The following is a 51,355-nucleotide window of genomic DNA, read 5'->3' on the forward strand; positions in this document are numbered from 1 at the left end:
CGGAGCGCACTGGGAGACGGCGTTCCTCGTCATTCGCACACTGGCGCGGGTCGACGCGTCGGTAGCGCAAGTCCTGGCCTACCACTTCATCAACAAGAGCAACATCAGCTTCCTCCTCCCCCGCGCCGAGCAGGCGGAGTGGTATCGCGCCACCATCGATGGGAAGTGGTTCTGGGGCGACAGCGTCAACCCGGTCGACCCCAACCTCGAGTTGACGGTCAACGCGGATGGCTGGCGACTCAACGGGGTGAAACACTTCTCGACAGGAGCGTCCGTCGGAGACCGAATCCTCATCTCGGCAGCTGTCACCGGTGGGACCCGCGATGGCCAGCTGGTGCTCTTCGTCGTGAACGCGGACGCGGCCGGCGTCGAGCCGCTTGGCGACTGGGACGCCCTCGGCCAGCGACTCTCGGCCAGCGGCTCGGTTCGGTACACCGACGTGCGCGTCACTGAATCAGATCTGCTCGGTGAACTCACCGACCAGCCCTTTGCGAATCTCATCACTCCGGGCATTCAGCTGGCGTTCGCGAATCTCTATCTCGGGATCGCGCAGGGCGCACTCGAGCAGGCGCGCGACCTCACTCGCGCCAGGAGGAACGCCTGGTTCCTCTCATCGGCTGACCTGTATCGGAATGATCCGTTTGTGCTCCGCGTGTTCGGGGAGTTCGTCGCTCGCGTCGATGCCGTCGAAGCACTGGCCGACCGGGCAGCGCGCCGGTTCGACTCGGTGGTGGCGCTCGGTGACAAGTTGACTTTCGAGTCTCGTGGCGCGATCGAGGTCGAGATCGCGAAGGTCAAGATCGTGTCGAGTGAGGTCGGAGTCGAAGTGACCAACCGGGTATTCGAAGCCACCGGGTCAAGCTCGGCGAAGTCGAGCGTCGGACTTGACCTGTTCTGGCGCAACATCCGCACCCACTCGCTACACGACCCCGTCGACTACAAAAAGCTCGAGGTCGGCGCTCATTTTCTCAACGGCGAATTCCAGCCGATCTCGCTTTACACCTAGGAGCCCGGTATGCCAATGACGACAGAGGTGCGAAGCACCTCCAGACTCGACTCGGTCCTCAAGCGACTGCGGCCGATCTTTGAGAACATCGCCGCCGGCGCCGTGCGGCGGGAACAGGACCACACGCTCCCACACGCGGAGGTCCGTCAACTGGTGGACGCGGGCTTCGCGGCCCTGCGCGTGCCGACGGAATACGGTGGAGCCGGACTCAGCATTCCTGAGCTCGCCGAGGTGCTGGTCGAACTTGCGGCAGCCGACTCCAACCTCCCCCAGATCTTTCGAGGCCACATCGCGTTCGTCGAGGACCGGCTCACCGCACCAGTCGGCCACGACCGTGACCGCTGGCTGCGGCGCTTTGCGGCGGGAGAAATCGTTGGCAACGCCTGGAGCGAAGTTGGTCAGGGTGCCCTCGGTGTCTCACAAACCACGCTCGACCACAACGCGAGCGGCTGGACAGTCAACGGACGCAAGTTCTACACGACCGGGAGCATCTACGCCGACTGGATTGACGTGACCGCCCGCCGATCGGACGGGATCGACGGAACCGCCCTGGTGCGAGCTTCCCAGCCGGGAGTCGTCGTCTCCGACGACTGGGATGGGTTCGGCCAGCAGCTCACCGGCACCGGAACCACAACGTTCACGCAGGCGACGGTCGACGGCGAGAACGTGTTCGCCTTCGCCGATCGATTCCGGTACCAGACGGCTCTCTACCAGCTCGTTCTTCTTGCCGTTCACGCCGGTATCGCACGGGCGGCCGAACGAGACACGGCACGCGACGTGCACAATCGGCAGCGTGTGTACAGCCATGGATCAGCATCCCTCGTTCGAGAGGACCCGCAGATTCAAGCCATAGTTGGTGAGATCTCATCAGTGGCCTTCGTCGCCCACGCGACAGTGCAGCGGGTCGCAGACGCGATCCAGCGCGCCTATGAAACCTCAGCCCAGCGGGGCTCAGCTGACGATGACGCCGCAAACATCGCGGCGGAAATCGCCTCAGCTCAGGGGCAGGTGGTGTTGTCGACCCTTGTGCCCGAGGCCACAACGCGGGTTTTTGACACCCTCGGAGCGTCCGCAGTCAGCCGCGCGAAGGGACTCGACAGGCATTGGCGAAACGCCAGGACCGTCGCCTCCCACAACCCGTGGATCTACAAGGCCAAGATCGTTGGGGACTGGACTATCAACCAAACGCCGCCACCCTTTATCTGGGAGATCGGCGTGCGCGCACCCCTCACCGACGCCTCAGTATCCACTCAAGGAGCACCACAGTGACCGACGACATCCGTTTCGACACCTCAGTTCCCGACATCCACGCCCCCTACCGCGCGGCGAACGACAGATATACCCACCTCGGCTACCGCCGTGTCGGTGACAGCGGATTGCTTCTGCCACCAATTTCGCTCGGGCTCTGGTACAACTTCGGCGACAACCGCCCCTTCGACGGGCAGCGCGAAATCCTGCGCCACGCCTTCGACCGCGGCGTCACCCATTTCGACCTGGCGAACAACTACGGACCGCCGAACGGCAGCGCCGAAGAAAACTTCGGCCGCATGCTCTCGCGAGACTTTGCGCCATACCGCAGTGAGCTCATCGTGTCGACTAAGGCCGGCTGGCCGCACTGGCCAGGCCCGTACGGCAACTTCGGGTCACGCAAGTACCTCCTGAACAGCCTCGACGAGTCGCTCGAACGCCTCCGCACCGATTACGTCGACATCTTCTACTCGCACCGGGTCGACCCGAACACACCACTCGAGGAAACGATCGGGGCCCTCGACACGGCTGTGCGCTCGGGCAAGGCACTGTACGCGGGCATCTCCTCCTACTCGGCAGAGCGCACCGAACGAGCGATCGCCATCGCGCGCGAGCTGGGCACCCCTCTCGTGATTCACCAGCCGTCGTACTCGCTCGTGAACCGCTGGGTCGAGGATGGCCTGCTCGACACTCTTCACGCCGGAGGCCTGGGCTCGATCGCCTTCACTCCCCTGGCCCAGGGCCTTTTGACCGGCAAGTTTCTCGACGATCCGAGCGCGTCGCACGCGACTCCCCGTGGTTCGTTCAACGAGAGCTTCCTGTCGGACGACAACCTCGCCCGCCTGCGCGGCCTGAACGACATCGCGGCATCGCGCGATCAGACCCTCGCCCAGTTGGCAATCGCCTGGGTGCTTCGACCCGGCGGCGCGACGAGCGCACTGATCGGCGTCTCGCGCATCGAGCAGCTCGACGAGAACCTGGCGGCCCTCGACAACACCTCGTTTACCGACGACGAGCTCACTCGCATCGACGAGTTCGCTGGGGACGCCGGTGTGAATATCTGGGCCCAGTCGAGCGACCTGTAGTTCCGTCGGTGGATTTCGAAAACGGATGCTGTCCCGCTCGCTGGCGGGACAGCATCCGTTTTTTGAATGGAAACTATCGAAGGCCGCGCAGCTCGAGCGCGGCAATCTGACGCTTGAGGGCGACCTGCCTGTATGACTCGTCAATGAGTTCGGCCACGAAGACCCAGTCGGTTTCGGGGTGTTCGAGGTCGAGTCCGAGCCAGCCGCCCGGACCGAAGTACGGTGGCACGAAGAAAAGGTTGTTTTCGAGCAGCGCTGGACGCTCGTCCGGGTCTGGCTTGAACACCATCGTGTGCGGGCGGTCCATCGACGAGCCCATCACCACGAACAGCTTCGCGCCCGCACGGAAAGTTGGCCGGCCCCACGCCATCTTCTCGGCGAACTCGGGATACTCGGCGCAAATGCCGCGCACCCGGTCGACGATCGGGTCGTCTGCCTCGAACAGCAGCGGGTGCTCCATGGCGAGATACTACTCGCCGACACGCTTCGTGTCAGGAGTCGGGCAGTAGAGCTGGGTGCGTTCACCGCTGCGGTCGACGATGTGATCGCTCATCAGCGAACCGCAGATCGGGCACGCCGATGAGGTCGCGGGAGGCAAGGGGTCCTCGTTGTACGGGCCGAGCGGCGGCGGACCGATATACGGCCGCAACGAGTTGTTGAGCCAGTTGGTGAAGCCGCCGGACTCGGCGATGGTCGGCCTCTTCTTTTTACTTCGTGCCATAACTATTAGTGTACGTTGTTGATCAGCCACCCCTCCGGAAGGAGCCCGATGACCCCGTCACCCGAGGCACGCGACCCCGATGTGCTCGCACTCGAGAACCAGGTCTGTTTTGCCCTCGCCGTCGCGAGCCGCAGTGTGCTGTCGCTCTACCGCCCGGTACTCGAGCCGCTTGGACTCACTCACCCGCAATACCTGGTGATGCTGGCGCTTTGGGAGCAGAGCCCTCGCTCGGTCAAGGACCTCGGACGCGCCCTTCAACTCGAACCGGCCACGCTGTCACCCCTGCTCAAGCGACTCGAGGCCGCCGGCCTGGTGCGGCGCGAACGGTCGACGGTTGACGAACGAGTTCTGGACATCACGTTGACGCCTGCCGGGCGGCAGCTCCGTGACCGGGCCGAGGCCATCCCGGCCACGATTATTTCTGAGCTGGGGATGTCGATCGAGGAGCTCGACACCCTGCGCGGCACGCTGCACCGGGTGATCGGCGCGGCGACCCGCGCCTGAGCCTCGATCGCGAGCCCGGCCCCGAGTACCCTTTCGGGGTATGGACGCAGAAACCCAGAAAAGGATCGACGGCCTCCCGGCCAGCACGGGCAAGTCACTGACCGAGTGGTTCACTGTTCTCGACGCCGCCCAGCTTCAGAAGCACGGTGAGATGATGGCGCTGCTCAAAGGTGAGCACGGCGTTTCGCACGGCTTCGCCAACTTCATCGCGTTGATGTATCGAAACCAGGGCGCACCGGAGGGCGATGACCTGATCGAAAAACAGTACGCGACGAAGCCATCGCTTCGACCGATCTACGACGCGATCGTTCACGCGGTTGGTGAGTTCGGCACCGACGTGCAGCTCGCTCCGAAATCGGCGACGGTCTCGCTTCGCCGGTCGAAACAGTTCGCGCTGATCAGCCCAACCACGAAGACGCGGGTTGACGTCGGCATCAACCTTCGGGGCACGCCAGGCGGCGAGCGCCTCAAAGCAACGGGGGGAATGTGCACACACTCCGTGGGAGTCGCGAGCGTCGATGAGGTCGACGACGAACTGCTGAGCTGGTTGAGGGAAGCGTACGACCTGGCCTGAGCGGTCGCGGGAGGGCTGAGGTAGACTGGCCGGTAGCGAAGGGGAGTAGTTCCCACCGCCGCTTTCACTCCAGAAACGGCGACGCGGTCTGTCGACACACTGGTCCCCGGACCCGGCAGCCCACCCGCATTGAGCGGGCGAGCGAGACCTTCGGCCACATCTCACGATGGCCGGAGTTTCTGCACCCCCGATTCGCCGGTCACCCGATACAGGAGCAGCTCAGTGACCGAACTCCGCGACGAACCAACCGCATCCGAAATCAAACGCTGGCGACAGTACCTCGCCGACGAACGGGCGGAAGCGTCTGTCTATGGCGAACTCGCCAGCAGACGTTCCGGTGAAGAGAGAGCCATCCTCCTCGGCCTGGTCGAGGCAGAGCGTCGCCACGAGGCGCACTGGATCGAACTGCTCGGCGACCATGCCAACGACCCCACCCGCACAGCGCTGCGCACGCGGCTACTCGGCTTCTTCGCGAAGCGCTTCGGCTCCGTCTTTGTCCTCGCGCTGATGCAGCGCACCGAATCCCGCTCACCCTATGAGGCCGACGTCGACGCTACTGACGCGATGGCTGCCGATGAGCGGCTGCACACCGAGATCGTGCGCGGGCTGGCGGCCCGCGGCCGCAACAACATGTCAGGCACCTTCCGCGCAGCGGTGTTCGGCGCGAACGACGGCCTCGTCTCGAACCTCGCGCTCGTGCTCGGTATGAGCGCGACAGGAGTGGGCACTGGCGTCGTCCTGGCCGCCGGTGTTGCTGGCCTGCTCGCCGGTGCACTCTCGATGGCTGCCGGTGAATTCGTTTCAGTGCGGTCACAGCGAGAGTTGCTCGACTCGACAACACCTGACCCGACGGCGCGGCAGGTTCTCCCCAACCTCGATGTGAACGCGAACGAGCTTCAGTACGTTTACCGCGTGCGCGGAATGGCGCCGCAGCAGGCCGCCGAGCACGCGCACGAGGTGCTCAACAACCTCGACTGCGTGCACGTTGGGCTCGACACGGGCAGCATGTCCGCGCAACGCGACGAGGGCGACTCGATCGGCTCCGCTCGGGGCGCCGCTCTCTCGAGTTTCCTCTTCTTCGCATCAGGCGCCATCGTTCCTGTGATTCCTTACCTGTTCGGCATGAGTGGGATCGCCGCGGTCGCCGTGGCATCCGTTCTCGTCGGAATCGCCCTGCTGCTGACGGGCACCGTCGTCGGCGTGCTGTCGGGGGCGTCACCACTCAAACGAGCGCTGCGACAACTCGCCATCGGTTACGGTGCCGCGGCGATCACCTACCTGCTCGGCCTGCTGTTCGGAACAACGGTGAGCTGAATCGGGGGCTAGGAGCGCCCGCGGCCCCGGTTGCGGCCCTTGCCGAGTTTCTTGGGCGCACGGCCCTGCCGCGGCGTGAACGGCTTCGCCTTGGGCTTCTGCTGCGGTTTGCGCTCCTTGGGTGGCGCCTTCTCGGGCTCTTCCTGCGGGGCGCGCGAACTGCGGGCGGTCCTCCCCCGCACGACGCCGACGAAGTCATCGATGTCTGGCGTGGTCTCGTCGGCGAGCCAGGCCAAGCCAATGCGGGTCTCGGCAACGTCGATGACCGGCCGCGCGATGACATCCTTACGGCCGTACAGGCGCGCGACCGATTGAGGCACGATGACGATTCCCACTCCGGCGGCAACGAGCTCGATGGCATCTTCCACAGAGCGCATCTCAGGCAACGGGCGCCGGGTTCCGTTCTGCACCTCTACCGCGACATCACGCCACTCCGGCAGCTCGTCAGGGTCCTGAAGCAGGTGCTCCCCAGCGAGATCGGCCACCGTAACGGACTCGGCGAGTGAGAGATCGTGGTCCTTCGGCAGCACAACGACCGGCACCTCGCTGTACAGCGGGATCAGGCTCAGGTCGGTGTCATCAACCGGCAGGCGAACAAAACTGACATCGGCCTTGCGGTCGTGCAGCACACCAACCGCGTCGGCCTCAGCCGTCGGCGCGAACGCCAGCGGCAGATCCTTGCGACGCTCCTGCCAGGCTTTGGACCACTTCGCCAGCGTCACCCCTGGAACAAACGCGATGGTGAACGACGGTCCTGGCGTCGGGTCGGCATCCATCGTTCCTCTTCGTTCTCCGCAGTTATTGGCATGCGGCGGTCTGTTCAGGGTATTACGGATGCTGCCTCCCGCGCGTCACAGCGCCACTTGCCGGTTAAGCTTGGGGACATGGCAACGAACAAGACCCCTCAAACGATGAAGCCGGAGACGGCAGCCAAGAAGCTGGGCGTCTACCTGCCGGCAACTCCCGAAGAATTCCGTACCAACCCGGTCACCCGTGAGCAGCTCAACGAACTGCTTGCATCGCCACCCGAGTGGCTCGTCGACCTGCGCAAGAACGGACCGCACCCGCGCACCGAGGTTGCCCGCAAGCTCGGTGTTTCCGTTTCGGGCCTCGCCCGCGCAGAGATGAACGACGCAGCCCTCACGACGGCCGAGATCACCGCCCTGCTCGAAGCGCCGCCGGCGTGGCTCGTCACCGAACGCGCCACCCAGGCAGAGGTGCGAGCAGAGAACACGCGCATCAACGAGCGCAACGCTGGCCAGCGTGTCCTCGACGAAGAGAAGGCTCGCAAGCAGAAGTAGCGGCAGCTCGACGAACGGCCCGGGATTTCATCCCGGGCCGTTCGTCGTTCCCGTGGCCGGCAACGCGTCTGTGTCGATAGCGGTCACGCCCCCCTCGCTCGCAACTTTCATTTGCTGCGCCGAATCCCGGTATTGCGTCGGTGACATGCCGGTCTGCCGAAGAAAGGCGCGCCTCATCCTGGCGATGTTTCCGAAACCGGTGGATGCCGCTAGTTCCGTCAGTTCCCTCGCTCCCACGCCTTCGTCCAAACGCATCGCCGCCCATCGAATGCGAATGCGGCGCAGTTCGTCGGCGACAGAGTTGTTCGCCGATGCGAAGATGCGTTGAAGATGGCGTGATGAGATTCCGGTCGCCGTGGCAACGTCAGCAGTCGTGAGGTCCGGGTTGCTGTAGTTGGCCGCGATGAATGTCAGGGCTCTCGCGATTGAGAGCTCGGGTTGCGCCGTCCGCTGCTGGCCTTCGGAGCTCGTTATCAGTCCAGCCAACAGGGACAGAGTCGCCTGCTGTGACGTGATTCCTTCCGGTGATGAGGGAACAGGAAAGTCGGATGCCAGCGCTCGAAGGAAGGAGGAGACCGCTTCAGTGAACGATGTGGCCGGAAATCGCCGCGGACCCAACTCTGATTCAGGCAGGCCTCGCGCTCGAAACATCCCCCTCCGCACGACGACGAGGATCATGGCGGCACTCTCTGGAATGTGGAGCTGGTGCGGTGTGACCCCGGAAGCAAACGCCGATGCGCCAGCGCCGAGCGGAATGGTACGGCCGTTCTGGGTCAGGGTGGCTGCTCCGTCGCGGACAAGGTAGAACGCGCCACCCACACGCACAGCCGCCACGTGGGCTGGCGTCCGGTCGATTTCCGCGCGGGAATGCTCCAGCCGAAAGACGGTCAGGTTTTCGAAGATGACGAAGCTGGCGCGGAGCCGAAAGTCAGGCGGGTTGGCCGTCGTGCGGGCGTACCAGGACAGCATGTCCATCCCCGCCAGACCGGACAGGTCCGCGCTTGCCGGTCGCCGCGGTGTGAAGATGCGGTCGGCCGCCCTGTCGCCTTCGGTGCTCGCGTCCATGCGGCCAGTATGTTGCGCAACCGGAAGAGGCACAAGACCCGCCATCGACGAGTGCATTTCGCGCCAACCGGGCGTACGCGGGTGTTCACCGCAATATGTTGAGCACGACTCCTTCATCTGGGAAGGGCGACGCTGGGGGGCTCCTCACATGGCACAACAGACGCAGAGTTCACGCGATATCGCACCGGTGAGGACGACTTCCTGGTTGCCGCTGATCGTCGTGGTGCTCACCCAGATTCAAGCATCATTCGCCGTCAACGCCCTGACCGTCTCAATGGCCGGCATCACGAGCGATCTCGATATGCCCGCGACAAGTATTGGAACCGCCATCACCACCGGCACATTTGCCATGGCTGCATTCATTCTTCTCGGAGCGAAGATCGGCGCACGCTACGGATCGAAGCGTGTGTTCCAGGTCGCGGTCGTCATTCACGCGTTGTCCATGACGGCAATCGCATTTAGCGTGAGCCCCGTCATGCTTTTCGTCGCCCAGGCCGCGTCCGGGGCGGTGATCGCTCTCATCGCCCCTGCCCTGGTTGTCTTTATCTCGACGAACTATGCCGGTGACCAGCAGGCGAAGGCAATCGGCTATCTGGCAGCCGCGATTCCGGCTGCCGGTGTTTTGGCACTGCTCATCGCCGGGAGTTTCGCCTCGACCATTGGCTGGCGATACTCGTTTGCCCTCATCGCGGCGCTTGGGCTGGTGAACCTCCTGCTGAGCTTCAAGTTCAAAGCGGTGCCACCGCACAGGGACCTTGTTATCGACGTCACCGGCGCGCTCATCGCCGCTGCCGCGATTATCTTGCTGAGCTTTGGCTTCTCAGGGCTGACGTCCTGGGGCGTATTTCTTGCTACGGAGAATGCCCCTTTCAACATTCTCGGCATCTCTCCGGCGCCGGTGCTGATTCTCTTGGGAATCATCATTGGGCAGGTCTTCTTCGTCTGGCTTCGAGCTCGCAAGACCGCCGGGAAGCCACAGATATTTGACCTCGACGTCCTCAAGTCGAGTTCCGAAAAGGCCACGACGTTTTGTATGGCGGCGATGCTTTTTATCGGCACCGCTGCCAACTTCTTGATTCCGCTCTACATTCAGGTTGTGCAGGGTCGCTCCAGCTTCGAAACATCGCTGTCGATAATTCCATACACGATTTCGATCTTCGTAGCCAACACCGTCGTAGCGTCCTTCTACAAGAAGTTCCCGCCACGGGTCATCGCACGTGCCGGGTTCATCGTTGTTGCACTTGCTCTTGTCATTGTTGCTTTCACCGTTCGCAATGACTGGGGTCAGTTCTTCGTCGTCCTCGGCCTCATCCTTCTCGGTCTCGGCCAGGGAGCAATTGTTGCTCTCGTGTTCAACACGCTGCTCTCGTCGGCGCCGAAACGGCTCGCGGGAGATGTCGGCGCATGGCGGGGGCTCGTGCACAACATCTCAGGCAGTGTCGGAATTGCGGTTATGACCGTGTTCGCCGTCGGCATGCTGAGTGCCTTTATCTCGGCCGGTCTCGCCGACCACCCGTCGCTCCCCCCGGAGTTGCAGTCGCAGTTCCCCCTCGACAGCGTGAACTTTGTCACCAATGAGAACTTGCATGACGTTCTGGCCAGCACTACTGACGCAACCGAGGCCCAGCTGGACGAAGCAGTAGCCGTCAACGCACTCGCTCGACTTCAGGCGCTCAAGGTGTCGCTTCTCGTACTTGCCGGTATCGCGCTGCTGGCCGTTGTGCCAGCGGGTCGAATGCCGCGACAGATGGGGATCGGGGACGGCGACGTCAGGACGGCCGACCCCCGGGTCGCGGCCGATTAGCCGGGTGGCGTATCGATGACCCCGATTGCGCTCACGCTTGTCGTCCTCCTGCTGGCGATCGTCATCTTCGTCTGGAATCGCGTCCCGGTCGGAGTGGTGGCGATCGGAGTTGCTCTCGCCCTCTACGTGACAGGGGTGAATTCTTTCGAGCAGACCATCGCGGGATTCGGGGATCCCGTCATCATCTTCATCGCTGCCCTCTTCGTGGTCGGCGAGGGTCTCGATGCGAGCGGATTGACCACCTGGGCCGGCCAGCAACTCACCCGACGTGCCGGTACCAACCGACGCACCATCGTCATGCTCGTTTCACTCCTCGTTGCTGTGCTCACCGCGCTCATCAGCGTCAACGGTGCCGTCGCGGCTTTGATCCCAATGGTCGTGGTGCTCGCGTTGCGCATCAAACAGCCGCCATCGCAGTTGCTGATTCCGCTCGCCTTCGCTGCCCACGCCGGCTCGTTGCTCCTCCTGTCCGGCACCCCGGTGAATTTACTGATCTCGGAGGTCGCTCAAGACGCCACCGGTCGGCCAATTGGCTACGCGGAATTCGCCCTCGCGGGCCTTCCGGCGTTACTCGGAACGCTCCTCGTTCTGGTATTCCTCGGGCCCAAGCTCCTGCCGAATCACGCCACACAGGCTGCAGGTCGCGACCTCAGTGCCCACGCGGAGACACTCGCCGCCCACTACGCCTTGAAACCAGGGGAACCGGCGCTCAATCGCGAAACGGGCCTCACAGAGGTCGTGATTCCCCCGCGGTCGGGCTTCATCGGTGAAACCGTATTTCCCGGCATGATCACCGAGAGCGGAACACTCATCGTCGTCGCTGTGCAGCGTTCTGGAGAGGACCTGGGCCGTACAGTGCTCGCACCGGGGGACATCCTGCTGTTGCGCGGCACGTGGGAGGCACTGAGCGCAAACACGGCGGACGCCAATGTCGTTGTTGTTGATGACCCCGACGCCATTCGCCGTCAGTCCGTCGCCTTGAGCGGGCGGTCATGGGCAGCCTTGAGCGTTCTCGCCGGGATGGTCCTCTTGCTGGCCACAGGATGGGTTCCCCCGTCGATCGCCGCGCTGGTCGCGGCGTGCGCGATGGTCCTACTCCGCGTCGTCACGGTTGCCCAGGCGCACCGATCCATCTCCTGGACCACACTGATTCTCGTCGCCGGGATGATTCCGCTTTCGACAGCCATTCAAAGCAGCGGCACGGCAGACCTCATCGCGAACGGTCTCGTCGACCTGCTCGGTGAGGCGAGCCCGTACCTGCTCCTCGCCGGAATCAGCGTCGTCACCGTAATCCTCGGACAACTCATCAGCAACATGGCCACCGCTCTGATCGTCGCACCCATTGCTGTGGCCATCGCCGTCGAAACCGGCATCTCCCCTGTGCCCCTCCTCATGGCCGTCACCGTATCGGCCGCTGCATCGTTCCTCACCCCGGTGGCCACGCCAGCGAACACGATGGTGATGGGCCCAGGCGGCTACCGCTTCGGCGACTACTGGAAGCTCGGCCTCCCCCTCATCGGAGTCTTCCTGCTCGTCGCCATCCTTGTCGTCCCTGTGATCTGGCCCTTCTGAACACCGCAGAAATGGAGAACCATATGCCCCACAACACACACCGTCTTATTCCAGCCGATTTCACACCTCTCCCTTCGCTCAACGCGGCAGCGCATATCAGCGTGGTCGCCGAGCCATCGGCACATGCCGAGGTCGTCGGCTATCTCGTTGCCCCAGACGCGAAAATACCTGAAGAGGTCAACCTCGATTGGGCGACATTTCGCACGAACGGATTCGAGGGCCGCGTAGGCCAGACGCTGGTGCTGCCGCGGGCTGGAGGGCCAGACCTCGTCGCGGTTGGCGTCGGCACGGACGACGAACGCACCCTTGACGTCCTTCGTGACACCGTCGCCGCTTTCGTTCGCGCAGCGAGCCGTTCCGCCCACCTTGCTTTGCGGCTCAACGTGAACTATCCGCTCGATCCGATCGCCATCGGACGCGCGGTGGCCGAGGCAGCTCTGCTTGCGCGTTACCGCTACACCGCGCTCAAAAGAGACCCCAGACACACGCCACTCGCGACCGTCGAAATCATCACTCCACACAACACCGACGCCATCTCATCGGGCATCTTGACCGGCGTGCATTTCGCTCGAGCCGCCTCCATCGCTCGCGATCTTGCCAACACGCCAGCTGGTCATCTCACCGCTACCGTGTTCGCACAGCTCGCCGAAGCGAAAAGCCGGGACTTCGGACTCGACGTTACGGTCGCCGATAAGCAAAAGCTCATTGAACTCGGTTGCGGCGGCATCCTGGGAGTCAACGCCGGCAGCGTCGAAGAGCCACGCATGATCATCCTCCACTACACACCGGCAGGGCGCCAGTCACCCGAAGCGCACGTCGCCCTGGTTGGTAAAGGCATCATGTTCGACTCTGGCGGCATATCGCTGAAGCCGTCAGACCCGATGCACCTCCTGATGAAGATGGACATGGGTGGCGCCGCGGCGATATTCGGCGCCATGGCCGTGCTGCGGGACCTCGATTGCGCTGTAGAAGTGACGGCATACCTGATGTGCACAGACAACATGCCCTCCGGCTCGGCGATGACGCTCGGTGACGTTCTGACAGCGAGGAACGGCACAACGATCGAAGTGAAGAATACGGATGCCGAGGGCCGGCTGGTCATGTGTGATGCGCTGGTACTCGCGACAGAGTTGCACCCGGATGCGATCGTCGACATCGCGACGCTCACTGGCGCTTCGTTGATGGCTCTCGGGCAGCTCACCGCTCCAGCGTTCGGAAACAGTCAGCCACTGGTGGATCGTGTTCTGGCTTCGGCCGCAGCGACCGGCGAACAGGCCTGGCAACTCCCTCTAGAGAGGAAGTACCGAAAACAACTCGACTCGGAGATCGCCGATATCGCCAACCTCGGCGGCAAATACGCTGGTGCAACAACAGCGGCGCTGTTCCTGTCGGAGTTTGTCGGTGATACCCCGTGGGCGCACCTGGACATCGCTGGAACGATGCAGTCGGACGCCGACGATTCGTGGCGATCGCAGGGAGCCACTGGTTACGGCGCCCGGCTCCTCGTCGACTTCCTCACGACCTACTCGCTGAGCTGACATGTCCGATTCCCGGCCGATCGCACGCAGCTCGACTGCGGGAGGACTGTTCGCGGGCGGACCGTTCCGCTTCGGCTTCATCGCCACACTCGGCGTGCTGTTGGCGTTGCTTTTGGGCGCGGCAATCGTGTCGCTCAGCACGGCTCTCACCCTCATCTTCGTGGCGTTCTTCATCTGCCTCGGGCTCTACCCCACCGTGCTCTGGCTTGAGCGGCGCCACTTCTCCCGAGGCGGAGCCGTCCTCGCGGTGGTCGCGGTTTTCCTCCTCGTCGTCGTACTGCTCACCTGGCTCGTTGTTCCCATCGTTGTCGGGCAGATCTCGCTGCTGTTCTCTTACCTGCCGCAGGGGTTCGATCGCATCGAGGACCAGCAGTGGTTTCTCAACGCCAACGATGCGTTCGGCGGCGCACTCGTTCCATTCGTGGCCTGGCTGAGTGAGGGAGTGAGCGATCCGGGGGTGTGGCTGGCCATTGGTGGCGGTGCCCTGAAGTTCGGTGCCGGTGTTCTCAACGGCACTTTCGGCGCCATCTTCGTCATCGCGCTCACCATCTACTTCGTTATTGGGCTCGAATCGATCAAATCTGCCCTGTATACGCTGGTGCCCCTGTCCCGGCGTCCCGGTGTCGCTGACATCTCCGAGACGATCATGCAATCGGTGGGTAAGTATCTCGGCGGGATGGTGGTGCTCGCGTCACTCAACGCGATCGTCACCTTTGTTCTCCTCACGGTCGCTGGCGTGCAATTCGCTCCGGTGCTGGCCGCGCTTGCATTCCCGATCACACTGATTCCGCTCGTCGGCAGTGTGATCAATCTGGGCATCGTGACCGTCGTCTCCCTCTTCACGTCTCCCACGGCAGCGCTCGTCGTCGGGGTCACCATGCTCGTCTACGTTCAGATCGAGGCGTACGTGTTGACCCCTCGCATCGTTGGGAAGGCAATCAGCATTCCCGGCTCGCTCGTGCTGATCGGCGCGATGATCGGGGGGACACTTTTGGGATTGCTAGGTGCGCTGATCGCGTGCCCCACGACAGCATCCGTTCTTCTGATCATCAAAAAGGTGGTCGTTCCCCGACAGCGTGCGCGATGACCGGCAGCGGAAACGCCTAATGAACAGCGTTACTGACCTCCTCGAAATCACCGGACTGGCGCTAGTGATCACGTTGAGCCCGGTTCCGGTGACCGGACAACTTCTGCTTGTTCTCAACAATCGCAAGCAGTGGACCTCGGCGGCGTTCGCGACCGGGTGGGCAATCGCACTCCTCATCGTGTGCGGCCTCGCAGCGACAGGTGCTGCGCTGCTACTGCCGCGGATCTTTGACGTCGACTGGCGTGAGCTCGCACCGATCACCCTGCTCGTGGGGATCGGGCTGGTCGTCGGCGGTGTCGTCCTGTGGCGTCGCCCGGCGAACGCCACTGATGCAGCGCCCTCACGGATCAGCCGCATCTTCACCGGGCTCGGCCCGGCCCAAGGCCTCTTCATCGGGTTTGGTTACGGCGCGCTGAGACCGAAGAACTTCCTCACGGCGATCGCCGCCGGACTGCTCATTGGCGCAAACAGCTCGTTATGGGGTGGCGTAGCGCTCGTGCTCTACTTTACGATTCTCGCTTCCGCGAGCCTGGCCGCACCCGTGCTCGTTTACGTTCTCGGCGGAAACCGAACGCGGGATGGCATGCACCGACTGCAGCAGTTCCTGACGCGGCACGGTAACCGCATCACCGGGGCGGCTCTTGCGGTGATCGGCCTTATTGTTGGAGGGTTCGGTCTGCTTCGACTGGTGGCATAGGCTCGTTCTCCGCGAGGGCACGGCGGCGGGCGCGCTGGCGCTGAACGGTGCGCACAACCCACCAGAGGACGAGTACTGCAACGCCGGCGACGACGAGGTACTTCAGAATGTCCGCATACTGGAGGACGACGCTCCAGTTCTCACCGAGAATGAACCCGGCGACAACGAAGATGCTGTTCCAACTGAGCGACCCGAGCGCGGTGAGCGCTCCGAAGATCACGAGGTTCATCTTCTCGATACCGGCCGGGATGGAAATCAGGCTGCGGAAGATGGGCAACATTCGCCCGAAGAAAACAGCCTTCTTGCCGTGCCTGCCGAACCAGTCGACGGTTCGGACGATGTCGTCGGGGTCGACGAAGGGAATTCGCGCGGCCAGCCACACGGTGCGGTCGTGACCCAGCCAGCGCCCGAGCCCATAAAGCAGGAAAGCTCCGAGGATGGATCCGAGGGTCGTCCACGCGATGGCCTCAACAATGCTGAAGGACCCCTGGCTCGCGGTGAAACCGGCAAGCGGAAGAATCACCTCACTGGGGATCGGCGGGAACACATTCTCCAGGAAGACGATGAGTCCGGCACCGACAGGGCCGAGCGTTTCCATGAGCGAAATGGCCCACTGAGCGACTCCGTCGGCGAAGCCAGCTGACGACGAGTCAGTTGCGGCGGCGAGAAGGTGCCCGGCGCGGTCGATCGAGTACATGTGAACTCTCCACAGTGGTTGGGACTGCGGCAACGACTGCGTCGACGATGCCTCAAGGTCCGCTCAGTCTTGCACACGAAGGTGAGAGCATTCCTGAGCAGGCCAAGCGGGACGCAAAAACCCCCACTCGATGAGTGAGGGTTTGTCTGCGGAGACGGCGGGATTTGAACCCGCGGTCCCCTTACGAGGACTCCACCTTAGCAGGGTGGTGCACTAGGCCGAACTATGCGACGTCTCCATGTGCGCACCAACTGGCGGGCGCACGAGCTTAATCATAACGGGTGATCTGCCGTGTTCCGAATCGCCGGCAAAAACGGCCCTGCGGATCTAACGGTTAGCCACCGAACAGGTCTGTTCGAGAGCCGTCTGGCCGGCAAGCCCCTCGATCACGTTGGAGGTCGGTGTCGGCGCTGGTGTCGCACTGGCGCCAGGGGCGGACGGCTCGGTCACCGGCGGTTCGGGTGCAGGGGCGTCGGCGACCGGCGGCTCAACCGGCGCGTTCGGGTCGGCTTCGACACCGTTGCGGTCGACAGTCGAGTCGGGGGCGAACGACCGGTCGGCCGCGATTGCGTCCGTGAGCTGCTTCGCCAGAGCCTTGTTCGGAATCACCTTGTTGGAGTTGTCCGGATCTGTGCCAACCGGATACTGCACGAGCGCAAGCTTGTCCAGGTCGATCGTCTGGAGCGTGCGAGCCATCGCAACCATCCGCGTCACGTTGGTGAGCGAGGTCGACAGTTTGACGTGCTTGGCCGCAACCTGAGCCAGCCCATACAGCTTGGTGATGTCGGTCAGGGTGTCATTGCTCTTGATGGTCCTGATCAGCGACGATATGTACTGCTGCTGGGATGCGATGCGTGACAGGTCGCTTCCGTCACCGACACCGTGGCGGGTTCGGAGAAAAGCAAGGGCAGTCGCGCCCGAGATGGTCGTCGTTCCTGCTGGCAGGTCGAGCCCCGAATATCTGTCACGCACACGTTCGGTGAGGCAAACAGGAACTCCCCCGACGGCGTTGGTCATCTGCACAACGGCGTCGAATGACATCAATGCCGCGTATTCGATATTGAGCCCGGTCAGTTCTGAGACCGTGGCGACGACGCACGAAAGCCCGCCGCGCTCGTAGGCCGCGTTGAGCGGCTGCGCCGAAACTGCGCGTTCCGTTTTCTCGGTTTCCGGATCAACACACTTGGGCTGAGCGATGACGAGGTCACGCGGAAAACTGACCACCACCGCTGACGTGTGATCCTCCGAAACGTGAAGGAGCATATTCACATCGTTGAGGGTGATGTCGCGTTTTCCATACGCGTTCTTGTCCTGGTTCTCGTCGTTGTCGGCTCCGACGACGAGCATGTTGAAACCGCCTTCGAACGCGTCGATGTTCGGCACCGCCGGGAGGGGTGTTGCTGGATCGTCGGGCGGGGCGATGTCAACGGCGTTGGAGGAGACGTTCGAGGCCAGGTCGTAGACGACCCACGCGGCAACCGATGCCCCGCTGACCAGAACAACAGCGAGCGCGATGGCGAGCGTCTTCATCAGTGTTGCCACGGCACCACGACGAGGCTGCTGGCCGTGCTTCATCAACGGCGCCCGACTGGTCTTCCTGGCGTTCACAGGTCAACTCTAAACTGCGTGCGCCCTCTTGCCGCCGCAATGAGAGCCGGTCAGGCTAGTCATTGCCCTTCGAGCAGGTGTAGTCGCCAGCCGTCTGACCCTGCACCGTCTTGGGAAGCTCGACGACCTCTGGTGTTGTCGGCGTTGCCGGGGCAGCCGGTGTCGAGGCGTCAGGAGCCGGAGCTTCCGTCACGGGCGCCTCTGGCGCTACAGGTGCTTCCGCAACGGGAGCGTTCGGATCAATAACAGATCCGGCACCGGTGTCACCGGTGAGAGTAATCGGCTGGTCGGCCACCAACGCGTCGACAAGTTGCTTGGCTGGCGTCTTGAGCGGCAGTACTCCGCTTTGGCCGCCACTCTGCCCAGCCGCGTTCGGATACTGCACGAACACGACCTGCTCGAGTGGAATGTTCTTGAGCGCCATCGCGATCGACACCATGGTGTTGATGTTCGACAGGCTGTTCGACAGCGTCATGTTGCTTGACGCAGCCTTGGCAATACCGAAGAGCTTGCCCGGGTCGGTCAGCGTTTCGCTGCTCTTCAGCTGGCGCACCAGGGAGGACAGGAACACCTGCTGGTTGCTGATTCGACCGAGGTCCGATCCGTCACCGACTCCGTGTCTGGTGCGGAGGAACTGCAGCGCAGCCATGCCCTGCAACGTGTGCGTTCCGGCGTCGAGATAGGTCTGCGTGTAGTCGTCCTCGATCGGTTCGGCGACACAGACATCGACGCCACCGACGGCGTTCGACAGCTCGATCACACCGTTGAACTGCACCTCAGCTGCGAACGGAATGCTCAGGCCGGTGAGCTTCTCAACGGTGAGCACCGTGCACGCGAGTCCGCCGTACGACAGCGTTGTGTTGATCTTCTGCGACGTCATCGCGCTGTACGTACCGCCGCCCTCTTTCGGGCAGGACGGAATCGGAACAAAGAGGTCGCGCGGAAAACTGATCACCGTTGCGGCGCTGTGGTCCTCCGAGATGTGCATGAGCATCGTCACATCGTTGAGGTTGCCTGTTTCCTTCTTCGCGTCGCCGAACACACCGTCCTGGCCAGCGCGACTGTCGCTTCCCACCAAAAGCAGGTTCACGCCGCCCTCGATGGCGTCGATGTTCGGAATCGAGACGCCGGGCGTCTCGTTCGCTAGAGTGACGGATGGCTGCACGTCTTTCGCGATATCCCAGAACGCATACGCCGAAACGGCGGTGCCACTCACGAGCAGGACGGCGAGCGCACCAGCGAGAAAGCGCGCGATCGTCTTGAACGGGTGCGACTTTTTGAGCCTGCCGTGCCGTGCGATCGTCGAGACCTGCTGAGATCGCCTGGAACGGCGGGAAGGCTCACTCACTCGACGTTCTCCTTGGGTCGGTTTGTGCTCTGGCGGAGGGCGTGGGATTCGAACCCACGAGACATTTCTGCCCACCAGTTTTCAAGACTGGCTCCATCGGCCGCTCGGACAGCCCTCCATGTCGCGCTGTAGATACAGCACGCAACGCTCGATTCTAGCGGATCAGGGCATGTACATAGTTCCAGCAGTTTCTGGACAGGCCCTGAGCGAGTGTCTAGAGCGAGGTGAGAATAGCGACGAGCCCGTCCTCGGTGATTGACCCAGTGACTTCGTTCGCCGCGTCTTTCACTTCATCGGGTGCCTGGCCCATGGCGACAGCACGCCCTTCCGCACCGGCCCACTCAAACATTTCGATGTCGTTGCGGCCGTCGCCGACCGCGACGATCCGCGAGCGGGGAACATCGAGCCACTCGCGCACGCGCTCGAGAGCCGTCGACTTGTTGACACCCAGCGGAGCGATGTCGAGCCACGCGGTCCAGCCGATGGCGTAGGCGACCTGGTGCAGGCCCATTCCTTCGACGATCTTGAGGAACTCGAGTTCGTCATGACCGGGAGACACCACAACCACGCGGGTGACCGGTTCGCTCAGCAGGCCCTCGAACTCGACCTCCTCGGCGTTCTCCAGGTTCCAGTCCGTCATGCCGGCCGTGTACCTGCGGTACCCACTCGGGTACTCGACCATGTACCGACCGTCGGCGAGGTGCGACCTGATCGTCCGGAGCACGTCGCTCGGGTCGAAGGTCTCAATGAGGTGCCGACGGTATCCGCCTGGCGCTTCAGCGTCGCGCTTCATGACGAGAGCACCGTTGGCGCACACGACATACTCCGGGTCGATTCCCAACTCCTCGACAACGGGCAGCGTGGTCTCCCAGCTGCGCCCTGTTGCGAGCATCAGCCGGTGCCCGCGTTCCGTCGCCTTCCGCGCAGCCGTGATAACAGCATCCGACATCGATCCATCCTCGTGAAGGAGGGTGCCGTCGACATCGAGAGCGACGAGAAGACCGGCTTCGCTCACAGCGGCCGAATCACGTCGATGCCGCCGAGGTACGGTCGCAGCGCCTCCGGCACAACGACGGAGCCGTCGGCCTGCTGGTGCGTTTCGAGCAGCGCGACGAGCCAGCGGGTCGTTGCGAGGGTGCCGTTGAGCGTGGCGACCGGGCTGGTCTTTCCGTTCTCACCGCGGTAGCGGGTGTTCAGCCGGCGGGCCTGGTAGGTCGTGCAGTTCGAGGTCGAGGTGAGTTCGCGGAATGCATCCTGGGTAGGCACCCACGCTTCGACGTCGTACTTGCGTGCGGCGCTCGAGCCGAGGTCGCCCGCTGCCGTGTCGATAACCCGGTAGCTCAGGCCGAGGGCCTGCAGCATGCCTTCCTGCCAGCCGAGCAGCCGGAGGTGTTCGGCCTCGGCCTCTTCCGGCGTGGTGTAGACAAACATCTCGAGCTTGTTGAACTGGTGCACACGAATGATGCCGCGGGTGTCGCGACCGTACGAACCGGCCTCGCGGCGGTAACACGTCGACCAGCCGGCGTACCGAATCGGCGCGTCGGCCACGTCGATGATTTCGTCGGCGTGGTACCCGGCGAGCGCCACCTCGCTCGTGCCCGTGAGGTACAGGTCGTCTGCGGGCAGGTAGTAGATCTCGTCGGCGTGCGCGCCAAGGAACCCGGTGCCTGCCATGATCTCGGGCTTCACGAGTGTTGGCGTGATGAGCGGGATGAACCCCTCGGTCAGCGCGCGGTCGAGGGCCATGTTCATCAGCGCCAGCTCGAGGCGGGCGCCGATGCCGCGCAGGTAGTAGAACCGGGCGCCTGACACCTTGGTGCCGCGCTGCATGTCGATGGCGCCGAGCAACTCGCCGAGCTCAAGGTGGTCCCTCGGCTCGAAGTCGAACGTGGGCTTCTCGCCGACCTCACGCAGGGTCACGAAGTCATCTTCGCCACCGGCCGGGACGCCGTCGATAATCGGGTTCTGAATCGCGCCGACGATCTCGGAAAAGCGAGTCTCGGCATCCGTCACCTGCTGCTGGGCCTGCTTGACCCGGTCGGACAGTCCCTTGACCTGGGCGACAAGCGTGGCCTTCTCGTCCTTGGGCGCCTGCGCGACCTTCTTGCCGAACGCGTTCTGCTCGGCCCGCAGTTCCTCGAAGGTGGTGATCGCCGTTCGGCGCTCACGGTCGGCGTCGAGCGCCTGGTCGACGAGGTCGACGGGAGATCGTCTCGCCTCCTGCGAACGCCTGAGAAGGTCGGGATTTTCGCGGAGGAGCACTGGATCAATCACGCCAGCAAGTCTAGCCGCGCGAGGTAGCGTTGAAGATATGACCAGCACACCGACCCGCCGAGCCGCTGTGGTCTACAACCCCACCAAGGGTCGCATCGACGAGTTGCGCCGCCTGATCGACGCCGGTGCGGCCGCTGCGGGCTGGGGCGAATCACTCTGGTTCGAGACGAGCGTCGAGGATCCGGGCCACGGCGTGACACGCGAGGCGATCGCCGCCGGCGTCGACATGGTCTTCGCGGCCGGGGGTGACGGCACGGTGCGCAGCGTCGCTGAGGGCCTGCGCGATTCACACGTGCCGCTCGCGCTGCTCCCCCGTGGCACCGGAAATCTCCTCGCCCGCAACCTTGGTCTGCCGATTTCGAACACAGCGGATGCCATCAACATCGCTTTCAACGGAACCACCCGTTTCATAGACCTCGGCATCGCGACCCTCAGCCGCGTCGACGGCAGCATCGAAGAGCACGGCTTCCTCGTGATGGCCGGCATGGGCATCGACGCAGACATCATGGCGAACACCAATGACGCGTTGAAGAAGTCGTTCGGCTGGCTGGCGTACGTCGATGCCGGGCTGCGGGCGCTGCCTGACGCGAAGCCGTTCCGTATCCGCTACCAGCTCGAGAACAAGCCGGTGCACAGCGCCCACGTTTCGACTGTGTTGTTTGGCAACTGCGGCACCCTCACCGGCGGGCTCGAGATGATGCCGGATGCCGTGATCGACGATGGGATGCTGGACGTTGCCGTTCTGCAGACGTCGAGTGCCCTCGGCTGGCTCGACATCTGGCGGCGGCTGCGGTTCGAGAACGGGCCGCTGCGCCGCTCGAGCATCGGCCGCCGCATCATTTCGGCGACCTCGGGTTCCGCGTCAACGATCACCTACCTGCGCAGCGCCGGCATCACGGTCTCGCTTGAGAAGCCACGGGCGGTTGAGCTCGACGGTGATGGGTTTGGCATCATCGCGGGGGTGCGGTTTGCGACCGACCCGGGTGCCCTCGCCGTGCGGGTTCGGTAGCCGCCCGACTGCGGACGCCACGCGGGTGCGGGAGCCGCCCGAGTTCGGTAGCCGCGCGGCTGCGGTAGCCACGCGGCGCGATAGCCAAGCCACGCTTAGTCGCAAGTAGTCGGCCACACCACGCAACACCCCAACAACCATTCCCGACCAAGAGAAAAAGCACGACCACAGCCACGACCGCTGGTAGAAGCCCGCCCTGTCGCAAATGGTCGGCCTCACCGGCACCACCACCCCACACCTCGCCCCGCCTAGTCACAAACGGTCGAGCCCACGGATTTCAACTCTTGTGCCTGGTCACAAACGGTCGAAGCCATGGGTTTCGACCCTTGCTCGGTCAACAACGGTCGCTCTTTTCCAGAAACTTGAGCCACTTGCGACCACGCAACACCCCAACAACCATTCCCGACCAAGCCGAGAAGCACGCCCACAGCCACGACCGCTGGCAGAAGCCCGCTCAGTCGCAAATGGTCGGCCTCACCGGCACCACCACCCCACACCTCGCCCCGCCTAGTCACAAACGGTCGAGCCCACGGGCTTCAACCCTTGTGCCTGGTCACAAACGGTCGAAGCCATGGGTTTCGACCCTTGCTCGGTCGACAACGGTCGCTCATTTCCACAAAGTCCAGCCGCTTGCGACCACGCAACACCCCAACAACCATTCCCGACCAAGCCGACGACCAAGGTGCCGTTTGCCGACTCGGACGCGCTCGGCGCAGCCGTACGAAACCCCCCACCCATGGCGAATCCGAGGCCACTCTCCACAACCTCAGGGAAACGCAGCCGCAGTGCTCGACAAACCGGCATGCTCGAGCCGTGAACTTCCGCAAACCCTTGCCGGCGCAACTGCCACCCGCGTTCTCCGTCGCTGACGCATACACCCGCGGTTTCACCCGCGGGCAGTTGCGTAACAGCGCACTCACCGCTCCCTTTCACGGCACCCGAGTCGCGGCGGCAACACCGCTCTCCCTCGAACTGGCCTGCCGCGCCGTCGCTACCCGAATGCCACCCGGCACAGCCTTCAGCCACCGCACCGCCGCGCGCTTACACGGGATGCCCCTCCCATTGTTCGCCGATACCCTTCTCGACGTCACCGTCCCGGCACCCCGACGGGCTCCTCGGCCCGCCGGTGTCCGCGGGCACAGCGCGCTCCTTCACCCGACCGACACCGTGGCAATCGCCAACGGCACCCTCACGGTCACCTCGGTCGAACGCACCTGTTGTGACCTCGCCGGCGTGCTTGCGCTGCCTGATCTCGTCGCCGCCGTCGACTCGCTGCTGTGGCACGAAGAGCCGCAGACCACGGTCACCAAACTTGCCGACGCCATCGAACGCTATCCGGCCCGCGCCGGCCGGCCCGCGCTGCGCCGCGCACTAGCGCTCAGCTCCGACCACTCCCGGTCGCGGCCCGAGTCACTCGTGCGTGTCGACCTCGCACTGAGCAGCCTGCCAACACCCGTCGCGAACTTCGAGGTGTACCTCCGCACCGCGCGCAGAACCGTGTACCTCGACCTCGCTTACCCCGAGTACAAACTCGAGCTGGAGTATCACGGCGACCAGCACCGCACCGATCGTCGGCAGTGGCGCAGCGACATCCGTCGCACCAACGACGTCGGAGACGAGGGCTGGCAGGCCCTGCAGTTCACCGGCGACGACCTACCCGACCTGCCCAACCTGAGACGCCGGGTCGAACGCCGCCTTCGAATGCTGGGCTGGACCGGTCAGTAACAATCGAGCGGATGCCACGTGGCAGCGCCCGCAGAGATCCTCCGGTTAGATCACACCCTGCGCGAGCATCGCGTCAGCGACCTTCACGAAGGCTGCGGTGTTCGCGCCTACGACGTAGTCACCCGGGCGGCCGTAACGATCGGCTGCTTCAAACGCTGCACTGTGCACCCCGCGCATGATGTTGTGCAGGCGGTCTTCGCTGTCGCTGAAGTTCCAGCGCTGGCGCGACGCGTTTTGGCTCATTTCAAGCGCGCTTGTCGCGACACCACCGGCGTTCGCAGCCTTGCCTGGTCCGAACAGCACACCGGCCTGCTGGAACGCGTGGACGGCATCGGGCAGGCACGGCATGTTCGCGCCTTCGGCAACGGCTTCGACGCCGTTGCTGATGAGCGCCTTCGCGTCGCGCAGCGACAGCTCGTTCTGGGTGGCGCTCGGCAGGGCGATCTGGCCAGGTACATCCCAAACGCTCCCGCCCGAGACGAAGCGAGCGCTGGTGCGACGCTCGGCGTACGACGAGATGCGCAGCCGCTCAACCTCCTTGATCTGCTTGAGCAGGTCAAGGTCGATGCCGGCCTCGTCGACGATGTAGCCGGACGAGTCAGATGCTGTCAGAGCCTTTCCGCCGAGCTGCTGAACCTTTTCGATCGCGTAGATGGCCACGTTGCCCGAACCGGAGACCACAGCGGTCTTGCCGTCGATCGACGCGTTGCGAGTGGCGAACATCTCCTCGGTGAAGAACACGGCGCCGTAACCGGTGGCCTCCGTGCGCACCTCGGCGCCACCCCAACCGGTGCCCTTGCCCGTGAACATGCCTGACTCGTGGCGGTTGGTGACCTTACGGTACTGGCCGAACAGGTAGCCGATCTCGCGGGCCCCAACGCCGATGTCGCCTGCGGGCACGTCAGTGTGCTCGCCCAGGTGGCGGTAAAGCTCGTTCATGAAGCTCTGGCAGAACCGCATGATCTCGGCGTCGCTCTTGCCGTGCGGGTCGAAGTCGCTTCCACCCTTGGCGCCGCCGATGCCCTGCGCCGTGAGCGCGTTCTTGAAGATCTGCTCGAACCCGAGGAACTTGATGATCGACAGGTTCACGGTCGGGTGGAACCGTAGCCCACCCTTGTACGGGCCGAGCGCCGAGTTGAACTGCACCCGGAAGCCACGGTTGACCTGAACCCGGTTCCTGTCATCGGTCCACGGCACCCGGAACATGACCTGTCGCTCAGGCTCAACGATGCGCTCGAGAATCCCCGACTCGAGAAACTCCGGGTGTTCATCGAGCGCAGGAGCGATCGACTCAAGCACCTCGTGCATCGCCTGGTGGAATTCAGGCTCCCCCGCGTTTCGGGCCACCGCGGTCTGGTACACGGAGGAAAGAGCGTCTGAACTGGGAGATTTTTGGAACACTGAAAAACTTTCTGATCGCACGAGAGAAGCGAGGGCGACGCTGCCCGGGACCGCGAAACCGCCGATTTCTGGATCAGGAGGCGGGATTCACGTGGAGACTGGCCGTTGTTCGGCCCTGATCAGTCTGAACGCCTCACCGGTTTCAGTCAATTTCGCGAGCGCCTCACAGCACGACGGTGCCATCGCGCGGCACCCAGAAACAACGCGCCAACCGTCAACGCGAGTCCAGCAAAAGCGGGCAGTGTGACCGGTGTCGCGTGCCAGCCCTGGTTGAGCGCGAGAATCACCCGATAGGTGACCGGATAGATCGATGTACTGCTTGAGCCGTCGCGCGCATCTTCGACCTCGACCTCGTATTTCGATACATCCGCCCCCGTGTACATGCTCGAGAACAGCGCGCCGAGCCGAACCGACTCGACGGTCGTCTCGATGTCCCCACCGAAGTATTCCCGCTCCTCAGCTGTGAAACTGATGGCACTCTCGGCAGCATCGATCCGCGCCTGAGCGTCGGCGACGACCATTCCGAGACCTCCCGCAAACAGAAGCAGCCCCGCACCGAACATCACGGCGAGGAAATTGGGGCGACGAGCGGATGCCACGGCGCCGCTACTCGTCGAACTCATCGACCGTCGAGGCATCGTCGTCGCGCCGCCGTGGTGACCACTTGGTTGCCAGGAAGAAAAAGATTCCCAAAACCGTGAGCGCCCCGGCGATGGCAAGAAGCGGAGCAAGGCCCCATGCCACCTGAACCCAGAGCCAGTCCTGGCGGGCATCGGCTTGCGTGCCTGTCATGTATTGACCGGTGTACACCTGGTCGACAGACCAGCGAAACAGGGTGACGCCGCCGACCGTGAGCACAACACCGAGGATGGCCAGGGTGATCAGGTACGGGTTGCGCCAGAGCGGCGCCTCCGATTCCTCATCGGCATCGTTCCGCTCGTCCGGTTCGTCGAGCGGGTCGGCCGTGAGACCGTCTGCCGGATTCGACTGGCCTCCCGCTGTGTCAACAACCGGCGACACCGAGGCGACAGGCATCGGCGCAATCCGGGGCCGCGACAGTCGTTCCGCTCGCAGTTCCTGCAGTTCGCGCTGCTCCCGAGGAAGCTCCCGGCTCGCGGGCTCGTACCCGCGCTGGAACTCAGGGCTGTATCGCGGATCGAACTCTCGTGCGTCGCCCATCCGATGCTCCTTCCCGCAAAGCGGTGCCTGTTCTCGGAGTCTAACCAGCGAGCGGTTAGGGCGAAACCGTGCCGCTCGTCGAGCCGGCCAGAAGTCCGCTCAGCCACTCCCGCGCCTCAGCAAAAACACCGTCGGCGTACTTCTCATCGAACTCAATCGGTGACTTGTCAGCGCGGGGGTACGACCCGAGGAACATCACGCCAGGGCTGAACCGGCGAACACCGAGCAGCGCATCGGCGACCCGCTCGTCGGTGATGTGACCGTCAGCGTCGATGATGAACCGGTACCTGCCGAGTGCGTCACCGATGGGCCGTGACTCAATGAGGCTCATGTTGACGCCGCGAGTGGAGAACTGCTGCAGCAACTCCAGCAGGGCGCCGGCCCTGTCAACCGGCAGCTCGGCGACCAGGCTGGTCTTGTCAGCCCCTGTCGGCGCCGGAATGTCGGTGGTGCGGCTCACGTGCAAAAACCGGGTGACGGCATTCGGGTTGTCGCCGATGGCTCTCGCCAGAACCTCCACGTCATAGGAGTCGACAATGCGCGGAGGTGCTATGGCGGCGTCCGCGAGTTCCGTTTCGAACAGAGCAGATGCCGCTGCCACGTTACTCGTCGCGGGAATGTGCCCGTGATCAGGAAGAGTGGCGTCCAGCCATGAGTGGCACTGGGCGTAAGCCACCGGGTGGGCGTTCACCACCTTCACATCCTCGAGTTTTGTCCCCGGACGGGCAACGAGCACGAAGTTCACCGGGACCAGGTACTCACCGACGATGCGCAGACCCGGCATGGTTGCGAGAGCGTCCTGGGCGACAGAGACACCACCCTCGATCGAGTTCTCGATGGCGATCACTGCACCATCGCTTCGACCGGCGATGACATCGCCGAGCGCCTCACCGACATTGTTCACCGACCGCCAGTTCTGGCCGACCGCTTCGGGCACCTGCGCCAGTGCGGCCTCGGTAAAGGTTCCGCGCGGCCCCAGGTAGCTGTATGTGCGGGTCGGGGCCTGAGCGCGGGAGTCTGCCATGGAAGCGAGCCTACCGGCCTGAGAATGGGCGCTGAGGAAGCGATCTCACCAGTCCCCAAACGGGGACTGTGCATAGGCTGCACGAATCGATAGAATTTCGACGCTGGCTACGCGCGCGTACCAGGGGGAAGCGACATTCGGGGTCGTTTGCGGGGAGTAGCGGGTGTATTCGTTTGGTCTGGTCGCGACTGCGGTCGCACGGAGCACGTCCGCTCTTCGGAGCGCTCCCCGGATCGTCGGCGGCGCTGGGGCGGCATTGGCCCTCGTCGCCACCGGAGTTGGGCTGCTTGCCAACCAACACGCTACGCACGTTCCTTCGATAACCGCTGCACAGGCATCCGTTTCTCGACCATCGCTCAGCGTGATCGGTTCGCTGTCCGGTGAGGCGTTTGCCGCGACGTTTCGGGGGAACCTCGACGGCGCCGTGAACGCGCTGTTGGCCATCACCCCCTCACAGGTCGGCGCGATCTGGCGCGATCTTCCCGGCAGCTTCCGGTCGACGCTCGTCGAGTCGGAGCCCGAGGTGATCGGCAACCTGGCCGGGGTGACCTACGCCGATCGCAGCGCGGCTAACGAATCACGCCTTCCCGAACTTCAGCGGCAGGCGCAAACCGACCTCGCGCAGGCCGTGCTCCGCAGCCGAACGGCCGGCGCCGACGCGCAGGCCGAGTTGCTTGCCGCCCTCGCCAAGGAACGGGTCGAAGCGGTGGATATTCTCACCGAGCGATACGAGTCCGGCCGCGGCCGAGACCGGGACGTGCCGCAGTACCTGATCGAGCTCGACACGACGGTTGTTGGGCCACCGCTCGCCGCCGTCGCGGTCGGCGACCTGGACGAGGCGAAGTTTGCGAGCTTCTTCGTGCCTGGCATGAACTCGAGCGTGCTCGAACTGCCCGACTACCTCCGCGGTGTCGAACGGATGCAGGAGGCCTCGGACGACAGCGCCGCGGTGTTGTGGCTCGGCTACCAGAGTCCGGGACCTGTCGACACCGTCTCCACCGATCACGCAGGCGCGGGGTCCGTTCGGTTCGCGAGCGCACTGGCCGGATACGACGCCGTGCGTGACACGGCCAGTTCGGCGGCCGAGGTGACGGTTATCGGCCACTCCTACGGCTCGACCACAGCGGCACTGGCCCTCGCGACCGATGACTACGACGTCAGCTCGTTCGTCATGATCGGATCAGCAGGAGTGCCATCCGAGCTCGCCATCACCGACCTGCACGTGAGGCAGGACCGGGTGTACGTGTCCCAGGCGAGCGATGACGCACTCGCTGACAGCGGCAGGTTCTGGTCCGGGCGCGCCGACCCGGCTGATCCGGCCTGGGGAGCACAGCGATTCGGCAGCGACGGACGGACCCTCGCCGATGGCACCATCCTCGCGGCCGTCAGGGCACACGGCGCAGTCGGGGCGTCACATGACACCGACCATGACAAGTATCTCGGGGCTGAAACCGAAAGCCTCTACGACATTCGAAAGATCATCACGGGGCAAAGCCGTGAGATCAACCCCGATCCCCGCACCATCAGTCGGGACGCAACGGTGCTCGCTGAGGGATAGGGCACAATCCCCTGACGAGTCAGCGGAACCGATGCCACAATGGGGGCATGAATGAGCGAGCAGGCACCCCAGCAGCTGAATCCGATCTCGTCGACGTCACGGCGCTCCTCGACGCGTACTTCGAGTTGAAGCCAGACGTGTCGATTGCCGAGCAGCGTGTTGTCTTCGGAACGAGCGGGCACAGGGGTTCGTCCGTGAACACCGCGTTCAACGAACACCACATCGCAGCGACCACCCAGGCCATCGTCGAATACCGCGCAGACCAGGGCATCACTGGCCCGCTGTTCATCGGCTCGGACACTCACGCGTTGAGCCACCCTGCCCAGACCACAGCACTGAAGGTGCTCGTCGGCAATGACGTTCGTGTGCTCGTCGACGAGTACGACGACTTCGTACCCACGCCGGCTCTCAGCCACGCCATCCTGAAGTACAACAACTCGGGAGCCGAAGAGCAGGCGGACGGAATCGTCGTTACTCCGAGCCACAATCCGCCATCCGACGGCGGATTCAAGTACAACCCGCCGCACGGCGGGCCAGCAGACAGCGACGCAACAAGCTGGATCGCGAACCGCGCCAATGAGATCATCGAGGCCGGACTCATCGACGTCAGAATGGCTGAGCCCAGCGCTGTCGAGACGTACGACTTCCGCGGCAACTACGTCGACGACCTCGGGTCGATCATCAACATGGACGCCATTCGCGACTCGGGTATCCGCATCGGTGCCGACCCGCTCGGCGGAGCGAGCGTGAGCTACTGGCAGGCCATTGCCGACAAGTACAACCTCAATCTCACGGTGGTGAACCCCGAGGTCGACCCGACGTGGCGATTCATGACGCTCGACTGGGATGGCAAGATCCGCATGGATCCTTCGAGTTCATCAGCCATGGCATCCGTTCTCGCTCACAAGGACGAGTACGACATCCTGACGGGAAACGACGCCGATGCAGACAGGCACGGCATCGTCACTCCCGACGGCGGACTGATGAACCCCAACCACTTCCTCGCTGTCGCGATCGACTACCTCTACCGCAACCGCTCGGGCTGGGACCAGAGCGCCGCCATCGGCAAGACGCTGGTGTCGAGCTCGATCATCGACAAGGTGGCTGACTCGCTTGGCCGAACCCTCTGGGAGGTTCCGGTCGGCTTCAAATGGTTCGTGCCAGGACTCATCGATGGATCCGTCGGGTTCGGTGGCGAGGAAAGCGCCGGAGCAAGCTTCCTTCGCCTTGATGGCACCGTGTGGACGACCGACAAGGACGGCATCCTGCTGTGCCTGCTCGCGGCCGAGATTCTGGCTGTCACCGGTAAAACACCGTCGGTTCTGTATCGCGAGCTGACTGAAAAGTACGGTGATCCTGTGTATGAGCGGGTGGATGCGGCCGCGACGAAGGCGCAGAAGGCTGCGCTCGGCAAACTCGACGGCGACGCGATCACGGCGACCGAGCTCGCCGGGGATCCCATTCTCGCGAAGCTGAGTTCCGCCCCTGGCAACGGTGCAGCTGTCGGCGGCGTGAAGGTCGTGACGGAGAACGCCTGGTTCGCGGCGCGACCGAGCGGCACAGAAGACGTCTACAAGATTTACGCCGAGTCGTTCAAGGGCGTCGATCACCTGAAGCAGGTCCAGGCCGAGGCGAAGCTCATCGTTGACGCGGCGCTCGGGGCCTAGCGCGCGTCGTCTTCGGATGGCGTGGGGACGTTAGAGGCCGAGGTTGTCCAGAGCGGCGTCCATTCGCTCGGCGATCCGGGCGTAGCCCTCATCGTTCGGGTGGATGCCGTCAGCGGCCATCCACTCGGGGTGGCCGCTCAGCCAGCGCGATGCTCCCGGAATGTAATCAGCGTCGACCGCATCCGCCGCGTCTCGAACCCAGTCGATGACGGTGCCTACCGACGCAGGCCGCTCGTCGGTGTACCAAAACGGTTCGACGACGACGAGGCGCGTATTCGGAAGCTCGTCCGCGAACGTGTTCAGGTCGTCCGAGATTGCCGCTTCGATGTCGTCACTTCGAGCCGGCATCGCGAAATTGTCGTTGAGCCCCATTGTGACAATCAGGACGTCCGGTTTCTCAGCGACGATGAGTTCAACAAGGTCGTCGTCGATGAACTGCCGGTTGTTCACGAAACCGAGCCCGTCGACGCTGGGGTTGAACTCAGCCCAGTTCCGCTCCTCGGCGATCACCGTCGACCAGCGGCGTGAAGGATCGCTCGCACCGGTTCCACGGGTGTACGAGTCTCCGTAGAAAGCCGCGACGGTCTGGCCGGGACTGCTGTTGAGCGGGCCCGCGTTTTCAGGTGCCGCCGCTGAGCAGCCAGTGACGGCACAGATTCCCATGGCAAGAGCTAGTGCGGGAAGCAGTCGAAGTTTCGCGGATGTCATGCGAGTTCTTCGTTCCCAAGGCGGTCGCGGATTGCGGCGCCTAGGCGGGGATGCTCCAGAACCAGGCGTTACCGCCCGGGTGCTCGACCGTGATGGTGTTGTCGAGGTCGCGGTAGTCAAAATCCTTGTTGTGGCCGACGAGCTGAATCACCGTTTTACCGCCCTCGGTGAACACCTTGGAGACGATCATGACGTGGTCGGGGGTCTCGTTCTTGTTCCAGTCGAACATGGCGACGTCGCCCACCTTGACCTGGTCACGCTGTTCGAGCGACAACCGGGTGACCTCGGGTCCCTTCGAGCTGGCGAACCAGTCGTCCATGGCTGGCACGTAGCCCCAGGTTGGCGTCCAGTCGGCGCCGGCACCCTCGTTGTGCCAGGCGTCCGACTGCGTCCAGCCGCGCTGAATGAGCGTCTGGCTGACGAAGTTGGCGCAGTCTCCACCGACCGGGTTCAGGTTTCCCCACTCGGCCTCGTTGTAGTTGCTCCAGTGCGCCATCGCATACGACAGCTGGGCATCGACACCGGTCTCGACCGCGTAGGTGAACGGCGACGGTGATCCGATCGGCGTTTCACCCTCGAGGACGACCACGTCGGCCGCCGCAGCTGTGTAGTTGACGGATGCGGGTGCAACGAAGGTCAGCGAGCTGTCGTCCTTCACGACCACGTCGGTGGCCGGGACACCTCCGACCGTCACAGCGGTTGCCTTCTTCAGGCCGGCCCCTGTGACCGAGACGGTCGTCCCGCCTGAGACCGAACCGCTTGCCGGTTCGAGCGCCGTGACGGTGCTGACGGCCGCCGGCTCGACCGAAACAGCAGGCTGTGGCCTGTCGCCTGTCGCGCCAGTGGAGGTCGCGGCCGTTGCGCAACCAGCGAGGACCGCGCTTACCGCGACGATTCCCGCAACGACAGCAACACGGCGCTTTTTCACGCGGGGGCTGACGGTCTGGCGCGAGGAAGGCACGGGGAAAATCCTTTGTTCGGGAGCAGTCTTTCCATGCTAATCGACGGCCTTGAGAGATCACCCAAAGACACTCCCTTGACAGGAACTCGGGTGTCGCGTACGTTGATCTTCAATTCGTGAGAGCGCTCTCACAGCTGTGAATGAGAGCGCTCTCAAGAACCCACTGCACCAACCACGCACACACAAAGGAGTGACCGTGAACCTCTCACGCCGCAACAGGCTCGCATCCGGCATCGCCGGAGCTGCAGCCTTTGCACTGCTCGCCACTGGATGCGCCTCAACAGGCGGCGGTTCGTCCGACGGTGACATCGAGCTGTCCATCACAACGTTCGGAACGTTTGGCTACGACGACCTCTACAAAGAGTACGAAAAGGCCAACCCCAACATCACCATTAAGGCGACCAACATCGATACGGGTGGAAACGCCCGCACCGATGCCTTCACCAAAATCTCCGCCGGGTCAGGCCTGAGCGACGTCGTCGCGATCGAAGAGGGCTGGCTCGGAGCAATCATGGAAGTCTCCGACCGGTTCGTTGACCTCAACGAATACGGCGCTGAAGACATCAAGGACAACTGGGTTCCCTGGAAGTACGAGCAGGGCACCGACCCCGACGGTCGCGTCATCGGTTACGGCACCGACATCGGTCCGCAGGGCCTCTGTTACAACGGCAAGCTGTTCGAAGCCGCTGGGCTGCCGAGCGACCGCGAGTCTGTCGCCGCTCTGTTCGGTGGAGACGACGCCACCTGGGAGACCTACTTCCAGCTCGGCGAGCAGTACAAGGCCGCAACGGGCAAGGCCTGGTACGACCACTCCGGCTTCGTCTGGAATTCAATGGTGAACCAGCTCGAGGAGGGCTACTACACCAAGGACGGTGAGCTGAACGTCGAGGGCAACACCGAGTTGCGCGCACGATTCGACCAGCTCGCAGCTGGAACCGCCGGTGGCCTCTCGGCCAACCAGAAAGCATGGGACTGGGGCAAGGGCAAGGCATTCGTCGACGGCTCGTTCGCGACCTTCGTCTGCCCCGGCTGGATGCTCGGAACCATCAAGGGATCACTCGAGTCCGGTGGCGGCGACGCATCGACCGGTTGGGACTTTGCGGACGTCTTCCCCGGCGGCGCATCCAACTGGGGTGGCGCGTTCCTCTCCGTCCCGACCACGTCAGAGCACCCGGAAGAGGCTGCAGCCCTTGCTGAGTGGCTGACCGCTCCCGAGCAGCAGGTGAAGCAGTCCGCCGCCGCTGGCAACTTCCCGAGCACCATCGAGGCGCAGGAGAAGCTCGCCGAGGAGGCAACCCCGAATGAGCTGTTCAACAACGCCCCGACCGGCGCAATCCTCGCGTCTCGCGCTGAGGGTGTCATCGCGCAGTTCAAGGGCCCCCACGACTCGCTCATTCAGGAGAACGTGTTCGGACCAGCGCTGAAGCTCCTCGACACCGGCAAGACGAAGAGCGCTGACGAGGCGTGGGATGAAGCGATCACGCTTCTCAACGACCTGGTCGTCAACAACTAGCAGAACCACCTCGAGGCCCTCGGGAGCAATCCCGGGGGCCTCCACCTGGACGCGAGATCATGACAAGCACACTGAACAGGCCGCCGGTCGAGAGTTCCTCCCCCGCTACCTCACACATACCCAAGAAGGCCCCCATTGCGTGGAAGCACCGGTTGAGTGCATTCGACGTGAAGGCCTCCCCCTACTTCTACGTCGCTCCCTTCTTCATCCTCTTTGCCATCGTTGGGCTGTTTCCGCTGGTCTACACGTTCGTCGTGTCGCTGTTCGACTGGCACCTGCTCAAGGGCCAGGGCGATTTCGTCGGGCTCGGTAATTTTGTCGCTGTCCTGAACGACCGTTTCTTCTGGAACTCGCTGTTCAACACGGTGAGCATCTTCTTCCTGTCGTCGATCCCACAGCTCGTTGCCGCCGTCGTCATCGCCGCCGTTCTCGACCAGAACCTCCGTGCGCGCACCTTCTGGCGGATGAGCATTCTCCTGCCGTACGTTGTCACCCCCGTTGCCGTCGCGATGATCTTCTCCAATGTCTTCGGCGAGGATTACGGCCTGATCAACAACCTTCTCGAGAGCTTCGGCATCACGCCGGTCATGTGGCAAAACGAAACCCTGCCGAGCCACATCGCGATTGCCACAATGGTTAACTGGCGCTGGACCGGGTACAACGCCCTGATCCTGTTGGCCGCCATGCAGTCGGTTCCAAGGGACATCCACGAATCGGCCGCCCTCGATGGCGCTGGTGCCTTCCGTCGATTCTTCAGCATCACGCTGCCATCCATCCGCCCGACCATGGTGTTCGTCATCATCACTGCCACGATCGGTGGGCTGCAGATCTTCACCGAGCCGCGCCTGTTCGACCCGGTAACCGCAGGTGGCTCGCAGCGGCAGTTCCAAACCACGGTGCTCTATCTGTGGGAAATGGCGTTCTTCCGCCAGAACTTCGGCAAAGCATCGGCTATCGCCTGGCTGCTGTTCCTCTTGATCGTGATCTTCGGGCTGATCAACTTCGTGCTGTCACGCAGTATTGCGACGGCCGAAGGCAGGGGCGCGAAGGCACGATCGCAACGCCGCTTGGCCAAGGTGCGCGCCCGCGAAGCTCGAGAGAGCCTGCGCGCCGGCACCGCGGCATCCGTTCACAGAAAAACGACTCTCGGTGCAGACCCGTCGAAATCGGCCGAACCGCCAGCAGAGAGGAGCGCCAAATGAGCGCGACCACCCTCACCCGCCCGACCGAAGCGGCTGAGACCAGCCACGTCCGGCGCAAGTCCAGGTTTCACGGCATCGACAAGCGCCCCGGCTGGCTGACTTATGCCCTGCTTGGCGTGTTCTTCCTCTGCTCGGCCTATCCGCTGTGGTGGTCGTTCGTGATGGGAACACGCGACAATGCGGCGTTCGGTTCGACCTGGCCTCCCCTTCTTCCCGGAGGCAACTTCTGGAAGAACGTCGGCGAGGTCTTCGACACCATTCCGTTCTGGCTCGCGCTCGGTAACAGCCTGCTGATCTCGAGCATCATCACGGTGTCGGTCATCACGTTCTCGACGCTGGCCGGGTACGCCTTCGCGAAGCTTCGATTCAAGGGCAGGGACGGACTGATGGTCTTCGTCATCGCGACGATGGCCATTCCGACCCAGCTCGGCATCATTCCTCTCTTTATGGTGATGCGGACGCTCGGCTGGACCGGCGAGATCGGCGCCGTCATCATCCCAACGCTTGTCACCGCGTTTGGTGTGTTCTTCATGCGGCAGTATCTCGTCGACGTCATCCCCGATGAACTGATTGAGGCAGCGCGGATGGACGGCGCAAACATGATCTCGACGTTCTGGCACGTGGGTGTTCCGGCTGCTCGTCCGGCCATGGCGATCCTCGGCCTGTTCACGTTCATGACGGCGTGGACAGACTTCCTCTGGCCGCTGCTCGTGCTCGACGCTGGCAACCCCACCCTGCAGACGGCGCTCAGCCAGTTGCAGTCCGCGCGATACGTTGACTACTCAATCGTGCTGGCCGGGGCGATTCTGGCTACACTTCCCCTGCTTCTTCTCTTTATCGTGGCGGGTAAGCAACTCATTTCAGGCATCATGCAAGGAGCAGTGAAGGGCTAATGACTATGACTTTTCCCCGAACGTTCATCTGGGGTTCGGCGACGGCTGCGGCCCAGGTCGAAGGAGCCGGCCACGAGGGCGGTAAAGAAGATTCGATTTGGGATGCTTTCGCTCGCGTTCCAGGGGCAATCGCCAACGGCGACAACCTCGAGGTCGCCGTCGACCACTACCACCGTTATGCCGAAGACGTCGCGATCATGAAAAGAATCGGTCTCGACTCTTATCGCTTCTCCACCAGCTGGGCCCGCGTCGTTCCCGGGGATCGTGAACCGAACCGAGAGGGACTCGACTTCTACTCGCGCCTCGTGGATGAGCTGCTCGGCGCCGGCATCCTGCCCTGGCTGACCCTCTACCACTGGGACCTGCCGCAGGCGCTCGAGGAGAAGGGCGGCTGGGCCAATCGCGACACCGCGCAGCGCTTCGCCGACTACGCCGAGACCGTGTACGGCACGCTCGGTGACCGGGTAAAGAACTGGACGACGTTCAACGAGCCGTTCTGCTCCTCTCTGCTTGGCTATGCCTCTGGCGTTCACGCGCCCGGTCGGCAGAACCCGAGGGACGCCGTCGCAGCCATCCACCACCAGCACCTGGCCCACGGACTCGCGGTGAATCGGCTGCGTGAGCTCGGCGCCGAGCAGATCGGCATCACACTCAACCTCTCGAACGCGATTCCCCTGGACGAAAATGACCCGGTCGACGTCGAGGCCGCCCGTCGGTTCGACGTGCTGCAGAACCGGGTGTTCCTGGAGCCGATCGTGACCGGGGCCTACGCGGAAGACACGCTGAGCGACCTCGAGCAGTTCGGACTCCGCGAGGTGATTCAGCCGGGCGATCTGGACATCATCGGCACGAAGATCGACTTCCTGGGCGTCAACCACTACCACGATGACCAGGTCTCAGGACACCCGGACGACTCGGGAACGGACGGCCACTCCGGAGCGACCGAACGTGACATTCAGAGCTGCTGGATTGGCTCGGAGTACATCACCTTTCCCACCCGCAACCTGCCGCGCACGGCCATGAACTGGGAAGTAAACCCGTCAGGACTGCACAAGCTGCTCGTCCGCCTCGGTCGCGAATACCCGAACATGCCGCCGCTGTTCGTCACCGAGAACGGGTCGGCCTACGAGGACGTCGTCTCGGAAGACGGTGCAGTCCACGACACTGAGCGCGAGAAGTACATCGTCGACCACGTTCAGGCCGTCTCCGACGCCATCGCCGACGGCGCAGACGTCCGCGGGTACTTCGTCTGGTCCCTGCTCGACAACTTCGAATGGTCGTGGGGCTACGACAAGCGCTTCGGCATCGTGCGGGTCGACTACGACACGCAGGAGCGCAGGGTCAAGGACTCCGGTTTGGCATACTCGCGAATTATCGCGTCCGCGAAATCAGGCGGATAGCCGCATAGAGTGGGGATCACTAAGGGGGTGACCGCAATGACAACGCAGGATTCCCTGTCAACGCGCGCCGGAGCATCCGCTGGGCAATCACCAACGCTCGAGATGGTTGCTGCGCGCGCGGGCGTCTCGCGCGCAACTGTGTCTCGTGTTGTCAACGCGTCACCCAAGGTGACCCCAGAGGTTGTCGAGCTCGTGCAGAGCGCGATCGCCGAACTCAACTACGTGCCGAATCGGGCGGCGAGGTCACTGGCCAGTCGAAAGACCCAGGTCATTGCCCTCGTCGTTCCCGAGTCAACAGCGAAGGTCTTCGATGACCCCTTCTTCGCCGCGGTGATTCAGGGTGTCGCGCTCTATCTCGCCGACACCGATTACACACTCAACCTGCTGATCGCATCGGAGACGAAGTCAGACAAGACACGTCGATACCTGCTTGGCGGAAACGTCGACGGAGCTCTCGTCGTGTCACATCACTCCGGCGATCACTCCTACACGCGGCTCGGCTCGACGCTGCCGATCGTTTTCGGCGGGCGGCCGATCAACCCGGAAACTGCCGAGGGCCACTACGTCGACGTCGACAACGTCGCCGGCGCGCGCGTGGCCACCGAGCGCCTCGTGAAACGGGGCTGCCGGTCGATCGCGACGATCGCCGGCCCGCAGGACATGCCACCTGGGATCGACAGGCTCGCCGGCTGGAAACAGGCACTGGACGCAGCAGGCCTCGACGACTCGCTCGTCGAGTTCGGTGACTACTCCCCCGCGGATGGCGCCGCGGCCATGCGCCGACTGCTGGCCCGAAACGTACCGATCGATGGCCTGTTCACCTACTCAGACCAGCTCGCCGCCGGCGCATACTCGGTCATCCGCGAGGCCGGGCTGTCGATTCCAGGCGACATCGCCGTTGTCGGTTACGACGACGATCGCCACGCCGGCACCGTCGATCCTCCGCTGACCACCGTCAACCAGGCACCGGCCGCGATGGGCGCGAAAATGGCTGAGATCGTCGTACGCCTGATTGACGGCGACGAGGTTGAGACCGCGACGACGATGCCGACGCGGCTCGTCATCCGCGAGTCAGCGTAGCCTCGGTCGCGCGCGAAAGTCGCTGTTCCCAGCCTCGAGGGAGACAATAGAGGGAATACCCGGGCGCTCCCAGCGCTTGACGAGAAGAACGTCGGCCAAACCGCGTGCACCGCGCATTCGCCGCCGCACTCGTTCCGTGCCCCGAACCAAGATCGTGAGTTGTGTATGTCCCACCCCGCAGGAACGACGGAGCTCACCACCTCCCTCACCGATGACGAGGTGCTCCTGATTCGCCGCGACTTCCCGGCACTCAACCAGCAGGTGAACGGCCACGAGCTCGTCTACCTTGACTCCGGTGCCACTTCACAAAAGCCGTTCTCCGTCCTCGACGCCGAGCGCTCGTTCTACGAACACGACAACTCGGCGGTGCACCGCGGAGCACACACCCTCGCGGCCAACGCCACCGAGCTCTTCGAAAACGCTCGTTCCACGGTGGCCAGGTTCGTCGGCGCCCGCGAGAACGAAATCATCTGGACGTCGAACGCGACGGAGGGCCTCAACCTCGTCGCTTACGGATTCTCGAACGCCAGCGTCGGTCGGGGTGGGGCGGATGCCACGCGATTCGTTCTGAAGGCGGGCGACGAAATCCTCACAACGGAGGGCGAGCACCACGCCAACCTCGTGCCGTGGCAGGAACTCGCCGCACGCACGGGGGCCACGCTCAGGTATATCCCAGTGAATGACGACGGCACTCTTCGGATGGACGAGGCGGAACGGTTGATCACCGACCGCACGAGAATCGTCACGTTCACCCACGTCTCCAATGTCACCGGCGTGATCAACCCGGTCGAGACGCTCGTTCACCTTGCCCACGCCGTCGGCGCGTTTGTCGTTCTCGACGCCTGCCAGTCGGCTCCGCATCGCGCGCTCGACCTCGCAGCGCTTGACGTTGACTTCGCCGTGTTCTCGGGCCACAAGATGCTCGCTCCAACGGGCATTGGCGTTCTGTACGGTCGAGCCGAGCTCCTCGACGCACTGCCGCCCTTCCTCACCGGAGGGTCAATGATCACTACAGTAACCATGGAATCGTCGGGGTATCTGCCCGCTCCGCAGCGGTTCGAAGCCGGCACCCAGAAGGTGTCACAGGCAATCGCGCTTGCGGCCGCCGTCGACTACCTCACCGCCATCGGCATGGATCGCATCGAGCGGTGGGAAGCCGAGCTCGGCGCGCGCCTGGCCGAGGGTTTTGCCAGCCTGCCGGGTGTTCGTGTGCTCGGCCCTGCCGCTGATGTGCACCGTGCTGGCCTGGCAAGCGTCGACGTGGAAGGCGTCCACGCTCACGACGTCGGCCAGTTCCTCGACGACCGCGGCATCGCGGTACGCGTTGGACATCACTGTGCACAGCCGTTGCACCGCCGCTTCGGTGTCACCGCGTCCACACGCGCGAGCGCCTACCTCTACAACACTACGTCTGACGTCGATGCTGCCGTCGAAGCGATGGGGTCCGTGCGGTCTTTCTTTGGAGTGAACTAATGGCGTCGGGCGACCTGGCAGGAATGTACCAGCAGGTCATTCTCGAACACTCCCGTGAGAAGCACGGGTTCGGACTTCAACCCGAAGCGGATGCCTCGAATCACCAGTTGAATCCCACCTGTGGTGACGAGCTGACAATGCAGCTTCACCTCGACGGCAATGTGGTGCGATCGCTGACCTGGGAAGGCGCGGGGTGCTCCATTTCAATGGCATCCGCATCACTGCTGCACGATCTTGCCCCCGGACTCACCGTCGACGAAATGCACGCACGGATCGATCTCTTCCGCGAGCTCATGCACTCGAAGGGTGCGGGCATCGAGGACGACGAGCCACTCGGCGACGCGGTCGTGCTCGAGGGTGTCTCGAAGTACATGGCTCGGGTGAAGTGCGCAATGCTCGCGTGGGTCGCGCTCGAAGCTGACCTCGCCCAGGTCGCCGCGTAGCGCGCCAGTTCGTGACGCGCACGGGCTGCTCCGACGCAATAGGCCTCCTCACGGAAGGAGCGCGGATGACGGACACGAGTCGCCTGGCGAAGGTTCGAGTAGAGTTCAGCGGCGTGCTGAAGCGCATCGATCAGCATCCCCTGAACGCTCCGGAGTTCCTCAAGGCTCGTTAGGTCGTCGCCGCGCACCGGGAGAGCGAGGTCGTCGCGGCAGAACTCGCAGGACGGAACCTGCCGTCCCTCGGTGCGCAGGGCCGCGCCTTCTGGTCCTTGGGGTCAGGCGAACTGCGGCGTGACCTCGGCGGCCAGGAAGTCGAGGTGATCGAGGTCTGACAGGTCGAGGATCTGCAGGTACACGGTCTCGACGCCGTCGTTGTGCAGCGCCCCGAGCCGATCGATGATCTCGGACGGCGTTCCGGCGAGGCCGTTCTCGCGCAGTTCACCTGGCGCACGCCCAATCGCATCAGCCCGACGCTGGTATTCCGCCTCGGACGAGCCGGCGACCGCAACGAACGCGGCCGAGTACGTGAGGTCGTTCGGGTCACGTTCGATCGCTTCGCACGCGCGGCGAACGCCCTCGAACGTCGGGGCGATTCGGTCGAATGGTACAAACGGCGCGTTGAACTCGGTGGCGAACCGTGCAGCCATGGCCGGGGTCCGCTTGGGCCCACCGCCACCGACGATGACAGGCACGCGGTCCTGCACCGGCTTGGGCAGAGCCGGGGAATCGGTGAGGGAGTAGTGCTTTCCATCGAACGAGTAGGTGTCGCCGACGGCTGTTCCGAACAGACCTGTCACGATCTCGAGCTGTTCCTCGAGCATGCCGAACCGCTTGGGCGGGAACGGTATGCCGTAAGCAGCATGCTCTTCCTCATACCAGCCGGTACCCAGGCCGAGTTCGACGCGACCGCCGGACATCTGGTCAACCTGTGCGACCTGGATGGCGAGGATTCCCGGCATCCGGTAGGTCACACTCGAGACGAGCGTGCCGAGGCGGATCCGCGATGTTTCCCGCGCGAGGCCTGCGAGGGTGGTCCACGCATCAGTCGGTCCTGGCATCCCGGAGAAGTGGTCACCCATCTTCAGGTAGTGGTCACTGCGGAAGTAGGCGTCAAAACCCAGTCGCTCCGCAGCCTGCGCAACAGCAAGCTGGTCGTCGTAGGTCGCACCCTGCTGCGGTTCGGTGAAAATGCGGAACTTCATTCGTTCTCTTTCGGGTTGTCGGAGGTTCGCCAGTCCACGTCGACGGCGGCAAGCCGCGCTCGCATGACGGCGATCGCTTCAGGGTTCTGGTCGATCATGATGAAGCGGCGGCCAAGCGCGCTCGCGACGGCGCCGGTCGTTCCGCTTCCGGCGAAGAAGTCGAGCACAACATCGCCCTCGCGGCTGGACGCCTGGATGATCCGTCGAAGGATGCCGGCCGGCTTCTGGGTCGGGTACCCGGTCTTTTCCTTGCCGGTCGGAGACACAATCGTGTGCCACCACACGTCTGTTGGCAGTTTGCCGCGCTCCACTTTCTCGGGTGTGACGAGGCCAGGCGCCATATATGGTTCGCGATCGACGGCATCCGAGTTGAAGTAGTAGGCCTTCGGGTTCTTGACGTAAACGAGGATCGTGTCGTGCTTGGTCGGCCACTTGCTCTTCGACTTGGCTCCGTAGTCGTACGCCCAGATCAACTCGTTAAGGAACGAGTCGCGGCCGAAGATCGCGTCGAGCAGCACCTTGGCGTAGTGCGCTTCCCGGTAGTCCAGGTGCAGGTACAGGGTGCCGTCGTCGGCCAGAAGCCGCCATGCTTCGAGGAGCCGAGGCTCCAGGAACGTCCAATAGTCGTCGAAGGTGTCGTCGTATCTGCGCAGTTCACCCCGAACACGCTCGTAGCTCTTGCCCTTGAAACCGGTGCTTCCACCTTCAGCGACCCGCACGCTCGAGGTGACGTGGCGCTGCTGTTCACGGCCGGTATTGAACGGCGGATCGATGTAGACGAGGGTGACGGATGCCTCGGCAAGCGTCGGCAGGATCTCCAGGTTGTCGCCCTCGAAAACGACGTTCGTTGTGTGCTGGTGTTCCTCAGCCACGACGATGCTTACAGCGCCATCAAAGACACTTTCCGGATCGGGCATATCCCCAGGGATCGGCGCTGGAGCGGGAATGTGCGACTGGCGGTCACGCTCGACCTGCACCTGGTGGCGCATCGGTGCGAAGATCTCGTCGCCCACCCCGGCGATGCCAGCGATGCCGCCGGTGAGCGTTCCGCTTGGGCGTTTGTGCTTCTTCTGTCGCGGGGCGTAGCCATCGGGCAGCTGCTCGTTCGGCAGCAGCTCGGCCGGATGCCCGGCATTCGGCGCGGCCTCCGGCTCATCGGGAATGCCGGTCACGGGACCCGATTCAGCCACGCATCGGTCGCGAACTTCGCCTCGACGGCGGCCTCAGCTGCCGCATATTCCTCGGGCGTTATGTCACCGGAAACGGCGTCGGTGAGGCCGACGAAGGTTTCCTTCATGCGCTCGATGATCTCGGCACGGCTGAGGCCGGTCTGGCTGCGCAACGGGTCGACGCGCTTGGCCGCGGATTTAGTGCCCTTGTCGCTGAGCTTTTCGCGTCCGATGCGCAGGACCTTCGCCATGAGCTCGCCGTCCATGTCGTAACTCATGGTCACGTGGTGGAGGACTGCACCGTTGCCGAGCCGCTTCTGGGCAGCCCCACCGATCTTTCCGGCGGGGCTGGTGATGTCGTTCAGCGGCTGATACGTGGCCTCGATACCGAGAGACCGCAGCGCTGTGAGGACCCAGTCGTCGAGGTAGGCGTAACTGTTGGCGAAGGTCATTCCCTTGACGAGTTCGGCCGGCACGTAGAGCGAGTATGTAATGATCTGGCCGCGGCCCATGAGCATGGCGCCGCCACCGGAGATCCGTCGGACGACGTCGAAACCGTTCGCCTCAGCCTGCTCGAGGTCGACCTCGTTTTTGAGCGACTGGAAGCTCCCGAGCACAACGGCGGACCCGTCCCACTCCCAGATCCGGAGCGTCGGGCCTCGGCGTCCAGCGCCGACCTCGGCGGTGAGCACCTCGTCCAGGGCCAGGTGCATGAGCGGCGAAACGGATTTGGCGTGGATGAGTTCCCAGGAGAAGTCGCGCCAGTCAGCCGCACCTGAGAGCGACCTGCGGATCGCGGTGGCGACCGCTTCCGGAGAAAATCCGAGCAGGGTCGCGCCATCGGGCAGCCCCCGGCTGATTGCGGAAGCCAGCGCCGTGGCATCCGCTTCTACAGGGAGTCCGTTCACGGCACGGTTGATGTCTTCCAAGGCAGTGTCTGGCTCGAGGAAAAAGTCGCCGGCGAGGCGGAAATTGGTGATCAGACCGTCATCGACATCGAGGTCGACGACAACAAGCTTGCCGCCTGGGACCTTGTACTCACCATGCATGTGTCCAGCCTAGTCTTGGCCGGTCGGCGCAAGGGGGAAGAACGGACTCCGGGGGAAGCGCACAATGGATGCATGACTACCCTGTTTCTGGCCCGCCACGGCGAGACTGTCTGGCACGCAGACCACCGATACGCCGGCGTCGCCGATGTGGAGCTTAACGACAACGGGTTGCGTGAGGCCGAAGCGCTTGCGGTCTGGGCGAGAGCCGCCAGACTCGACGCCATCTACTCGTCGACGCTGAGCCGGGCCATTCTCACCGCTGAGCCCAGCGCTCGGGCGACCGGCGAGACCGTGGAGACCGACCCGGATCTGATGGAAGTGGCCTTTGGAGTGGGCGAGGGTAAAACGCTCGACGAGCTGCGTCCTGAGTACGCGGCCGAGGTCGACGCCTTCGTAGCGAAGCCAGCAGAGGCGATCCTGCCTGGCGGTGAGCAGGGGCTTCACGGAATCACCCGCTACCTTCGAGCATTCGACCGGATCGAGGCGGCGTTTCCAACCGGCCGAGTGCTGGTCACCTGCCACGGAACCGCACTGCGGCTGACGCTCTGCGCGCTGCTGGGTATCGACCCGAACCGTTACCGCGACCTTCTGCCTGTTGTTCAGAACTGCGCGGTGACCGCGCTCGACTACACCAAGGGCAAGGCCCGACTGTACGCGTTTAACGTGCCTGCTGACGCCGCCGCCCACCGGTACTGAGAGCGGCCCCTACTCCTCGCGCGTCGTGCGCGTCGCGCGCGTATCGAGCCACTCGACCAGGTCGGCGATGATCTCGTCGCGGTTCGTCTCGTTGTAGATCTCGTGCCGTGCGCCCGGGTAAATTTTCAGCGTGACGTCGCTGAGCTTCGCCCGTTTCACGTACGCGTTGCGCAGCAGCGTGAGCCCGCGCGTGCCACCGAGCGGGTCGTCCGATCCGCCCTGAATCAGCATCGGGATGTCACGTGGCATTTTTTTCGGCGGAAGTCCGACAAGTACAAAAAACGCCTGCGCCGGCGTCCACACCGGGGTCACGGCAATGTCGAAGTTGAACTCGTCTGCGGAGAACGCCGCCCACACGGACTCGTCCCGACTGAGCCACTCGAGCCCGGTCGCAGTCGGTGATTTCCACCTGCGGTTGTAGTTGCCGGCCGCGACAACACCAGGAATGGCGAGCGACGAGCCGGAGAGAACGACAGCGTCGTAAATACCCGCCCGATTGATGATCTTCTGCGCCATCATCGACCCCCAGCTGTGCGCGAGCAGCACCAGGGGCAACTCTGAGTGCTCATCCCGAATCCGCTCGCCGACGAACTGTGCGGCGTCGATCGCGGCCCGGATATTGCGATCGCCGAGTTTGCCCATCCCGAGGTGGTGAATCCCGGTCTGACCGTGTCCGCGGTGATCGTGAGCGATGACCGTGTAGCCGGCCGCGTTGAGCTCCCTGGCGAGCGGCGCATAGCGGCGGGCGTGTTCACCCACCCCGTGGCTCAGGTGAATGACGGCCTTCGGATTCTGCGCCGACCAGACGTAGTAGTAAATGGTGACCCCGTCGGCGTCGACCACCGTCCTCGATTCAGGCGCCGTGGCATCCGTTCGCGTTTTATCCTCATCGGTCATTTCCATACTGTAACCGTCAACACGCCAGCAAGGTGTTAATTAGCACCGCTAACGAGATCTTTACCTTTGCTAACGACTTTGATACACTGGTGTCTCGTGGCAAAAACTATCGCTGAACAGGCATCAGACCTGCGCATGGCAACCTTCCGGCTGGCGCGTCGACTTCGCGCCGAGCGCGCAGAAAACGAGTTGAGTGACGGGCAACTGTCTGTGCTCTTCGGACTGCGCGCGACTGGCACACATACGCTCGGCGAGCTGGCCGAGCGTGAACACGTCTCAGCGCCGTCGATGAACCGCACGGTCAACTGCCTCGAGGAGTCGGGGTATCTCACGAGGATTCCCGACACCACGGATAAACGTAAGGCCAACATCCAACTGACGGATGCCGGCACCAACGTTGTCAAAGACACGGTGAGAAAACGAGACGCCTGGCTTCACAACCAGTTTCGCGCTCTCGACCACGCCGACAGAGAAATCCTGGCGCAAGCCGCAGACCTAATGAGGAGACTCGCCACCCAGTGAGTGCAATGTTCCGATCGCTTTCGAGCTACAACTACCGTCTCTGGTTCATCGGCGCCCTCGTGTCGAACATCGGCGCGTGGATGCAGTCGACCACCCAGAGCTGGGTGGTTCTCACCGTCCTGACCGACAACGACGCTGTCGCCGTTGGTATCACCATGGCCCTGCAGTTCGGTCCTCAGCTGCTTTTGGTTCCGATCACCGGGCTGATCGCTGACCGCTTCGATCGGCGCAAGATTCTCATGGTGACGCAGTCGGCGCTCATGCTGCTCGGCATCGCACTCGGCATACTGCTCATTCTTGGCCACGCCGAGCTGTGGCACCTCTACGTTTTCGCCCTGCTGCTCGGCATCGTAAACGCCGTCGATGGGCCGGCGCGCCAGACCTTCGTCTCAGACCTCGTCGACGAGCACAACATGTCAAACGCCGTCGCGCTCAACTCGGCGTCGTTCAATGCCGCTCGCATGATCGGCCCGGCCCTGGCTGGCCTGCTCATCGTGGTCATCGGCTCTGGCTGGGTGTTCATTGTGAACGGGGCGACGTTCCTGGCCGTGCTGTTCGCGCTCTACAAGCTGCGCGCAAACCAGCTCCGCAGCCGGCCGCGTGCGCCACGGCAGCGCGGACAACTCGTTCAGGGCTTCCGCTACGTGATGAGCCGCCCCGACCTCGGCGTCATCTTTGTGATCGTCTTCATCATGGGTGCGTTCGGCATGAACTTCCCGATCTTCGCGTCGACCATGGCCGTTGAGCTCGGCGGAGGCGCAGGCGACTATGGCTTGCTCTCGTCGATTCTGGCGATCGGTTCACTCACCGGCGCGCTCCTGGCCGCTCGACGCGACCGCGCCCGGATGCGCGTCATCATTGCGGCCGTCGGGTTGTTCTCGGTTGCCGCGTTTGTGGCATCCGTCATGCCAACGTTCTGGACATTCGCGTTCGCGCTCATCTTCATCGGGTTCGCGACTGTCACCATGCTGACCACCGCGAACGCGTTTGTACAGACGACAACGGATGCTGCGGTGCGCGGCCGCGTGATGGCCCTGTACATGGCGGTCCTGATGGGCGGAACCCCACTCGGGGCACCTATCGTCGGCGGTATCGCCAACGCGTGGGGGCCGCGATGGGCTCTCGCCGCGGCTGGCCTCGCCGCGCTGATCGCCTGCGCGTTCGCGCTGACCTGGGCTGTCGTCGCGCGGCAGCTGCGGCTGCGGCTGCACCCGGACTCACGCTGGCGCCTCGTCGTAACGCATGCGGGTCGACCGCTCCCCGTCTCCTCGATTGTGCCTGAAGACTTCTCGGAGGAGGTCGCGCTGACGTCCCCGATTTCCCTGCCTGACCTGGCCGCCGGGGCTCGCCGCGGCTCCAAGGCAACGGCGCTCTCAAACGAGCGCTCCGCCTGAGGGCGCGGGACGCCTTAGCTGATTCTCTCTGACCAGCTCTTGCCTTGCGCGAAAACTAACTAGTAGTCTCCCTACAAGAATCTGGTCGTCAGGTTCAAAGTACACGGACCGTCGCCGGCGTCGCACTGTGAAACCCGGCAATCTGGCGGTCCAGAATGCAAGGGGGCATTAATGTCAGACATCGACTCCGCACCATCCGGGCTCAGCCGTCGAACCATACTTCAGGGCGGAGCGGCGGTCGCTGCCACCGCCGGGCTCGTTATTTTCGGCGCATCACCCGTGATGGCCGCCAACACCACCTACTACGTGGCCGCCAATGGCAACGACGCCGCGAACGGAACCTCGCAGTCGACGCCGTGGCGCACGCTTGCGAAGGTCAGCTCCGTCACCTTTGGGGCGGGTGATCAAATCCTTTTCCGATCAGGCGACACCTTCCCCGGGGTGCTGGCGCCACGCGGGTCAGGATCGCCGTCGGCACACATCGTCTTCGGCCGGTACGGCTCGGGTCCGCGCCCCATCCTGCAGGGCGCCGGAGCAGTGCCAGCGACGATCCACATCACGACGAGCAGCAACCTGACCATCAGGGACCTCGAGATCACCAACACCGCAGCCACGCGGGCCTACCGCAGCGGCATTCTCATCGCCACACCGGCCGCTGGCCTGTCGAACATCAACCTGCGCTACCTCAACATCCACGATGTGACGGGGGCCCCATACACCGGCCAGGGCGACTTCCCGGCGGCCGCGTGCGGCGGCATCAGCGTCACCAGCGCGGGCGAGCGGGTCGTGACGAATCTGCTGGTGCAGGACGTGACGATCACGAACGTCGACGACCACGGCATCCGCACGACGGCAACGAGCCAGACCGCGCGGGGATCCAACTACACCTTCCGCTATGTCGACGTCGTCAATGCTGGCGGCAACGGACTCGTGATGGCGAACGTTTCCGGCGCCCTGATCGAGGGCTGCACAGTGCGAAACAGCGGAGGCCGCTCCACCGCCTGCGCGGGCATCTGGCCGGTCTACAGCGAGAACGTCGTCGTTCAGAACAACGGCGTCTGGAGCCAGACGACACTCGCCAACGACGGGTTCAGTTACAACTGCGACTGGCAGAACACGAACGCAATCTTCCAGTACAACTACTCCCAGGACAGCCCGAAGGGCTTCTTCCAGTCGTTCTTCCAGTCCACCGCGATCGTTCGTTACAACATCAGCCAGAACGACTGGTCCGGATTTGCCTTCTATGGCGCGTCTGGAATCCAGGTCTACAACAACACGGTCTACGGCCTCGGCGGCTCGACCGGGCCCGTGATGAACAGCTTCGCCAACCAGGGCAGAACGCCGTCGAACAACGTGCTGACCAACAACATCCTCTGGAATCGCGGGTCAGGTGGCTTCACCAACCTGGGCGTCTCGTACAACCGCAACCTCTTCCACGGCAATCGCCCCGCATCCGAGCCGACCGGAGGCAACAAGCTCGTGGCCGACCCCCGGCTCTTTTCGCCGGGGTCCGACTCCTCGTGGGTGGCTTCCGGCTACCGACTGCGCTCGGGCTCACCTGCCCTCGGCTCCGGGGTCACCATCCCGGGCAACGGCGGATTGGACTACTACACCGCGCCGGTGAGCAGCACTGCGTTGCCGAACATCGGGGCGTACAACGGCGTGGGGCTATAGAAGTCCAGCACCCGTAACCGCCACAGCACAGGGATCCCGGCTGCGCAGTCAAGATAACCATGCAAACGGGTTACCCCGTGGGGTGAGATCAGCCCGCCTCAGAGGTGCTCGACGTCAATGTCGGAGGTGGGTGATGTACTGAAGTCATGAACGAGGCAGTTCGACTTTCAGACCCCCGCATTATCAGCGGTGGGCTCGAGCAACGGCGTCGTTTCCCGCGGCACCTCTTCGTAGCCGGTGCGGGTGGTGACCGGTTGTCATGACTCTCGCGGTGAGCGACTTCACCCCGGTCTCTGGGCCGGATGGAGAAGTTGCGCTCACCGAGCTGCTGCAGCTTGAGGGTGAGGTCCTGACCGCGCTGGACCTGAATCATCTTGCCCGCTTGACCAGCGACCAGCTGTTGACACAACTGAGCCAGGTCGCCCACCTCGTTCGTGGTGGTGAAGCGGCTCTCGCGGCGATGAGCGCCGAAGTCGCTCTCCGGTCTGACCCGATCCGCGGCACCGAGGGACTGGCGGCGAAACACACCTATCAACGCCCGTCACAACTGATCGAGGTGATCACCGGGATCTCGTCAGCGGCAGCGTCGCGTCTGATTCGGGTTGGGCAACGCACAACCCAGAGAGTCAGCGACGCAGGACTCCCGCTCCCACCCCTGTTCCCGTTCGTCAGTGAAGCCCTCCACGAGGGCCTCATCGGGGTGGAAGCAGCTGAGAACATCACGCGGGAACTCGGCCTCGCCGCACCCCGGGCGGAGGTCGAGCACCTCGCGATCGCGGAAGCGTCCCTGGTCGGCCAGGCCGTCGGCGGTGGCCTGCGAGATGGCCTCCCTCTGTCCTCCGACCTTGTGGCGATCCAGGCCAGACAGTGGCGGGAACGCCTCGACGAAGACGGCGTCGAACCCAGAGCAAAACGCGCGTTCGAGAAACGCGACTTTTGGATCTCACGCAACACCACGCCGGACGGTCTTGTGAAGTTCGGCGGCAAGGTCACCGTTGATGTTGGCACCAAACTCCACGCCCTCTTTGACGCGATCCTCAGCCCCAGAACGGAATGCCGCTTCATCCCAGCCGAGGACCCGACCGTTGACGCAGACATCAATAGCGGCCTGGATGGTGTCGCTCGCCCGAGCCCTGATTCCACCAGCCTGTCCGCCCCCGGGCTCGACACTCCAGACGATGGTGCGAGCGACGGCGAGAAGGATCCGAGGATGGCGGACCGGCGGACGGCGGGTCAGAAACGTGCGGACGTGTTCGCCGCGATGATCGACTCCCTCGCCCGCGGCGGCGACGTTCCCACGGTCAGCGGCGCCTCTCCCACCGTCGTGGTGACCGTTACCGCCGACGTACTGGAGAGGGAGAAGGGCACCGGGCAGATTGTGGGTGTCAACACCCCGGTCGCGTTCTCCAGTATCAAACAAATCCTTTGCGATGCCACCGTCATCCCGGTGTTCATCGACCCCGACGGCACCGTCGTCGCCCTCGGAAACGAGCAACGTCGCTTCACCCGCACCCAACGTATGGGCATGATCGCTAGAGACGGCCCCACCTGTGCCATGGACGACTGTCAAATTCCGGCCACAGGGTGTGAGGCCCACCACGTTCAGGAGTACAGCCAAGGCGGGCCCACCCATATTGATAACGGCGCGTTGTTCTGTTGGTTCCACCATCGACTAATCGACACCGGTGTCTTCACCGTAGAGATGGTCAACGGAAAACCAAAGGTCACTATCGCGGAGTGGATTCGCCGGAAGCCCTACTTCCAGTAGCAACAGAAGGTCGAGCCAGCTCGGAACCCAGCACCATGGCTCACTGCCCCAATCCCACCCACGCGCCAACGCTGCTTTGACCCCTTAAACGCAAAAGGCCACCCGGCGAGGGTGGCCTTTTGCGTATGTTCGTTTCGCGTTAAATGCGAAGAGCCCACCCGGTGTGGGGTGGGCTCTTCTAAGTTAAGTCCGGCGGTGTCCTACTCTCCCACAGGGTCCCCCCTGCAGTACCATCGGCGCAAAGAGTCTTAGCTTCCGGGTTCGGAATGTGACCGGGCGTTTCCCTCTTGCTATGGCCGCCGAAA

Annotated in this window: 47 protein-coding genes, 2 tRNA genes and 1 rRNA gene (1 of these 50 running past the window's edge); 28 read left to right on the forward strand and 22 right to left on the reverse strand. The window is 63.6% G+C overall.

The annotated features are described in order from the left end of the window. The 3 genes in view from D9V28_RS15660 to mgrA are tightly spaced (at most 9 nt apart) and all read left to right on the forward strand, a layout consistent with a single transcriptional unit that may run on beyond the window. Window positions 1-1,006, forward strand: partial view of an acyl-CoA dehydrogenase family protein gene (locus tag D9V28_RS15660; protein ID WP_121660637.1) — the 3' portion only. Its footprint begins 224 nt before the window's first position; 1,006 of the gene's 1,230 nt are visible here — the last part of the coding sequence; its start codon lies off the left edge, out of view; its stop codon occupies window positions 1,004-1,006. A gap of 9 nt (window positions 1,007-1,015) precedes the next feature. After that, complete coding sequence (locus tag D9V28_RS15665; RefSeq protein WP_308472635.1) at window positions 1,016-2,275, forward strand: acyl-CoA dehydrogenase family protein; 1,260 nt, start codon at window positions 1,016-1,018, stop codon at window positions 2,273-2,275. Further along, window positions 2,272-3,339 carry an L-glyceraldehyde 3-phosphate reductase gene (gene mgrA / locus D9V28_RS15670; protein WP_121660639.1) on the forward strand — a complete coding sequence of 356 codons (1,068 nt, stop codon included), beginning with the start codon at window positions 2,272-2,274 and terminating at the stop codon, window positions 3,337-3,339. Before D9V28_RS15665 ends, mgrA begins: the two co-directional genes overlap by 4 nt. Before the next feature lie 73 nt (window positions 3,340-3,412). Here mgrA and D9V28_RS15675 read toward each other — a convergent pair whose 3' ends face one another. Beyond that, window positions 3,413-3,799, reverse strand: coding sequence for an MmcQ/YjbR family DNA-binding protein (locus tag D9V28_RS15675; protein WP_121660640.1), 387 nt, complete (start codon window positions 3,797-3,799; stop codon window positions 3,413-3,415). 9 nt (window positions 3,800-3,808) lie between these two features. Further along, complete coding sequence (locus tag D9V28_RS15680; RefSeq protein WP_121660641.1) at window positions 3,809-4,060, reverse strand: hypothetical protein; 252 nt, start codon at window positions 4,058-4,060, stop codon at window positions 3,809-3,811. Window positions 4,061-4,108: 48 nt separating this feature from the next. On the opposite strand from D9V28_RS15680, the gene D9V28_RS15685 reads away from it, so the two are divergent. The 3 genes from D9V28_RS15685 (at window position 4,109) to D9V28_RS15695 (ending at window position 6,452) form a co-directional block, all read left to right on the forward strand. After that, on the forward strand, window positions 4,109-4,564 hold the full coding sequence (locus tag D9V28_RS15685; RefSeq protein ID WP_121660642.1) for a MarR family winged helix-turn-helix transcriptional regulator: 456 nt from the start codon (window positions 4,109-4,111) through the stop codon (window positions 4,562-4,564). A gap of 40 nt (window positions 4,565-4,604) precedes the next feature. Beyond that, the gene (locus D9V28_RS15690) at window positions 4,605-5,138 is read left to right on the forward strand and encodes a DUF5655 domain-containing protein (protein ID WP_121660643.1); all 534 of its coding nucleotides are present in this window, start codon (window positions 4,605-4,607) and stop codon (window positions 5,136-5,138) included. 222 nt (window positions 5,139-5,360) lie between these two features. Beyond that, entirely contained in the window at window positions 5,361-6,452 is a 1,092-nt protein-coding gene (locus D9V28_RS15695; protein ID WP_121660644.1) for a VIT1/CCC1 transporter family protein, read from the forward strand. Between the two features lie 8 nt (window positions 6,453-6,460). On the opposite strand, the gene D9V28_RS15700 is transcribed toward D9V28_RS15695, so the two are convergent. Beyond that, window positions 6,461-7,228 carry a LysR family substrate-binding domain-containing protein gene (locus D9V28_RS15700; protein ID WP_121660645.1) on the reverse strand — a complete coding sequence of 256 codons (768 nt, stop codon included), beginning with the start codon at window positions 7,226-7,228 and terminating at the stop codon, window positions 6,461-6,463. Window positions 7,229-7,336: 108 nt separating this feature from the next. On the opposite strand from D9V28_RS15700, the gene D9V28_RS15705 reads away from it, so the two are divergent. After that, window positions 7,337-7,753, forward strand: coding sequence for a DUF5997 family protein (locus D9V28_RS15705; protein ID WP_121660646.1), 417 nt, complete (start codon window positions 7,337-7,339; stop codon window positions 7,751-7,753). Window positions 7,754-7,780: 27 nt separating this feature from the next. Here the strand turns inward: D9V28_RS15705 and D9V28_RS15710 are convergent, their stop codons facing one another. Beyond that, a complete protein-coding gene (locus D9V28_RS15710; RefSeq protein ID WP_183086565.1) occupies window positions 7,781-8,818 on the reverse strand; it encodes a helix-turn-helix domain-containing protein in 1,038 nt (345 codons plus the stop codon). 148 nt (window positions 8,819-8,966) lie between these two features. Here D9V28_RS15710 and D9V28_RS15715 point away from each other — a divergent pair, with 148 nt between their 5' ends. Genes D9V28_RS15715 through D9V28_RS15735 form a run of 5 tightly spaced genes read left to right on the forward strand, consistent with a single transcriptional unit; the run spans window position 8,967 to window position 15,516 of the window. Beyond that, a complete protein-coding gene (locus D9V28_RS15715; RefSeq protein ID WP_121660648.1) occupies window positions 8,967-10,622 on the forward strand; it encodes an MFS transporter in 1,656 nt (551 codons plus the stop codon). 15 nt (window positions 10,623-10,637) lie between these two features. Next, window positions 10,638-12,194 (forward strand): SLC13 family permease, encoded by a 1,557-nt coding sequence (locus D9V28_RS15720; protein ID WP_121660649.1) that lies wholly within the window; start codon window positions 10,638-10,640, stop codon window positions 12,192-12,194. A 23-nt stretch (window positions 12,195-12,217) separates the two neighbouring features. After that, the gene (locus D9V28_RS15725; RefSeq protein WP_121660650.1) at window positions 12,218-13,732 is read left to right on the forward strand and encodes a leucyl aminopeptidase; all 1,515 of its coding nucleotides are present in this window, start codon (window positions 12,218-12,220) and stop codon (window positions 13,730-13,732) included. A gap of 1 nt (window position 13,733) precedes the next feature. Further along, window positions 13,734-14,819 (forward strand): AI-2E family transporter, encoded by a 1,086-nt coding sequence (locus D9V28_RS15730; RefSeq protein WP_121660651.1) that lies wholly within the window; start codon window positions 13,734-13,736, stop codon window positions 14,817-14,819. A 19-nt stretch (window positions 14,820-14,838) separates the two neighbouring features. Further along, window positions 14,839-15,516 carry a GAP family protein gene (locus D9V28_RS15735; protein WP_121660652.1) on the forward strand — a complete coding sequence of 226 codons (678 nt, stop codon included), beginning with the start codon at window positions 14,839-14,841 and terminating at the stop codon, window positions 15,514-15,516. Here the strand turns inward: D9V28_RS15735 and D9V28_RS15740 are convergent. The 7 genes from D9V28_RS15740 to serS form a co-directional block, all read right to left on the reverse strand. Beyond that, window positions 15,476-16,213 (reverse strand): DedA family protein, encoded by a 738-nt coding sequence (locus D9V28_RS15740; RefSeq protein ID WP_229728183.1) that lies wholly within the window; start codon window positions 16,211-16,213, stop codon window positions 15,476-15,478. The genes D9V28_RS15735 and D9V28_RS15740 overlap by 41 nt on opposite strands. Window positions 16,214-16,362: 149 nt before the next feature. Then, window positions 16,363-16,451, reverse strand: a tRNA-Ser gene (locus D9V28_RS15745). Window positions 16,452-16,540: 89 nt separating this feature from the next. Beyond that, window positions 16,541-17,821 carry an LCP family protein gene (locus D9V28_RS15750; RefSeq protein ID WP_147441026.1) on the reverse strand — a complete coding sequence of 427 codons (1,281 nt, stop codon included), beginning with the start codon at window positions 17,819-17,821 and terminating at the stop codon, window positions 16,541-16,543. Between the two features lie 55 nt (window positions 17,822-17,876). Continuing rightward, window positions 17,877-19,169, reverse strand: a complete 1,293-nt coding sequence (locus tag D9V28_RS15755; protein WP_121660654.1) for an LCP family protein — start codon at window positions 19,167-19,169, stop codon at window positions 17,877-17,879. 30 nt (window positions 19,170-19,199) lie between these two features. Next, a tRNA-Ser gene (locus tag D9V28_RS15760) sits at window positions 19,200-19,287 on the reverse strand. A gap of 96 nt (window positions 19,288-19,383) precedes the next feature. Next, complete coding sequence (locus tag D9V28_RS15765) at window positions 19,384-20,184, reverse strand: HAD family hydrolase (RefSeq protein WP_121660655.1); 801 nt, start codon at window positions 20,182-20,184, stop codon at window positions 19,384-19,386. After that, window positions 20,181-21,443: a serine--tRNA ligase gene (gene serS / locus D9V28_RS15770; RefSeq protein ID WP_121660656.1), complete on the reverse strand. Its 1,263-nt coding sequence runs from the start codon at window positions 21,441-21,443 to the stop codon at window positions 20,181-20,183. The genes D9V28_RS15765 and serS overlap by 4 nt, the downstream gene beginning before the upstream one ends. Window positions 21,444-21,480: 37 nt before the next feature. On the opposite strand from serS, the gene D9V28_RS15775 reads away from it, so the two are divergent. Both D9V28_RS15775 and D9V28_RS15780 read left to right on the forward strand, forming a co-directional pair. Continuing rightward, window positions 21,481-22,452: a diacylglycerol/lipid kinase family protein gene (locus D9V28_RS15775; RefSeq protein ID WP_121660657.1), complete on the forward strand. Its 972-nt coding sequence runs from the start codon at window positions 21,481-21,483 to the stop codon at window positions 22,450-22,452. An 813-nt stretch (window positions 22,453-23,265) separates the two neighbouring features. Then, entirely contained in the window at window positions 23,266-24,177 is a 912-nt protein-coding gene (locus D9V28_RS15780) for a hypothetical protein (protein ID WP_121660658.1), read from the forward strand. A 45-nt stretch (window positions 24,178-24,222) separates the two neighbouring features. Here the strand turns inward: D9V28_RS15780 and gdhA are convergent, their stop codons facing one another. The 4 genes from gdhA to pheA form a co-directional block, all read right to left on the reverse strand. Further along, a complete protein-coding gene (gene gdhA, locus D9V28_RS15785) occupies window positions 24,223-25,578 on the reverse strand; it encodes an NADP-specific glutamate dehydrogenase (RefSeq protein ID WP_121660659.1) in 1,356 nt (451 codons plus the stop codon). 146 nt (window positions 25,579-25,724) lie between these two features. Continuing rightward, window positions 25,725-26,201: a hypothetical protein gene (locus D9V28_RS15790; protein WP_147441027.1), complete on the reverse strand. Its 477-nt coding sequence runs from the start codon at window positions 26,199-26,201 to the stop codon at window positions 25,725-25,727. Beyond that, complete coding sequence (locus D9V28_RS15795) at window positions 26,185-26,757, reverse strand: hypothetical protein (protein WP_121660661.1); 573 nt, start codon at window positions 26,755-26,757, stop codon at window positions 26,185-26,187. The genes D9V28_RS15790 and D9V28_RS15795 overlap by 17 nt, the downstream gene beginning before the upstream one ends. 55 nt (window positions 26,758-26,812) lie before the next feature. Further along, window positions 26,813-27,781, reverse strand: a complete 969-nt coding sequence (gene pheA, locus D9V28_RS15800) for a prephenate dehydratase (protein ID WP_121660662.1) — start codon at window positions 27,779-27,781, stop codon at window positions 26,813-26,815. A 163-nt stretch (window positions 27,782-27,944) separates the two neighbouring features. On the opposite strand from pheA, the gene D9V28_RS15805 reads away from it, so the two are divergent. Both D9V28_RS15805 and pgm read left to right on the forward strand, forming a co-directional pair. After that, complete coding sequence (locus D9V28_RS15805; protein WP_121660663.1) at window positions 27,945-29,339, forward strand: alpha/beta hydrolase; 1,395 nt, start codon at window positions 27,945-27,947, stop codon at window positions 29,337-29,339. 47 nt (window positions 29,340-29,386) lie between these two features. Then, window positions 29,387-31,006 carry a phosphoglucomutase (alpha-D-glucose-1,6-bisphosphate-dependent) gene (gene pgm, locus D9V28_RS15810; RefSeq protein WP_121660664.1) on the forward strand — a complete coding sequence of 540 codons (1,620 nt, stop codon included), beginning with the start codon at window positions 29,387-29,389 and terminating at the stop codon, window positions 31,004-31,006. A 30-nt stretch (window positions 31,007-31,036) separates the two neighbouring features. On the opposite strand, the gene D9V28_RS15815 is transcribed toward pgm, so the two are convergent. Together D9V28_RS15815 and D9V28_RS15820 are read right to left on the reverse strand one after the other, a co-directional pair. Next, complete coding sequence (locus tag D9V28_RS15815) at window positions 31,037-31,714, reverse strand: SGNH/GDSL hydrolase family protein (protein ID WP_229728184.1); 678 nt, start codon at window positions 31,712-31,714, stop codon at window positions 31,037-31,039. Between the two features lie 40 nt (window positions 31,715-31,754). Then, window positions 31,755-32,675: an amidase domain-containing protein gene (locus tag D9V28_RS15820; RefSeq protein ID WP_121660665.1), complete on the reverse strand. Its 921-nt coding sequence runs from the start codon at window positions 32,673-32,675 to the stop codon at window positions 31,755-31,757. 196 nt (window positions 32,676-32,871) lie between these two features. On the opposite strand from D9V28_RS15820, the gene D9V28_RS15825 reads away from it, so the two are divergent. From D9V28_RS15825 to sufU, 7 genes are all read left to right on the forward strand, one after another. After that, window positions 32,872-34,188: an ABC transporter substrate-binding protein gene (locus D9V28_RS15825; RefSeq protein ID WP_121660699.1), complete on the forward strand. Its 1,317-nt coding sequence runs from the start codon at window positions 32,872-32,874 to the stop codon at window positions 34,186-34,188. Between the two features lie 59 nt (window positions 34,189-34,247). Beyond that, entirely contained in the window at window positions 34,248-35,390 is a 1,143-nt protein-coding gene (locus tag D9V28_RS15830) for a carbohydrate ABC transporter permease (protein WP_121660666.1), read from the forward strand. Beyond that, entirely contained in the window at window positions 35,387-36,283 is an 897-nt protein-coding gene (locus tag D9V28_RS15835) for a carbohydrate ABC transporter permease (RefSeq protein ID WP_121660667.1), read from the forward strand. The genes D9V28_RS15830 and D9V28_RS15835 overlap by 4 nt, the downstream gene beginning before the upstream one ends. Further along, complete coding sequence (locus D9V28_RS15840; RefSeq protein WP_121660668.1) at window positions 36,283-37,683, forward strand: GH1 family beta-glucosidase; 1,401 nt, start codon at window positions 36,283-36,285, stop codon at window positions 37,681-37,683. Before D9V28_RS15835 ends, D9V28_RS15840 begins: the two co-directional genes overlap by 1 nt. A gap of 36 nt (window positions 37,684-37,719) precedes the next feature. Further along, on the forward strand, window positions 37,720-38,763 hold the full coding sequence (locus tag D9V28_RS15845; protein ID WP_121660700.1) for a LacI family DNA-binding transcriptional regulator: 1,044 nt from the start codon (window positions 37,720-37,722) through the stop codon (window positions 38,761-38,763). A 165-nt stretch (window positions 38,764-38,928) separates the two neighbouring features. Continuing rightward, the gene (locus D9V28_RS15850; protein ID WP_121660669.1) at window positions 38,929-40,236 is read left to right on the forward strand and encodes a cysteine desulfurase; all 1,308 of its coding nucleotides are present in this window, start codon (window positions 38,929-38,931) and stop codon (window positions 40,234-40,236) included. Then, on the forward strand, window positions 40,236-40,679 hold the full coding sequence (gene sufU / locus D9V28_RS15855) for a Fe-S cluster assembly sulfur transfer protein SufU (RefSeq protein WP_121660670.1): 444 nt from the start codon (window positions 40,236-40,238) through the stop codon (window positions 40,677-40,679). Before D9V28_RS15850 ends, sufU begins: the two co-directional genes overlap by 1 nt. A 275-nt stretch (window positions 40,680-40,954) precedes the next feature. On the opposite strand, the gene D9V28_RS15860 is transcribed toward sufU, so the two are convergent. From D9V28_RS15860 to lplAB, 3 genes are all read right to left on the reverse strand, one after another. Next, window positions 40,955-41,881, reverse strand: coding sequence for an LLM class F420-dependent oxidoreductase (locus tag D9V28_RS15860; protein WP_121660671.1), 927 nt, complete (start codon window positions 41,879-41,881; stop codon window positions 40,955-40,957). After that, window positions 41,878-42,828 (reverse strand): DNA-methyltransferase, encoded by a 951-nt coding sequence (locus D9V28_RS15865; RefSeq protein ID WP_425325781.1) that lies wholly within the window; start codon window positions 42,826-42,828, stop codon window positions 41,878-41,880. The genes D9V28_RS15860 and D9V28_RS15865 overlap by 4 nt, the downstream gene beginning before the upstream one ends. Window positions 42,829-43,049: 221 nt before the next feature. Continuing rightward, window positions 43,050-44,099, reverse strand: a complete 1,050-nt coding sequence (gene lplAB / locus D9V28_RS15870; protein ID WP_121660672.1) for a lipoate-protein ligase LplAB — start codon at window positions 44,097-44,099, stop codon at window positions 43,050-43,052. Window positions 44,100-44,171: 72 nt separating this feature from the next. Here lplAB and D9V28_RS15875 point away from each other — a divergent pair, with 72 nt between their 5' ends. Beyond that, entirely contained in the window at window positions 44,172-44,795 is a 624-nt protein-coding gene (locus D9V28_RS15875) for a histidine phosphatase family protein (RefSeq protein ID WP_121660673.1), read from the forward strand. A 9-nt stretch (window positions 44,796-44,804) separates the two neighbouring features. Here the strand turns inward: D9V28_RS15875 and D9V28_RS15880 are convergent, their stop codons facing one another. Continuing rightward, window positions 44,805-45,692, reverse strand: a complete 888-nt coding sequence (locus D9V28_RS15880; RefSeq protein ID WP_183086566.1) for an alpha/beta fold hydrolase — start codon at window positions 45,690-45,692, stop codon at window positions 44,805-44,807. 96 nt (window positions 45,693-45,788) lie between these two features. Between D9V28_RS15880 and D9V28_RS15885 the strand changes: the two genes are divergently transcribed. The 4 genes from D9V28_RS15885 to D9V28_RS15900 all read left to right on the forward strand — a co-directional run bounded on the left by D9V28_RS15885 (window position 45,789) and on the right by D9V28_RS15900 (window position 51,050). Next, window positions 45,789-46,214, forward strand: coding sequence for a MarR family winged helix-turn-helix transcriptional regulator (locus D9V28_RS15885; protein WP_229728185.1), 426 nt, complete (start codon window positions 45,789-45,791; stop codon window positions 46,212-46,214). A gap of 5 nt (window positions 46,215-46,219) precedes the next feature. Continuing rightward, window positions 46,220-47,608, forward strand: a complete 1,389-nt coding sequence (locus D9V28_RS15890; RefSeq protein WP_121660675.1) for an MFS transporter — start codon at window positions 46,220-46,222, stop codon at window positions 47,606-47,608. 171 nt (window positions 47,609-47,779) lie between these two features. Next, a complete protein-coding gene (locus D9V28_RS15895; RefSeq protein WP_121660676.1) occupies window positions 47,780-49,282 on the forward strand; it encodes a right-handed parallel beta-helix repeat-containing protein in 1,503 nt (500 codons plus the stop codon). A gap of 259 nt (window positions 49,283-49,541) precedes the next feature. After that, the gene (locus tag D9V28_RS15900) at window positions 49,542-51,050 is read left to right on the forward strand and encodes a DUF222 domain-containing protein (protein ID WP_121660677.1); all 1,509 of its coding nucleotides are present in this window, start codon (window positions 49,542-49,544) and stop codon (window positions 51,048-51,050) included. A gap of 187 nt (window positions 51,051-51,237) precedes the next feature. Here the strand turns inward: D9V28_RS15900 and rrf are convergent. Beyond that, window positions 51,238-51,354 (reverse strand): 5S ribosomal RNA (gene rrf / locus D9V28_RS15905). Between the last annotated feature and the right edge of the window lies 1 nt (window position 51,355).

It is taken from the genome of Mycetocola zhadangensis, from assembly GCF_003668565.1.
Lineage (GTDB): Bacteria > Actinomycetota > Actinomycetes > Actinomycetales > Microbacteriaceae > Mycetocola_A > Mycetocola_A zhadangensis.

Excerpts from the sequence above, each read along its gene's own strand:
- D9V28_RS15665 (WP_308472635.1), top strand. The coding sequence starts at position 1,016 with ATGCCAATGACGACAGAGGTGCGAAGCACCTCCAGACTCGACTCGGTC.
- D9V28_RS15675 (WP_121660640.1), bottom strand. The coding sequence starts at position 3,799 with ATGGAGCACCCGCTGCTGTTCGAGGCAGACGACCCGATCGTCGACCGG.
- D9V28_RS15680 (WP_121660641.1), bottom strand. The coding sequence starts at position 4,060 with ATGGCACGAAGTAAAAAGAAGAGGCCGACCATCGCCGAGTCCGGCGGC.
- D9V28_RS15685 (WP_121660642.1), top strand. The coding sequence starts at position 4,109 with ATGACCCCGTCACCCGAGGCACGCGACCCCGATGTGCTCGCACTCGAG.
- D9V28_RS15690 (WP_121660643.1), top strand. The coding sequence starts at position 4,605 with ATGGACGCAGAAACCCAGAAAAGGATCGACGGCCTCCCGGCCAGCACG.
- D9V28_RS15700 (WP_121660645.1), bottom strand. The coding sequence starts at position 7,228 with ATGGATGCCGACCCGACGCCAGGACCGTCGTTCACCATCGCGTTTGTT.
- D9V28_RS15705 (WP_121660646.1), top strand. The coding sequence starts at position 7,337 with ATGGCAACGAACAAGACCCCTCAAACGATGAAGCCGGAGACGGCAGCC.
- D9V28_RS15710 (WP_183086565.1), bottom strand. The coding sequence starts at position 8,818 with ATGGACGCGAGCACCGAAGGCGACAGGGCGGCCGACCGCATCTTCACA.
- D9V28_RS15715 (WP_121660648.1), top strand. The coding sequence starts at position 8,967 with ATGGCACAACAGACGCAGAGTTCACGCGATATCGCACCGGTGAGGACG.
- D9V28_RS15720 (WP_121660649.1), top strand. The coding sequence starts at position 10,638 with ATGACCCCGATTGCGCTCACGCTTGTCGTCCTCCTGCTGGCGATCGTC.
- D9V28_RS15725 (WP_121660650.1), top strand. The coding sequence starts at position 12,218 with ATGCCCCACAACACACACCGTCTTATTCCAGCCGATTTCACACCTCTC.
- D9V28_RS15730 (WP_121660651.1), top strand. The coding sequence starts at position 13,734 with ATGTCCGATTCCCGGCCGATCGCACGCAGCTCGACTGCGGGAGGACTG.
- D9V28_RS15735 (WP_121660652.1), top strand. The coding sequence starts at position 14,839 with ATGAACAGCGTTACTGACCTCCTCGAAATCACCGGACTGGCGCTAGTG.
- D9V28_RS15740 (WP_229728183.1), bottom strand. The coding sequence starts at position 16,213 with ATGTACTCGATCGACCGCGCCGGGCACCTTCTCGCCGCCGCAACTGAC.
- D9V28_RS15775 (WP_121660657.1), top strand. The coding sequence starts at position 21,481 with ATGACCAGCACACCGACCCGCCGAGCCGCTGTGGTCTACAACCCCACC.
- D9V28_RS15790 (WP_147441027.1), bottom strand. The coding sequence starts at position 26,201 with ATGAGTTCGACGAGTAGCGGCGCCGTGGCATCCGCTCGTCGCCCCAAT.
- D9V28_RS15795 (WP_121660661.1), bottom strand. The coding sequence starts at position 26,757 with ATGGGCGACGCACGAGAGTTCGATCCGCGATACAGCCCTGAGTTCCAG.
- pheA (WP_121660662.1), bottom strand. The coding sequence starts at position 27,781 with ATGGCAGACTCCCGCGCTCAGGCCCCGACCCGCACATACAGCTACCTG.
- pgm (WP_121660664.1), top strand. The coding sequence starts at position 29,387 with ATGAATGAGCGAGCAGGCACCCCAGCAGCTGAATCCGATCTCGTCGAC.
- D9V28_RS15815 (WP_229728184.1), bottom strand. The coding sequence starts at position 31,714 with ATGACATCCGCGAAACTTCGACTGCTTCCCGCACTAGCTCTTGCCATG.
- D9V28_RS15830 (WP_121660666.1), top strand. The coding sequence starts at position 34,248 with ATGACAAGCACACTGAACAGGCCGCCGGTCGAGAGTTCCTCCCCCGCT.
- D9V28_RS15835 (WP_121660667.1), top strand. The coding sequence starts at position 35,387 with ATGAGCGCGACCACCCTCACCCGCCCGACCGAAGCGGCTGAGACCAGC.
- D9V28_RS15840 (WP_121660668.1), top strand. The coding sequence starts at position 36,283 with ATGACTATGACTTTTCCCCGAACGTTCATCTGGGGTTCGGCGACGGCT.
- D9V28_RS15845 (WP_121660700.1), top strand. The coding sequence starts at position 37,720 with ATGACAACGCAGGATTCCCTGTCAACGCGCGCCGGAGCATCCGCTGGG.
- D9V28_RS15850 (WP_121660669.1), top strand. The coding sequence starts at position 38,929 with ATGTCCCACCCCGCAGGAACGACGGAGCTCACCACCTCCCTCACCGAT.
- sufU (WP_121660670.1), top strand. The coding sequence starts at position 40,236 with ATGGCGTCGGGCGACCTGGCAGGAATGTACCAGCAGGTCATTCTCGAA.
- D9V28_RS15860 (WP_121660671.1), bottom strand. The coding sequence starts at position 41,881 with ATGAAGTTCCGCATTTTCACCGAACCGCAGCAGGGTGCGACCTACGAC.
- lplAB (WP_121660672.1), bottom strand. The coding sequence starts at position 44,099 with ATGCATGGTGAGTACAAGGTCCCAGGCGGCAAGCTTGTTGTCGTCGAC.
- D9V28_RS15875 (WP_121660673.1), top strand. The coding sequence starts at position 44,172 with ATGACTACCCTGTTTCTGGCCCGCCACGGCGAGACTGTCTGGCACGCA.
- D9V28_RS15880 (WP_183086566.1), bottom strand. The coding sequence starts at position 45,692 with ATGACCGATGAGGATAAAACGCGAACGGATGCCACGGCGCCTGAATCG.
- D9V28_RS15890 (WP_121660675.1), top strand. The coding sequence starts at position 46,220 with ATGTTCCGATCGCTTTCGAGCTACAACTACCGTCTCTGGTTCATCGGC.
- D9V28_RS15895 (WP_121660676.1), top strand. The coding sequence starts at position 47,780 with ATGTCAGACATCGACTCCGCACCATCCGGGCTCAGCCGTCGAACCATA.
- D9V28_RS15900 (WP_121660677.1), top strand. The coding sequence starts at position 49,542 with ATGACTCTCGCGGTGAGCGACTTCACCCCGGTCTCTGGGCCGGATGGA.